Here is a 56,860-nt window from a genome sequence, read left to right on the forward strand (position 1 = left end):
GCGATGACGGCCAACGCGCTCCCGAGCGACCGCGCCGCCTGCCTTGCCGCCGGGATGAACGACTACATCACCAAACCCTTCGATCCCGCCCTCTTCCGGGCTACCGTGCTCAAGTGGGTCGGGCTTTCCGAAGGGGAGCGCAGCAGCAAGGCCTCCCGCGCGCAAGGTGCCACCCTGCTCCCCGACGCCGTCAGCGGCATCGATCTCCAACTGGGATTGAAACGCATCGGCGGCGAAGAGCGCGCGTACCTGTCGCTGCTCGAGAAGTTCCGCACGAGCCAGCGCCACACCGACCGGCAGTTGCGCGAAGCGCTGGGCAGGGGGGACCGGGAAACCGCCGCGCGGATCGTGCACACGATGAAGAGCGTGGCGGGGAACATAGGCGCCGAGGCGCTCCAGACAAGCGCGGTGGAACTGGAGCAGGCGCTGCAGACGCGCGGGATGGACCTCGAGCCGGAGCTTGGACGGTTCTCGCAGCTGCTCGCGGGCCTGCTGCACGAGTTGCGGAAAAAACTCCCCTCCACCCCGGTTCAGGACCTCCCGCCGGCGGCGCCAGGGGTCTTGGAGGAGGTCTGCCGGGAGTTCGCGAGGCTTCTCGCTGACGACGACGCCGCCGCAACGGAACACTTCACCGCGCACGCGCTGCTGTTGCGCAGTGCCTTCCCGCAGCAGTTCGCCCGCATCGAGGGGGCGATAAGGACCTACGACTTCGAGACGGCGCTTGCCGCCCTGGCCGAGGCGCAGGGCGAACAGGAGGGTGACGCATGAAAGAGGAAGCCATGGCGGAAACGACGCTCATGCGCCCGACCGTCCTCGTCGTGGACGACACCCCGGACAACATCTCTATCATGTGCGACCTTTTGAAGGGGCTCTACCACGTCAAGGTGGCGCCAAGCGGAGAGAAGGCGCTGCGCATAGCCCGTTCCGGCGCGCCGCTCGACCTGATCCTGCTAGACATCATGATGCCCGACATGGACGGCTACCAGGTCTGCCGCGAACTGAAGGCCTCCTCCGAGACCCGGGACATCCCCGTCATCTTCCTCACCGCCCGCAGGAACATCGACGACGAGCGGCGCGGCCTCGAGCTCGGCGCGGTCGACTACATCACCAAGCCGATCAGCCCCCCCACGGTCCTGGCCCGAGTGCAGACCCACCTGAACCTGAAGGCCGCCAGTGATTTTTTAAAGGACAAGAACCTCTTCCTCGAGCGGGAGGTGGAACGGCGCGCCAATGATCTGCGTGCGGTACAGGAAGTGACCATCATGGCGCTCGCCAGCCTGGCCGAAACGCGCGACAACGACACCGGAAACCACCTGCGCCGCACCCAGTGCTACGTGAAGGCACTGGCGGAGAAGTTGCGGAACCATCCGCGCTTTTCCCGTGAGCTCACCGACGCGAACATCGCGCTCCTTTTCAAGTCGGCGCCGCTGCACGACATCGGCAAGGTCGGCATCCCCGACCGGATCCTGCTCAAACCCGGCCCCCTGGAACCGGAGGAGTTCGAGGTCATGAAGAGGCACACCTTGATCGGCTGGGGGGCGCTCGAATCGGCCAAGCACTCCCTTGGGACCCAGGCGGAGTTTCTGCGCCTGGCCGAAGAGGTAACCCTCTATCACCATGAGCGGTGGGACGGTAACGGCTATCCCGGGCGTCTGGCCGGTGACACCATCCCGGTCTCGGCCCGGCTCATGGCGGTCGCCGATTTCTACGACGCCCTGATCAGTTGGCGCGTCTACCGCCCCGGCCTTCCCCACAAGAAGGTGGTCGGCATGATAAGCGAAGCAAAAGGAACCCACTTCGACCCGGACGTCGTCGACGCCTTCCTGGAACTGCAGGAGCATTTCAGGGAGATCTCACTGCGTTTCGCGGACGACGGAGAGAAGACGCCGTCATAGCCGTCAACGCACAGTCTCATAGTCTCGTCCCACTCCCCTTTTCCGCTTAACTAAATGACCGTTTCTCTGAAAGAAGCTCCTTGTTTGTATGACAAAAAGGTGTACAATTCGAACAAACGTTCGATCCACACGGACTGATGCCTCACGCCATTCCAGTTGCCAGCATCAAACGGTGAAGCACCCGCCCGCAATGTCACAGCAAACAGAAAGGAGTCAGCCATGTCCACGAGAGCAAACACAACGGTACGTATGTTCGGAGCGCTGCACACGGTGCGCAAAAACAGGGGACTGCCGTCGCAGGCGGAAGTTGCCGTCCCGGAGGGAGGGGTAAGCGCCGCGTCCATCGCGCGCGACCTCGATCTACCGATGGAGAAAGTGGAAGCGGTCTTCGTGAACCACCGTGTCCACACCCTCGACCACAAAGTCAACCCCGGTGACAGTGTGGCCTTCATCCCAACCGGCATCCCGTTCTGAGCCCCTCCCCCCTCCCTCTCCGCAGACAGGAGAGGGAGGGGGGGACGCCGCCGTCATCCCGAGCACGTCGTCCCTTCCCTCGCCTTTTCCCGTTTTTCTCTTCTCCACGAAGCACTGCACGAGCCCCAGCATTCCCCCCTTTGGGAAGGGGGGAACGTGAGGCCAACTTTACTGCTTGGAGGGAACACACACGTGGTTCTTTTCCCTTGTTCGGATCGCAAAACACCGCACCGCGCAGGATGCCCTTTCCGCGAACCCTGCTAGACTTAAGCCTCGTGTTTTCAAGGGACGAAAGGAGGAGGCGCGATGCCCTTCGCAGGCGACATAGACGCCGTGGTGGTCGGCTCCGGACCAAACGGCCTCGCGGCCGCGATAACCCTTGCCCGTGCCGGGCTGAAGGTCACCGTCGTGGAAGCCGCCGCCACCATCGGCGGAGGCACCAGGAGCGAGGCGCTCACCCTCCCGGGCTTTCTGCACGACGTCTGCTCCGCGATTCACCCGCTCGCCGCATCCTCACCCTTTTTCCGCACCCTCCCGCTCTCCGAACACGGCCTCACCTGGCTCTACCCCGAGGTGCAACTCGCCCACCCGCTAGCGCATGATGAAGCGGCCCTCCTCTGCCGCGACCTTGCCGCGACCTCCGCCCGTCTCGAAAAAGACGCCGACCGTTACCTGGCCCTCTTCTCCCCGATCGTGGCACACTGGGAGGAGCTCGCCCCCGATCTTTTGGCGCCGCTGCACTTCCCGCAGCACCCCGTTTCTTTCGCGCGCTTCGGCCTTTACGGGCTTCTTCCCGCTACGCTCCTCGGGCGCTCCGCTTTCGGGGGCGATCCCGCCCGCGCCCTCTTCGCCGGCATGGCCGCCCACTCCTTTCTCCCGCTGGAGCGCCCCCTTTCCGGGGCCTTCGGCCTCATCCTCGGAGCCCTCGCCCACGTCGCCGGCTGGCCGGTGGCGCAGGGAGGCTCCGGCTCCATCAGCGCCGCACTCGCCTCCTACCTGCGGCGGCTCGGGGGGGAGATCGTCACCGGGTGCGCCATAAATAGCCTCGCCGAGCTCCCCGCAGCGCGCATCGTGATGCTGGATCTGTCCGCACGCCAGTTGGAAAGGCTCGCGGGGGAAAAGCTCCCGGCAGGTTACCGGCGCAGGCTGGCCGGGTACCGCTACGGCCCCGGCATCTTCAAGATCGACTGGGCCCTGAATGCCCCGATCCCCTGGCGTGCCGAAGGATGCCGGCGCGCCGCCACGGTGCACGTCGGGGGGAGCGCGCCGGAGATCGCCCTCGGCGAGCGCGAGGTCTGGCGCGGCACGCACCCGGAGCGCCCCTTCGTCCTCGTCGCGCAGCCGACCGTCGTCGACCCGTCCCGCGCACCGGAGGACAAACATGTCGCGTGGGGGTACTGCCACGTCCCGAGCGGCTCCACCTTCGACATGACCGAACGGATCGAGGCGCAGATGGAGCGCTTCGCCCCCGGTTTCCGCGACCTCGTGCTCGCCCGGCACACGCGCAACTGCGTCCAGTACCAGCAGTACAACGCGAACCTCATCGGCGGTGACATAAACGGCGGCGTCCAGGACCTGCGCCAGTTCCTCTGCCGCCCCACCCTCTTCGCCCCCTACCGCACCCCGCTTCCCGGTCTCTACCTCTGTTCGTCGGGTACCCCTCCGGGGGGCGGGGTGCACGGCATGTGCGGCTACCATGCGGCGCGCCTGGCGCTTCACGACCTCGGCATCGGCCCGCAGCGGGTAACCGTTGAGGCGCCCGGATACCCGAAGCCGGAAACGGCACCCCCTGCCGGGCCGCCCTGACCCTGCCGGTGAACACCGCACCCACCCGGAGGCCAACATGAACGACGACGGCTACTGGATCATCCGGATTCTTCTGCAAAGGGGGCTTGCCCTCATCTACCTGATGGGCTTTCTCGCCGCGCTGAACCAGTTCCGCCCCCTTTGCGGCGACCACGGGCTCGAGCCGGCCCGCTACTTCATGCGGCTCGTCCCCTTCCGGGACGCCCCGAGCATCTTCCACTTCCTGCCGGGGGACCGCTCCTACCTCCTCTTTTCCATCCTCGGGATCTTCCTGTCGCTTCTGGCACTCGGCGGAATGACCGACGCCTTCGGCATCCTCCCTTCCATGCTTTCCTGGTTCCTGCTCTGGGCCATCTACCTGTCCTTCGTGAACATCGGCCAGACCTTCTACGCCTTCGGCTGGGAGTCGCTCCTTCTGGAGGCGGGCTTTCTCGCCATCTTCCTCGGCCCTTCCAATACCGAGCCGGGGTGGCAGGTGATCTGGCTCTACCGCTGGCTCGCCTTCCGCGTCATGTTCGGCGCGGGGATGATCAAGATCAGGGGGGACAACTGCTGGCGCGACCTCACCTGCCTTGACTACCACTTCGAGACGCAGCCCATGCCGAACCCGCTCAGCCGCCTCTTCCACCGCCTTCCCCCTTCGGTGCACAAGGCAGGGGTCCTCTTCAACCACCTGGCCGAACTCATCCTCCCTCCCTTTTTCTTCGCGCCCCAGCCGGTCGCCGCGGCCGCCTCGACCGGTTCGCTCCTTTTTCTCGGCTCCATCATCGTGAGCGGCAACTTCGCCTGGCTCAACTGGCTCACCGCCGTCATCTGCCTGAGCCCGCTGGACGGCACGCTCATCGCCCAGCTTTTCTCCCTGACGGCGCCCCCGATGGTTCCCCAGGCGCCGCTTTTCACCGCCCTCACCTGGGGGCTTTGCATCCTGGTGGCGCTGCGCAGCGTGGAGCCGGTAGTGAACCTCTTCTCCCGCTCGCAGATCATGAACACCTCCTTCGATCCCTTCCACCTGGTGAACACCTACGGGGCCTTCGGCAGCATCACGAAGGAGCGCTACGAGATCGTCATCGAGGGGACAGAGGAGGACGCGGCGGGGGTCGACGCGAACTGGCGCGCCTACGAGTTCAAGGGGAAACCGGGGGACCCGCGCCGCATCCCACCCGTCGTCGCGCCGTACCACATGCGCCTGGACTGGCTGATGTGGTTCGAGGCGATGCCCGGGCAGGCGGGACACTCACGCTGGTTCGTGCAGTTGGTGATCAGGCTTTTGGAGGGGGACGCCGCAACGCTTAGGCTCCTGCGGGGAAATCCCTTCCCGGAACGGCCGCCGCGCTACATCCGCGCGCTTTACTACCGTTACCGCTTCGGCAGGAAGCAATGGTGGGACCGTGAACTGGTCGGTGAATACATGGTGCCCGTTTCCCTGGAGCACCCGGTACTAAAACTGGTGCGTGAGCGCTACCGGAACGGGGATCGCTGACGACGGCAGGATGAGGACGGCAGGAAGGAAACGGAACCGGCCCCGCAAGAGGCCGGTTTTTTTATTCCTTTTCGTGACGCAATCGTAATGCTGACAGCAACCGGCTGTAACCTTCGCCTGGTACCATTCCGGCAAAAAGCTGAGGAGAAAGCGATATGTGGAGAGAAAACACGGTGGATTTAAAGCTCGCGCGTTTCTACGAGATGTCGACGCGCGTGGTGCTGACCTTTCTGATCGTCACCATCCTGCTCGCCATCCTGGCCGGTGTGGGATGCACGCTGTACGACCTGCGCCTTGTCTTCGAGGTGGAGTTTCACGCCGCCTTCAAGCAGATCATGGTGGACCTTCTGACCGTGCTCGCCGTGATCGAGGTGCTGCGTACCGCCCTCGCCTATTCCACGGAGGGGCGCGTCAAGGTCACCTACATCATCGACACGGTCATCGTCACCGTGCTGACCGAGGTGATGGCCTTCTGGTACAAGGATATCGAGTGGCAGGAGGTGGCGATGACCATCGCGCTGGTGCTTTCGCTCGCCTTCACGCGCATCGTCGCGGTACGCTTTTCCCCCGCGGCGGCGCGCAGGGAGCTGTAGGGGGAAGAGCAAGTGCCGGGAGAAGATCCCCCGGCACCCTCTGTCTCTAAACCTTGTGCAGGCTGATCCACCTGAGCGTCAGCTCGCGCAGGCGACGGCGCGCCTCTTCGTCGTAGGCCTGGGGATCGGCCCGCTCCGGCCGCCCCTGGTCGAAGTAGAGCCCGGTCATCCCCTTCACCTCTTCATCCACGGCCAGGCGCAACAGGTAGCGCGCCCCTTCGTCCACCGTGGTCCGCGCCGTCCCGAACCATTCCCGCACCATGTTGGTATCCATGAGCGAGGCCGGGTGCATGGCGTTGACCGTGACCGGACTCCCGGCAAGTTCCCGCGCCAGGTCGAAGCTGAACATGATGAGGGCGAGCTTGCTCTGGCTGTAGGCGCGCATGCCGTCGTACTCACGCTCGAGCATGACGTCCTCGAAATCGATGGCTTGCTGCGCCACCGAAGCCACGTTCACGATGCGCGCCTCCCCGGTCTCCTCCCCCCTCAGCCGCAACAGCGGCAGGAGCCGGTAACTCAGCAGCACCGGCGCCAGGTAGTTGACCGCGAAGCGGAGTTCGTAGCCGTCCGCGCTGGTCTCGCGGTGCTGCGGCTCAGGCCCGGCGCCGAGTCCAGCGTTGTTGATGAGAACATCAAGCCCGCGCCAGTCTGCCGCGACCTCCTCCGCTAAGGCCTCCACCTCGGCGAGCGAAGAGAGATCGGCGTTATAGTAGTGCAGCCGGTCGCTGCCGCTGGACGCCCCGATCTCTTCCAGAACCCGTTTCCCCTTCTCGGGGTTTCTGCCGTGCAAAAGCACGGTGGCGCCAAGTTCGGCGAGACCGGCGGCGACACGTGCGCCGAGGCCGTCGGTGGCGCCGGTAATCATTACAACCAGTCCTTCCTGTCTCTTCATGGTGAACCTCCTCGCGTCAGGCGCTCTCGCCTTAACCAAGGTCTTAATCCTGGTCCCCTTTTCCCGCCACCCAGAAGGCAAGCCACTGCTGCTGCGGCGTGAGACTGTTGCCGTACTGGACGATCACCCCGTCCTCCCGCTGGTAGCTGCAGGACCAGCCGGGCCTGTCGGCACCCGGGAAGGTGGGGTAGTCACCCGGATGCTCCATGGCGTTGTAAGGGGCGGCATAGGTCCCGTCGTCTTTCGGGGGAACGCAGCGCCCACCACCGGTGTACCAGATCTCAGAGGCTTCGACGCAGGAAGCCGTGACGATCGCTATGGCAAAAGCTGCCATGACTCTTTTTTTCATGTTGCCGATCCTCCCGTTATTGCATCAAAAGGTCAGGTTGCCTTCAGCTCTTGGATGCTTCGGCGAAGGCAGCCTCGGCCCCTGCGCGGATCTCCTCCGGGGCCAGGTCCCTGGTGTGGGTTGCCAGCATCCAGCTGTAGCCGAAGGGGTCGCGCAGGGAACCTGCCCGGTCGCCCCAGAACATCTCCTGCACCTCCATCTGCACCGTCGCCCCGGCCTCTACGGCGCGCCGAAAGGCGGCGTCGACGTTGTCAACGTAGAGGTAGAAGCTGATGGGCGAGGCGCCCATGCTTTCCGCGCTCTTGCACTGCGGCTGCTCGTCTCCCATCATGAGGATGGAATCGCCGACGAGGAGCTCGGCGTGCATGATGCCCCGGCCGTCCGGTGTCGGCATGGCGTAGCGCTCGATGGCGCCGAACGCGTTTTTGTAGAAATCTATCGCCTTGCGGCACTCCCTGAACATGAACATGGGGGTGACGCTGTGGAATCCTTCCGGTATCGGTTTCAGCATGACAAACCTCCCATCTTTCAAGCATTTGCTTCCGATCAGTTCAGCATAGGATCCCCCCGTGTCGTTGTCAACAGTACCGACACACTGCTCGTCGCACCGCTTTCGTTGCGTGTTTTCCGTGTCGCCCCCGTGACAGTCATCGAGCCGCTGCGCCGCGGGTTGAAGGCCGGGCATACGCGGCGTAAGCTTCTCAGGAAAGCTGCAGTGGTATTTTTTTCATCGGTTTTTATCAATCTGTGGTAAAGACTCATCTTGCAGCTACCGATGAGGAAACTACCAGCATCCAAACTGTCGAAGCACGCTCATGCTCTGAGGACGACAAAATGACTTGGTTGCGTCTCGTTGTGACAGTGGCATTTCTTTTTATGTCAGCATATTCGGTTCCCGATTGCGGCGCTGCACGCACCGAGAGTACCGTCGTCCTCACCCCCCAGGAACAGCAGTGGCTCAAACAGCATCCGGTCATCAAACTCGCCCCCGACCCCGATTTCAAACCGATCGAGTTCTTCGACGAAAACGGCAGGTACCAAGGGGCCTCAGCCGACATCATCCGCCTCCTCGAGAAAAAACTCGGTATCACCATCACCGTCGTGCACCTGAAGAACTGGGACGAGGTGATGGAGAAGTTCAAGACGCACGAGGTGGACCTCCTGGGCGCCATGGTGAAGACCCCGAACCGGGAGAAATTCGCCCTCTTCACCGACACGCTGGTGACCGTCCCCGGCGGGATCTTCTCCAGGGTCGGCGTGCTCCCGGGACAGACCTTGGCGGGGCTGAAGGGAAAGAGGGTCGCGGTGGTCTCGAACTACGCCGCCCACGACATCCTGAAAAGCAGGTACCCAGAGATCAGGCTTGAGGTGGTGCCGGACGTATCGACCGCCCTCGCCAAGACCTCGCTCGGCATGGTCGACTACTACGTCGAGAACATGGCCAACGCCACCTATTACGCGCAGGAAAGCGGCATCACGAACCTGCAGCTCGCCGGCAGGACCGACTTCGAGTACCGCTGGGGGATGGGGATAAGAAAGGACTGGCCCGAGCTGCAGGGGATCCTCAACAAGGGGCTGGCCGCCATAGGGCCCGAGGAGCGCAGCGAGGCCCTCAAGAAATGGCTCTTCGTCGACGACATGCACTGGCGGCCGACCAAGACCTTCGTGGCGATGGCCGTCGCGGTTCTCCTCGCCCTGCTGCTCGCAGCCGCGGCCTACGCCAACTACGCGCTCAAAAAAGTGGTGAAAAGCCGCACCGCGTCGCTGCAGGAAGAGCTCCGCGAGCGGGAGAAGGCGCAACTGGCGCTGAAGGAACTCTCCCTTCAGCTCGAGGACCGGGTGAGAGAGCGCACCGCAGAACTGGAGCGGGAGATCGCGGAGCGGAGCAAAACCGAGCAGGCGGTGGCGGCAAGCGAGCAGCGTTTCCGGGATCTCTTCCAGAACGTGGCCGACCCGGTCTACATCGCGGACGCCGACGGCCGGATCATCGCCGCCAACGACCAGGCGGTAAGCGAGGTCGGCTTTACCCGCGCGGAACTCCTCGAGCGGCGCATAGAAGACCTCGACGCGATCAACGACGCCCCGGAGAAGGTCGCCGAGCAGTTCCAAGGCTTCTCCAACGCCGCCTCGGCGACCTTTGAGACCATGCACCGCAGAAAGGACGGCTCCACCTTTCCGGTTGAGGTGAAGGTGAGGCTGATCGACTTCGACGGCCATCCCGCCGTAATCGGGGTGGCGCGGAACATCTCGGAACGCAGGAAAGCGGAAAATGAGCGCCTAAGGCTCGAACAGCAGCTCCTGCACGCGCAGAAACTGGAGAGCCTCGGCGTCCTGGCCGGCGGCATCGCGCACGACTTCAACAACATCCTCACCTCCATCATCGGAAACACGGAACTAGCCCTCCTGCGTCTTCCCGCGCAGTCCCCCGCCCTTGAGAACCTGCAGCGCGTCGAGGCCTCCGCCGTTCGCGCCGCCGACCTCGCCCGCCAGATGCTCGCCTACTCCGGCAAGGGGAAGTTCCTCATCGAATCCATCGACGTGAACCGCATGCTGCAGGAGATGGGGCACATGCTGGAGGTCGCCATCTCGAAACGCGTGGTGCTCGACTACCAGCTCGGCGAAGAGCTTCCGGCCGTGGAGGTGGACGCGACGCAGATCAGGCAGATCGTCATGAACCTCGTCATCAACGCCTCGGAGGCGATCGGCGACAGCGGCGGCACGATAACCGTCGCGACTTCCTGCGCCGACTGCAGGGAGGAGTACCTGAACGACGCATGGCTCGTGGACCCGATCCCCGCCGGATCTTACGTGGTCATCGAGGTCACCGACGACGGCTGCGGCATGGACAAGGCGACCCTTTCCCGGATCTTCGACCCCTTCTTCACCACCAAGTTCACCGGCCGCGGGCTAGGGATGGCCGCAGTCCTCGGCATCATCCGCAGTCACAAAGGGGCGATCAAGGTCTACAGCGAACCCGGCCGAGGCACCACGTTCAAGGTGCTTTTACCCGCCGCGGCGGGGTGTGCCGGGGTGAGCGCGCCCGAGGCCGAGGCGCAAAACTGGCGGGGCGAAGGGGTGGTGCTCCTCGTGGACGACGAGGAGGAGATCCGCTCCACCGCCGGGGAGCTCCTGCGCGAACTGGGGTTCGAAGTGATAACGGCACGGGACGGCTGCGAGGCGGTCGAGGCCTACCGGATGCGCGGCGACATCGCCTTCGTGCTTTTGGACCTCACCATGCCCCACATGGACGGGGAGCAATGTTTCCGCGAGCTGCGCCGGATCGATCCATCCGCCAAGGTCATCATGTCGAGCGGCTTCAGCGAGCACGAGGTGGCCAAGAAGTTCGCCGGCCAGGGATTGGCGGGGCTGATCCAGAAGCCGTACAAGCTCTCCTCCCTGCGCAGCGTCATCATGGCGAGCCGGAACGCGGCTGCCGCGTCCCCCCCTTCATGATGGTTCCGGTTTAAGTGCGCGGCCGGGCGGGATGATTGAATTCGGGAAAAACTCCTGTAAAGTAAATCATCTTCCGCACGATGCGGAACCTCCCCATCACCACGGGAAACGCGCATGCCGAACGCAAACATTTACGCACAAGAAAAATCCCCCATCGCGCCCATCACCCCCTGGGGAAGGATCATCACTTTCCTCCCCTATCTCGTCATGACCCTCTCCCTCTTGATGACCTGGTTCTTCTGGCGCCAGTACGACCACAGCCTCAACGTACGCAGCCAGACCATCTTCAGCGACCGGATCCAGGAGATCACCGAGCGCTTTTTCACCAAGCTCGTGGACGACGAGCAGATACTGCGCGGCGCGGCCGGGCTTTACAACGCAAGTGAAGACGTGACACGCGACGAGTGGCACCGCTACGCGCAGTCGCTTTCTCTCGAGAGCAACTACCCGGGGCTGCAGGGGCTCGGTTTCACCGAGGTGGTGTACCCAAACGGGAGGGAGCGCCACATCCGCCGCATACGCAAGGAAGGCTTCACCTCCTACAAGATGTGGCCCGAGGGCGAGCGCCCCTTCTACACCGCGATCATCTACCTCGAGCCCTTCGACTGGCGCAACCAGCGCGCCTTCGGCTTCGACATGTTCTCCGAGCCGGTACGGCGCGAGGCGATGGAGCAGGCCCGCGACCGCGGGGAGGCCGCAGTGACCAGTCCCGTCGTCCTGGTTCAGGAGACCGAGAAAGACACCCAGAAAGGGATCCTGATGTACATGCCGGTCTACCGTCAGGGCGCAGCAATCGCCACGGTCGCGCAGCGGCGCGAGGCCCTGAAAGGTTTCGTCTACAGCCCGATCAGGATCCTCGACTTCATGTCGGCGAACTTCCCCAAGGGGGGCAACGACATCGGCTTCCGGATCTTCACGGAAAAAAGCGAAAACCCGGGCGCGCTGCTCTTCGACAGCACCGCCGCCTGGAAAACGAAGGTGCCGCGCGATTACCGCAGCGATCTCACGGCCTCGCTCACCATGCACCGCTTCGGCCGCGACTGGCTCTTTTCCTTCCACTCCCTCCCCGCCTTCGCCCTTGAGCAAGGGAGGGGGCAGTCCCGCGGTTACCTGGCGGGAGGTTTGACGGTGAGCCTCCTTCTCACCGTGATCGCCTTCATGTTGCGCTCCGCCCATGCAAGCGCCATCGCCGCGGCGCAAGCCATCAACGAAAGCCGCGAGCGGTACCGCAAGATCTCCGAGGACAGCCCCGCCTACATAAGCACCATCCTTCCCGACGGCACCATCACCTACGCTAACCCGGCACTAGCCGCCGGCTCCGGCATGACGCAGGCGGAAATGATCGGGAAGAACTTCCTGAACTTCCTGCTGCCGGAGTCGCGCGAACAGGTGCGCCGGGCCCTGAACGCCACTTCGCCGGAAAACCCCACCTGCACCACGGAACAGGCCCTGAACGGTCCCGACGGGAGCGTCAGCTGGCACCAGTGGACCAACCGGGCCCTCTTCGACGAGCAGGGAAGGGTCACCGCGTTCCAGGCGGTGGGGCAGAACATCACCGATCGAAAGCGCGCCGAGGAGGAGCGGACGCGCCTGGAACAGCAGATGGTGCACGCACAGAAGATGGAGAGCCTCGGCGTTCTGGCAGGCGGGGTCGCCCACGACTTCAACAACATCCTCATGGCCATCATCGGCAACGTCGACCTCTCCCTCATGGCGCTTCCCGCCGACTCGCCGGTGGTCACGAACCTGAACCGGATCCAGCAGGCGGCAATGAGGGCCGCCGACCTCGCAAAACAGATGCTCGCCTACTCCGGCAAGGGGAGGTTCTTGGTCGGCCCCGTGGACCTGAACCGGGTCGTGAAGGACCTCGAGCACATCCTCGAAGGGTCGCTCTCGGACCGCACCGGCCTCGAACTGGAACTGCACATGCCGCTTCCCAACATCGAGGCGGACGTCACGCAGATCCAGCAGATCCTGATGAACCTCGTCATGAACGCCTCCGAAGCGATCGGCGACGGGCGCGGCGAAATCGGCATCACGACTGGGGTGTTGGAAATGGACCACACGAGCCTTAAGGACGTGCTGCTCGGCGAGCACATGGAAGAAGGGAGCTACGTTTTCCTGGAGGTGCGCGACAACGGCTGCGGCATGGAAAGGGAAATGGTTGCCAAGATCTTCGACCCCTTCTTCACCACGAAGTTCACCGGGCGCGGCTTAGGCCTCGCCGCGGTGCACGGCATCGTGCGCGGACACAAGGGGGGGATCAAGGTCTACAGCGAACCGGGCAGGGGGAGCGTCTTCAAGGTCCTCTTCCCGCAAGCCGACGCGACGGGCGAGGAGAAGGGCGCGCCCTCCCCCGCCGCGGACGTCTGGCAGGGGGAGGGCAAGGTGCTGCTCGTGGACGACGAGGAGGCGGTGCGCTCGATCGCCTCGGCGCTTTTGCGCGAGCTCGGCTACACGCCGCTTCTGGCCGAAAGCGGCGAGGAGGCGCTCGCCATTTACCGCGACACAGAAGGGATAAAGGCCGTCTTACTCGACCTCACCATGCCGCACATGGACGGCGAGGCATGCTTTCGCGCGCTGCGGCTCATGGACCCGGAGGTGAAGGTGATCATGTCCAGCGGCTTCAGCGAGCACGACGTGGTCGAAAAAATCAACGGCGGCCTTGCCGGTTTCATCCAGAAACCGTACACGCTCGGGACGCTCAGGGCCGTCATGAAAAAGGTGTGAATCAGGGTGTCACGGCCATCCTGGTAAAGAGGTAATCGTTCCCCGCCACCGGCGTATGACAGCCGAAGCACTCGTTCACGAACGACGCATCCTTACCGTACGGCTTCAGATCCTTGCCGACGAACCTGGCGAAGCCCCACCCTCCCGTCTCCTTGTACTTCTTCGCATCCTTCACCATGAACTCGACCTGCACGAACTCCCCGGCCTCGGTCGCCATGGGAAATGACGGGTGTTTCACCGCCTTCCAGGCCACCTTGGCGAGCACGCTGCCGTCTGGAAGAGGCTTCACCCCGGCCCGCAGTGCCGCAACGGCGGTCTCGTTTCCGGTGATGACACGGATGTGCCCCTTGTCCTCCCGATACGACGGAGCGACCACCCTCCAGGAGATGTAATCCGGGTAGAGGGAGATGCCGTTGGGAGCGACCGGGGTGGGGCCGGCAAGCACGGGGATCGCCATGGACAGCAGACTGACACAGGCAAAAATCGCTTTCCTCATAAAAAACCTCCTCCAAGACTGGTGACGGTAATTGCACAGACATTGTGGGAAGGGTTGGAAGTCGAAAATGGTAAGCGATGAAACAATAACAAAAAAATTGGGCGGGTAAAGACGCCAGTCACATATAAAAAATCAGACGAAGCACACCAAGGGACCGCATTTGACAGTCGGGGTTGCCGGGTGTATTAGGTTATGCCGAGTTTCGCAGGAAAAGGAGGATGTTTTGTCCAGAGCAATCGGCTTTTTGAGCATCGCTGCCTTTATTCTTCTGTTCTCCGCCGCGTCCCCGGCGTTTGCTTCGAAAACGCTCGTGGTCGGCATGGAACTAGCCTACCCTCCATTCGAGATGACCGACGCAAGCGGCCGCCCGGACGGGGTAAGCGTGCAGCTCGCGCGGGAACTCGGCAAGGCGCTCGGGCGCCCGGTGGAGATCAGGAACATCGCCTTCGACGGGCTGATCCCCGCGCTCAAAACTGGGAAGATCGACCTCATCATCTCCTCCATGACCGCCACCGCCGAGCGGGCGCGCTCCATCGACTTTTCCGATCCCTACTTGAGCACCGGCCTCTGCCTTCTGGTGGGGAAGGATGCACAGGTCGCCTCGATAGCCGACCTCGACCAGTCCGGGCGCACCGTCGCGGTGAAAAAGGGGACCACCGGTCACGTCTACGCCGCCGCGCACCTGAAAAAGGCGAGCCTCCTGGTCCTCGACAAGGAGGCTGCCGCGGTCCTCGAAGTCGTACAGGGGAAGGCCGACGCCTTCATCTACGACCAGATGTCCACCTTCCGCAACTACCAGAGAAACCCCGAGACGACGCGCGCGATCCTGAAGCCCTTCCAGACCGAATCGTGGGCCATAGGGATGCGCAAGGGAAACGGCGCGCTGAAAGCGCAGGTGAACCGCTTCCTCGCCGACTTCCGGCGCTCCGGCGGCTTTGAGAGGCTGGGCGATCGCTACCTGAAGGAGGAGAAGGAGAGCTTCCGCAGGATGGGCTACCCCTTCTTCTTCTGACATCCCCCAAGCGGGGCGCACTGCGCCCCCCGCCACCTGCCGAGGTGCCATGTCCCACCGCCGCTTCCAGATCCTTTTCGCGCGCAGCAAAGGTAACCACGAGGAGATTCCCCGCTTCGGCCGCGCCGTCGGGGTGATAAGCGCCCTTTTTCTGCTCGCGCTCGTCTTCAGCTTCGCCTTCTCCCGCCTCCACTACGGCTGGAATTGGGATGCCGTGTACCAATACCGGCAGAAGTTCGTCTCCGGCTGGCTCATCACCCTCGCCATCTCCGCCGCATCCCTGGCGGCGAGCCTCGTCATCGGCCTCGCCGCCGCCCTCTCGCACCGCTCCCCATTTCTGCCGCTGCGCTACCTGGGAAAAATCTACATCGAGCTCATCCGCGGCACGCCGCTTCTCGTGCAGATCCTCGTCTTTTTCTACGTGGTGGCAGACGCGTTCGGGATCGGAAACCGCTACGTTGTGGGGACGCTCACCCTCGCCTTCTTCGCCGGGGCCTACATAAGCGAGATCATTCGGGCCGGGATCGAAAGTGTCGGGGAGTCGCAGCTCGATTCCGCCCGGGCCATCGGGCTCACCCCGTACCAGACCTACCGCTACGTCGTCTTTCCCCAGGTGATGCGCAGGATCCTCCCGCCGCTTGCGGGACAGTTCGCCTCCCTGATCAAGGACTCGTCGCTTCTGTCGATCATCGCCGTCAACGAGTTCACCCTGAACGCCCAGGAGGTGAACGCCTTCACCTACTCGACCATGGAAAGCTACCTCCCCCTCGCGCTCGGCTACCTGGCCCTCACCCTTCCGATCTCCATGCTGAGCAAGTACCTGGAGAGGAGGTACCGCTATGCGTCTTAGTCTCGACGGGGTGGTGAAACGCTTCGACGGGGTGACCGCCCTGGACGGCATCTCGCTTTCGCTCTCCGGGGCGCGCTCCATCGCGCTGATCGGCCCCTCCGGCGGCGGCAAGTCCACCCTGTTGCGCGTGCTGGCGGGGCTCGAGCTTCCGGACCAGGGGGGCGTGGAGATCGACGGCGTGCCGCTTCCGACCGACGGGGAGAGCCTGATAAAGTACAGGCGCAGCATCGGCACCGTCTTCCAGTCCTACAATCTCTTCCCCCACCTGACCGCGCTCGAAAACGTCACCCTCCCCCTAGTGCAGGCGCACGGCTACGCGAAAGAGGCGGCCGACGGCTACGCCATGGAACTGTTGGACCGTTTCCAGCTTGCCTCCCACGCCGGCAAGCGCCCCTACGAGCTCTCCGGCGGACAGCAGCAGCGCGTCGCCATCGTGCGCGCCGTCGCGATCAAGCCGCGCTTTTTGCTCTTCGACGAGCCGACCTCCGCCCTCGATCCCGAGATGACCGCCGAGGTACTCGACCTGATCGCGGAACTCCGCGCACAGGGAAGGGAGCTGATTATCGTGACTCACGAAATGGGTTTCGCGAAGCGAGTCGCCGACCACGGCATCTTCCTCGGAGCAGGCAGGATCGTCGAAGAAGGCCCCGCCGCGGAACTCTTCGACACCCCCCATACCGCCGAACTCAAAGCCTTTCTCGGCAAGGTTCTCAAATATTGAGGTTCTCCAGGAAATTCCCTGGAACCAGGGGTGCAGCTATCCACGCAGTGTTGCATGCGCCCATGCGTCCCCCCCTTTGCGAAGGGGGAGCCTGTCCCCCGTAGCCTTGGCGAAGGGGGAACAGGGGGGATTTGCCTTTGTCTACAACCCTTAGCACAAACGCTTCTTTTCATCGCGGAGCCCGCGTTTGACATCCTGCCCATCCCTGTTTATATTGCGTGCGTTCCAGAAGTAAAAAGTTGGAGGAATTAAAAGCGATGGCGGCAACCGGCGAGATGCTCGACCAGCTCCTCGAGCAGGTCAAACAGCAGCAGATGTTCCTGGAGATGTTGGTGCGGTCCTGGGTCGACGACTACCGCGCGAGCGGCGGCTCGATCCACTGCGGCAAGGGATGCCGCAACTGCTGCAGCCTCGCCGTCCATACCGGCTTCGCCGAGGCGCTTGCCGTAGCGCGCCGCCTGGACGAGGCGCAGGCCGAAAAAGTAGCGAACTACGCGGTGCGGCTGCGGGATCTCGTGAAAAACGTCCGCGAACTCCCGCAGTACCTGCGCCTGCACCGTCAGATGGGATTTTGTCCCCTGCTCGATGACGAAGGAACCTGCAGCGTCTACCCGGTACGTCCCCTCACCTGCCGGGCCCTCATCTCCACGCGCGAAAGCGTCTGGTGCGGCGCCGACTTCTCAACGCTGGCGCCGGAAGAACGCGAGGCGTTCCTGGCCGGGCTGGACCGCAAGGTAGTCGCCTTTCCCAGCCACTATGTCGCGGCCCTGCAGGAAAGCGGCAAGGAATTAGAGGAAGCCGCGGCGCAGCACATGCGCCTTAACTTCGGCTTCGCCCTCTACGGCAATCTCGGCGTCCTGGTGCACCTGATCCGCAACGGCCTTGCCGAGGCCTGCCAGGAGGGGCCCGCTGCAGCCGCCCGTTTCATAGCCCAAGCGGGATTCGACAATCCGCTTCTCCTTACCGGCCTCCCCGAATAGCCGTTCCCCTACCCTGCGCAGCCCCTTGGTCCCGTTCCCGCTTGCAGAGTTCGCATCCGCCGGACTCGGAGCAGGGACGGCGCACCACGTTGTACAACACGAAAAGCACCGTCCCCATGAACACCGCGGCGATGAGGTTCATCCCCCCGAGCACGTCTTCTGCCTGCAGCTGCCACCCAGCCAGCGCCACCCCGCGCATGTCCGAAGCCGCGGCGGCAAGCTTTTGCAGCCCGAAGTACAGAAAAGCCCCGAGGGCGATCGCGGCAACCGCGTTGGTGGCCTTCGTCGCCATGTAATGGCAGGAGAACAGAACGCGGCGTTCGGCAAGGCAGATGATCACCCCGGTAACGATACTGAAGGCGATGCTGGGGAGGAGCATGTAATAGACCAGCTCGATGGTCGCCTGGTTCAGTAACGCAAGCTCGATTTTCTTGGAGGAAGTGTTGTAGATGTGCAGCAGGTACAAAAGAGAGGCGCCGCTTGCGGCAACAACTGCGGAAGAAAGCATGTGGGCCTGCTTGAGGGCCCCTTGCATCGCGTCGTACATCGGTAGAGAGCGCATCATGGCATCCTGAATGCCGTCAACCCCACTGCAGTCGGCGGCCGCTGAACCGCAGGCCCGATCGGGCCGATGAAATAACATCGCTTCCTTGCGGGCGGGAACGGCCTTCGGGCGGATCAGCAGGAGCACTTCCCTCACGCTATGCCGAAAGCGTATACACTATTTCAATTAATAAGTAAACCGCTAGATACGTTCATGCCCGTGCGGCAGCAAAAACAAAGGCCCCGGGCCGCGCTGGAAGCGGACCGGGGCCTGAGCATTTTTACGGAACGTCGCTACTTGAGCGGCAAATAGACGTCCGTCACCAGTTCGTGCGCGGCGACGTCCGGCATCAGGTTCAGATAGTGGAAGAAGAGCGGGAAATCCCTGAGCTCCTCGCCGCTTTTGGGCAGCCATTCCCGGTACAGCGGATAGACGCTGCGACCGATCTCGTCATGCGAGCCCAGGTGGCGCACCACGGCGCAGCGGCCGCCGGGGATGACCCCGTTCACCACCCCCTGCGGGTTTTCCGGCACCGTTTGCGTCACCTCGCCGCAGATGTCGAAGCGGAAGCGCTCCGGCTCGGTAACCTCCGGGTCGTCGTAAGCGACGCCGAAGGTAAGCGACTGTTTCACCGGCGACAGCCCGCTTTGCTTGCGCCACTCGATGAACCGGATCGCCGATTCGTCCAGTTTCTCCGGTGCCCCTCGGTGGGCCAGTACCGCGACACGCGTCTCTGGGAACTCCACGATTTTCACATCCATCTCATTTCTCCTTTCGCTTGGCGGCAGCCGGAAGCGCTCCTTCCAGGGCCGCCACTTGGGTGATTTTCTGAATTGAGAAGGAGACTGTCCGAACATCTGCCTGAAGGCGCGGGCAAAGGCCTCGGGGCTCTCGAAGCCGGCGTCCAGCGCGATGTCGATGACCCGCTCCTCCCGGCGGTACAAGAGCCGGTAGGAAGCGTGTTTCAACCGCAGGAGCCGGATGTAGGCGAAAACCCCGATTCCCGCGTAGAGCGAGAACTGCCTGTGGAAGTGGAATTTGGAGAAGTGCGCCACCCGGCTCAGCCTCTCCACCGTCAACGGTTCATCCAGGTGCCGCTCGATGTAGCCGAAGACCCTTTCAAATCGCTGCTCGTATGTCCGTGCCTTATCCATCCGTTCACCGTCCCGTCTCAATTCGTAAGCCATCCTATCCGGGAGCAAAAGATAAATCCTGACCGAAATTGCTCAATGTTCCTCTTGCAATCTTAGGTCGTCATCGATGATAGAGCCGATCCCCTTCCAGGAAAATTTCACGTTAGCGGTAGGAATAGGTGCAAGACCTTGGGCATATCGAAAATATACGGCTGCTTTGGGGGCGTCAACGATATTGAGCGCCCGATGATCGCCTGACAGCTGAAGCATAGTGAGCGAGAAGAAGGAAGTACGGTATACTTTGCCCTGTTTTTTCCCCCTGTCCTTTTACGGGCTAATCTGGTAGGATGATTCGCTATGGGTGAGAAGCTGATTTGCAACAACAAGAAGGCGTTCCATGATTACTTCATCGAAGAGCGTTATGAGGCCGGCATGGTGTTGCAGGGGACCGAGGTAAAGGCCCTGCGCAACGGCAAGGCCAACTTGAACGACTCCTTTGCGATGGTGAAGAACGGCGAAGCCTTCCTGCACAACTTCCACATCAACCCGTACGATTTCGGCAACCGTGAGAACCACGATCCGGACCGTATGAGGAAGCTTCTGCTGCACAAGAAAGAGATAGTGAAGCTCTTTTCCAAGATCAGGGAGCAAGGTTACACGCTGATCCCGCTCAGGGTTTATTTCAAGGAAGGCAAGGTGAAGACCGAGCTGGGTCTGGCCAAGGGTAAGAAGAACTACGACAAGCGTGAAGTCATGAAGCAAAAAGACATGCAGCGCGACGTAGTTGTGGCCATGAAAGAAAGAAACCGCGGGGCTAGGGACAGGGACTAACCGCCGTTCAACGTTCAGCGTTCGACGTTCAATCGGACTTGAACTAGATGGCAACTGAACCTGCGACTGCACGCAACAAAAGAAACGAAGTAAGAGCAGACCAAAGCCGTAGCGAGATGTATAACGCCAGGCGACAAGCAGATGAACGTTGAACGCAGAACGCTGAACGTTTTTTAGGTTTTAAGGGGGTGTAAAGGTTTCGACGGGGGTAATAAGCTAAGGTTGCATGCCGAGGTCCGGGTGGCTCGTTAAACAATCCGGGACGCATTTAAGCGCCGACAATTACGATTACGCTTTAGCAGCTTAATAACCTGCTAACGTTCTACCTACCATCTCCCATGTGGAAGGATAGAACGTCATTCAGTGGGATAGTTTCAGGGAGAGTCCGTGGCCCTGCGGCGAAATCAAGCGGAATCGCGACTCAAGAATCCCGGCCTGTGGAGACTTGAAGGGCTAAACTTAAAAACAGGTACAAGCATGTAGACGCCTTATGTGTACGATTCTCGGACGCGGGTTCGATTCCCGCCACCTCCACCAACCTCCGCCAAAGGCTCCGGTTGGCTCAACGAGCCGCCCGGAGCCTTTCGCTTTTGGCGGAGGTTGTCCCCCGTAGTTGCCGCCCCCCCTCCGTTAAACGCCTGGCAAAGCCAGGCAACTACGGGGGGCAGGCGTTTAACGAAGGGGGGCCTTTACTACTACAACCAACTCACAACCACACCCGGGCGTGCCCCTACGCCCGGCGCCTCTGTTTTTAGCAGCTACTCCTCCCTCTTGCCCCCACCAAAATTCCAAGTAAACTTCCCGGACCACCGCCGGGGAGCCCCAAATGAAATTTGTCTACCATCTCCAAAGCATCCCCCACCCCGACCAACACTACGTCGGTCTCACCAGAGACGTAGAAGCGAGGCTAGCCTCCCACAACGCAGGTCAATCCCCCCACACCTCCAAGTACCGTCCCTGGCAGATCGTCACCTACCATGCCTTTGCCGACGAAGCCAAAGCCGCCGCCTTCGAGAAGTATTTAAAATCCGGTTCCGGCCTCGCCTTCCGCCACAAGCATTTATAACCATCATGTTCCCCGCTTGCCCACCGCTTGTCCTCCGCCTGTCCTCCGAAGCAGCCTGCGTCAGCAGGCGTCATGCGAAGGGGGATCCCCCGCCTGCCCTCTGCCCCCCAAGCGTTTTCCCCTTGCTCAGAAGACATCTTTAATCTAAATTGCAAAATCATCGGGATAAAGAGGTATCAATGACCGGACTGAACGAACCCCCAGGAAGTGCTGCAAAGCCGGTAACCTCCCGCTGGCCGTCACTATTCGCGCTGGTGGCGCTTGGCGGCCTGTACGCGGCACTGCCGTCCTCCTTGCTTTTAGGCGGTCCCCGCTGGCTCCTGCTGGCCATCGTCTCCGTGCTCGCCGTGCCGCTCGTCGTCACGCATTACAAGGGAGCTCACGAAACCAACCAGGTGATCGGTTTCGTCTTGAACGGCGTGGTGACGACCACCATGATCATCTCACTTGCCCTACTGATAAGAGCCCTCCCCCTCCACCTGGAAAAACCGCGCGAACTCTTGCAGTCCGCCGCGGCGCTTTGGGTGTCCAACATCCTGGTTTTCGCCTCCTGGTACTGGAGGCTCGACGCCGGTGGCCCGCACAAGCGAGCCAGGCGCCCAGACCACTCCAAGGGGGCGTTTCTCTTTCCACAAATGACATTGCCTCCAGAGAGAAAACACGCCGCCGGGCTCAACGAGTGGGTGCCCAATTTTGTGGACTACCTCTTCCTGGCCTTTAACACCTCTACAGCCTTCTCACCGACCGATGTTCCGGTCCTGTCGCGTTGGGCAAAAGTCCTGATGATGCTGCAGTCGATTATCTCACTGCTCGTGATCGCCCTACTTGCGGCACGAGCAGTAAACATCCTCTGATCTTGGACCGATTCCTCCGGAAATTAGCGATGTGATATGCTGGACAGAAACGTGCGAACCACGTGGTGGCGCTGAAGGAGGAACACCATGAAAATCGAAACAGCTCCAGTTACCGGCAGAGAGAGTAAGGAAGAGATGTCACCGATGCTGAGGGCGCTATCCCAGTTTTACGAAGCCCTAAACAGCAGGGACATCGAACTGATGTCGGAGAATTGGACGCAAAACGACGAAGCCGCCATGGACAACCCACTTGGCGGCATCAAGCGAGGGTGGGAGGAGATCAGGACCGTCTACGAGCAGCTCTTCGGGAGCGCCTCGGAATATCACTTCGAGTTTTACGATTACACGCTCCACGCTACGGGCGAGCTCTTTTACGTAGTTGGCAGAGAGCGCGGCGAATTGAAGACCGCCGATACCATCCTCGAGATGCGGATTCGGACCAGCAGAATCTTCAAACTGATCAACGGCCAGTGGCGACAAATCCACCACCATGGCTCCATCGACGACCCCGACTTGCTTGCCCGCTATCAGCAGGCCGTGCTTGGCGGGCCGCACTGAATACAGTTGCCCCCTGGCGCGCGCGTACCTACAAGTCGCTCGCTGATCCGGGAGCGCGGAACCGCGGGTAACCATACCAGTCAAACCTTCATGAAGGCTTCGGTTGGCACCTTTATCTACCGTTAGCAGCCTGCGGCCGCAGGCGCTAAGCGTAGGTAGTAGTGCCGATCGGAGCCTTTTGCTTGTAAGGGGCGCCCAAAACCAGACGCCTCGTAGCCTCAATTGCTTAAAGTGACATGCGAAAAAGACGGAGCGCTTTTCGGCCATTGACAGCTGAGCAGCCTCTGCTATCTTAGCAATAACTAATTTTTCAGCAAGGAGGCCACCATGCCCGATCGGTACGATCTAGTGGAAACAAATTTCCGCAAGCTGAGTTACCCCGAGTACTACATGGTCGTGAACGGTTTCGCCGACGCCCTGGATGTCAGCGAGCTGTATAACCAGAACCGCCCCGAGCACATCGTTCCACCCCAACGCTACAGGGAGCACATCACGACCATGAAGCAACTGAGCGTCGGCGCCGACCGGGGCGATTCCCTCTTACAGGAGCAGCGCCAGGCGGCAAGAGACCGCACCGACCTCGACATGTACTCCTCCGTCAGCTACATGAAGACCATCGCCATCCACAAGCAGGACCCGACTATATTGCACAGCCTCAACCTGCCGCTCAAGGAATCGCACCATAAGGCTCTCCGTAAACTCACCCCCAACAAGGCAGCGGAGATCCTGGTGGAGTTGCGACACCTGAGGAACGAACCGGGGGCCATCGTCATCCTTGGAACCCACATAAGGAACGGTGGGCCTTACCTGATCAACATCTGCAAAGGAGAACCGATCTCCGAGGAGAGCTGGTACAACCCCGGCGGCCATCACAAAACCTGCACCAGGATCATTCTCAGAAATCTGGAACCGGCCAACAGGTATTACGTCCGTCTGAGGACCGACGGCCCCGAAGGTCCCGGCAAATGGTCGCAGCCAGTATCGATCATCGTCCTGTAGCCCCCTCCACTATCCCCACGCTTGGGCCTGCCGGCAAACCGGCAGGCCCAAGCTGCACCTCCCTTCTCATCTCTGCGCCAAGCCTCATCATCAATGCCAGCCCAGGCTTCAAGTCAGCGCCACGACGTCCGGATCGCAGTTCAGGCCGCCCATCGATGGATAAAGATAACCAAGACGCGTTGCAACACCCGGAAACGAAAACGAAGCCGTCCGAATACGCGACAAACTCCGGGAGAGCGTGTTCAAAATCAAAAATATTATTTCAAACGCAGGAAAGACGAGTTCAAACGACAGTAGAGGCGTTTGAATTTCAAAAACAAAAATTGAAGCGCGGAAAAATAAAAACAAACACGTCGACCGGAGTTTAAACTTCGAGAAGGCGCGTTTAAATCGCGCAAAGATAATTTCAAAACGCGGGAGCCTGGTTTGAACTTCGGGAAAAAAAGTTTTCGCGCAAAAAAATAAAAACAAACGCCGGAAGCATCGTTTGTTTTTCGAAAAGACGATTTCAAATCATGCAAAGACGATTTGAAACTCGGGAAGCGACGTTTGAAATCCAGAAAGTAAAATTGAACCGTGGAAAAATAAAAACAAACCCGTCGACTCGCGTTTCAAAAGCAAAAAAATGATTTCAACTCGCGCAACCTCGATTTGAATTCAGAAAAAACGATTTCAAACCAACCATGTCCATGATGGCGAGGCCAAGTTGGCAGTAGGAGCCGCCGCGGCACTCGCCCCTGCCCTCCCCCCTCCGCAAACGCCATCAGTGCCCCTCACGCCGGCGTTCGGCGCGCTCAAATTAACAATCATCCCATTTCTTCTTTCTAATCATTAAAGATCTATGGTATAAGTCGCACTGCGACTTCGGCATCCCCTTCTTAGCGGCAAAGTCAAACTTCATCGTCCCGAGACGCCCCCAAAATGAATCCCAAAGAGCTTGGCAAAAAATACGACAAGATCGCCCAGTGGTGGCACGATAACCATCGCGACTCTCAATACGGATTGAAACAACTTGACCTGGCTCTCAAGTTCGTATCAGGCGGCAAGTCCGCACTCGATGTCGGCTGCGGTGCAGGCGGGAGGATCATCCGTAAGCTGGAAGAGCACGGATTTGCCGTAACAGGCGTAGATGTCTCTGAAAAAATGATAGCTCTGGCGATGGAAAATCATCCAAACTGTTCCTTCCTGGTGGCGAATATTTGCACATGGGAAACCGGCAAAAAGTTCGACCTTATCATTGCCTGGGACAGCATCTTTCACCTGCCGTTACGAATGCACCGGCCGGTCATCGACAAGCTCTGTTCTCTACTCGAAAAAGGCGGCGTCCTGATATACACCTTCGGCAATGCGGCCGGCGAGCATACCGATGTGTGGCAGGAGGATGAATTCTACTACAGCTCCATTGGCATGAATGACAATCTGACCGCACTGATAGAGAACGGACTGACAGTGATGCACCTGGAGTTGGACCAGTTTCCGGAAAAGCATGTTTATGTAATTGCGACAAAGTCTTAGGCAAGGGAGCAGTCAAGTCTGCATATCATTTGAGCTGTTGGGCAAAATCTCAAGAACGTCCCCTTAGATTAGGAACTATGAGGTGCTTTATGGATGTAGGTGGCTATACAACGGGCTTGGGCGGAAAACTGTCAAATTTTACGCCACGTGTTTTTGTCTTAGATAATATTGAATGTGCATGTCTAGAGGGACCGCTTCAGGCATTTAAGTTTGAGGACCCTGAAATGCAAAAGCGGATCTGCATGATGTCAGGCCAAGAAGCCAAGGCTATTGGCCAAACAAGAAATGAAGCATGGCAAAGCAGTCAGACATTGTGGTGGCAAGGCAAGTCGTATGATCGTTTGTCGCCGGAATATCAGCAACTGCTCGATAGGTTATATGAAGCAGCCTTGTTGTCAGCTGGGTTTGCCGACGATCTTTTGGCTACCGGGGATGAAGTTCTAACTCACAGCATTGGGGTGCACGATCCCAGGAAAACAGTTTTAACCGAAGAAGAGTTTTGCAGCCGCCTCATGGCGAATCGCTCTAAGATCAGAAAAATGAGAGAGGCGTAACCCAATATTCAGTGATAACTAAGAGGAACAAGGGGACGTTGTTGGCTTTGTTGAGTTATTGCTCAAGACCGCCTCTCTGAGCAAGTCAACAAACTCAACAGCGGCCCCTTAAACCCCTCTCCCCCCCCATTTCTCCACCAAGCAAAAACTGCCTCATAGTCATAGAGCTGTCGCTACTCCCGTGAAACAACCAGACCGTATGGAACGGGGCAAATAGTACCCAATAATTAATTGCCACACAAAAATCTTTTCTTGCACCGGCAGCTGGGTTATATTGCCCTAATCGTCATAGCTGACCAGCTATGACAGTGGAACGACTCATTGAGGAGGAACAAATGGGAAAAGTGGCTCTGCTCGCCGTCACAGTTATTCTCTCCGCCGGTACCGCTTTCGCTGCGGATTTGCCTTCTGTGCTGACCGCACCCGAGAATGCCGAATCGATCTTGGCGCCTTCGCCCGCAAACTACGAGCTTTGCAAGGCCTCCACGTCCGGAAAAGACGAACTCGGTCGGCGGGGTTGCTGTTCCTGGCACGGCGGCGTCTGCGGCTGTTCCGACGGCAGGGCCGTGTGTTGCGACGGCTCCTACAGCCCCACCTGCACTTGTCACCATGATGACAAGCCCAGTCAGATTTAGCTGGATGACATAAGGGATGCCCATGATTTCAGGATGAACCATGTTTTCATGCGTTTCTTCCGTGATTATGGCAATGGGTAACGCATAATTTCATGGGCGGGCCTCTATACCCTCGAGGATCTAAGGACACGGATTTGATAGTTGAGTAGCGCGTGAGCCGGAGAAAGCTAAGTCAACAAATCAACTACATCAGCCGTCAGTGGAAGGCCCCATTAGCCGAACGAGTAGAGTATCCATTCAAGAGAGCAATATCAGTGATATAGCTTTTAAGGAGGTCGCTTATGCACTCTGACCACGAAGAATATTTTGGATTTTCACTAATTTCAAGATTGAACAAGTCCCTGGAAACCATCGTCGGGATTCTAGAAGGAATATCAATTGACTCAGTAATCAATGCGCAAGAAGTGATCTTTCTCACCGAATGGATCAGGCATTGCGATGACGTGCGACACCTGCACCCGTTCAATGAATTGATACCAGTTATAAACACTGCGTTGGCTGACGGAGTGCTAACTGAAGAAGAGAAGTTAGATGTCCTTTGGCTCTGCAATAGGCTGGACACCAAAGGGGATTATGTAAAGAGCGTACTCAACGACATGCAGCGGCTACACGGCATCCTCGGCGGTATCCTTGCGGACGGTAAAATTACGGAAGCAGAACTCACAGGACTGATGGGTTGGCTTTACGAGCATGACCACCTAAAGACATGTTGGCCTTATGACGAGGTTGAATCTTTGATCTCTGGCGTTATGCGTGATGGTGAAATCGACGACAAAGAACAACGTCTCCTACAGAGGCTGTTTTCAGAGTTTATCCAAATAGAAGACGATAAAACCATAACGAATCCTCCAGTGCTCATGGGCGGGCAGATCACAGGTCTATGCTCATTTGCCCCTGATATTAAGTTTGAGGACTCCTGGTTCTGCTTCACCGGTGCATCAACGAAATACAAGAGGCGAGAGCTGAAGGAAATAGTAGAACAGATGGGTGGCAATTTTACTGATTCCATGACCGGGAAGGTCGATTATTTGGTTGTTGGAGCCGAAGGGAATCCATGTTGGGCTTATGCCTGCTATGGCAGGAAGGTTGAAGCGGCCGTCAGCTATCGCAAGACAGGCAGAAACGTGCAACTTGTGCACGAGATCGATTTTCATGATGCTGTGGCCGACGCGTTGGGGTAACTGAGAGGGCTGGAGGATAAGGTCTTATTCTTGATTAACCATTGACGATTCATAGGAGAAAAACTGTGGGAAGCTGGGGTCAGGCTTGCAAAGTTGCAATCTCTGATGTGACCGCCGTCAACTTTGCAACATTGCAAGCCTGACCCCAGAAATCCTCGATTTTGCCCGGTCAAACTGGAAAGGGGTTTGCCATTGAGTTTCCCGCTTCTCTTGAGATCAAGACACTCTCTTACATGATCCTCTTTGAACAAGGCGAATGTACAGCGGGACAACTGCAGGTTCAATAGCATTCCTAAGGGAGGTTGTTGAAGTTTTGAGATTTGCATGCCCCAAAAAGATGCAAGTCAGCAACTTCACCTCTCACTTAAGAAGCATGAGATTCTATCTTTATTCTTGGTGAACTCGGCGATTCGCCCGAAACTCTCAGCAAACAGGAAGAAAAAGAGCAAAAATAAATACCTGCCCCTCACGCTGCGATAGCGGCAAAGATATCATATCAAGCTTATGTGCTAAAGAAGGCTCCAACGATGACAATCATTTACCGGCGGTCCGAAGATCTTCGTGCTAGGATGAATAACTTTCTCCAGAGCATTACCGGTACGAATATTTCTTATTTTGACACATTCACTCCTGATAACCTTATAAAACTGAAGACAGCTTTATCCGACATCAATAATGTAATGACCTTGAAATTGACTTTGGCGTGTGCAGATTGGGTTTGTGACTTCTTTAATCTTACCGATAACGACAGAAATGAATTAATAGAGAGAATAGAAAACACCAAGCCTAATAGTAACGGTTATGACATTGTGCTTGAGAAATGTAAAACAGTCATTGAGATCAAGTGCACTGTTCCTATCAATGGTGGACAGCAGTATGGTCCCGCACAGTGGGGTAGCATACTAAAAGATGCCGTAAAACTAGAAAAAGGGATCAGGGGGCTACCGGACACAACGTCATACTTCAAGATAATCTGTCTCCTGGATTTAGGGATAAATACAGACCAGGCAATAGATAGGCTAATCCGAGAGGTCAAGAGAAGAACAACCGAAAGCAAAGCCCGAAAAGAACTACTAGACGTAGTTGAGAGATTAAGAGTTATAACCACCGGTGATAAAAAAGAGCAACTCTCAACTCACCACGTCTACATCAGACCACTGAAACTAATATTGGATTCCGAGCTAAGGGAACGGAGTTGATCAGTTGAGTAGCGAAAGGCCGTAGAAGGTTAAGGCAACAAACGACTACGCCCCCCTGCCCCGACATTGCGATATTGAGTACAGCCCAAGGGATTGGTAGATATGAAAGAACAACCAATGGCGTTAAAGGTGTTTATCTGTCTTTTTTGCACTGTGTTCATAGCTATAGGGCTGTATACTGGAAGCAAGGTGACAATGCGTTTGGCCAGAAACATAGAACTGGTCAATTCTGGCAATAAGACACAGGGCTATATTGTTGATTACAAGCATACAAGAGGCAAGAATCCTCAGACTTGGCCAGTCGTAACTTTCATAACAACAACAGGGGAGACTGTAATTTTTGAATCACTTTACCATTCCCGCGCATGTGGTTATTCATTGGGTTCTACCGTGCCAGTGGTCTATGATGGCCAGGAACCGAAAAAAGCAGAGATAAATGAATCAGCCAGCCTCTGGAGGGGCATTACTTTCCATTATCTATTTGCCGCTGCCTTTGCAGCATTTGGTGGTGGAATTATTTTTCTTGTAGTCAAATCCAAAGGGGGCAGCCCCTGACACGAAGCATTATTGTCCTGATGCCTTAGAAGGGGAAACTGGGGCTACGCTTGCAAAGTTGCAATCTCTGGTGTCACAGACAGGCATCTTGCACTATTATAAGCCTGCCTTCAGAGCCCCACCTCTCACCTTACGCGGCTATGCCAGTTTCGCGCGAGAGATTGAAGATCTGGTTGTAAAAGAGGTGAAAGAATGATCAGGGAACACACTTGGATAATCGGCCCTCTTCTATCATTGGCAGGAGTGTATCTAGCATATAGGCGAAAAGATGTAGGGCGGTGGTTACGCGACCGCAGGATTGACAAAGTTGCAGAGAAGGACCTGGGGAGTTGTGAACTCTGTGGTCAGCCGCTGAGAAGAATTCGGACACTCTCTGGAAAACGGCAGGGACAAGAAGCTGCTGTCTGCCGTCATTATCCGGAATGCAAATTTGTGAGATGGGGAGTTTAACGGAAGATAGCATCTGGGGACGTTCCTGAGATTTGGGGGAGTTGGGATCAGACTTGCAAAGTTGCACTCTCTGATGTCGCCGATCGTCAACTTTGCAACATTGCAAGCCTGGCCCCAGAAATCTCAAAACCGGTGAAGTAGTGTCAAAAACATTATCTTGAGGAATAGATGGACAGCAAGTGTGCAGATATTATAACAGACCAGATTTTTGAGGAGCTAGAGCTCTCCCTGAGGGAGCCAAACATCTTCCGCGCATTATCAATAGAACGGAAGGAACTCAGACACTCCAACTTCATAGCTTACATCCTCGACCCACGCGAAAACCATGGGCTCAAGGACATCGTGCTACGAAAGTTGCTACGGGACGTCTTCTCCGAAAGCAAATACCCTGACCGCACCATTTTCGACGCCGATTATTTGGACCTCAACAACATAGAGATACGCAGAGAGTGGAGGAACATCGACATCCTGATCATCCTGAAGGATGACGTGATTATCGTCGAGAACAAGGTTGACACTGTTGACCACTCAAACCAGTTACGACGTTACCGAAAAATAGCTGACGAGAGCTTCGCCACGAAAAAGCGTCATTACGTTTACCTGACTCCTTTTGGTACTGATCCGCAGGACACTGAGTCGCGCTCCTACTATATTAATTACTCCTATGTGCAGATAGCAGATATTATCGGTTCAATATTGAAGCTGTACAGTAACAGCATAAGTCAGAAGATTGGCTTTTACCTTTCCGACTACCTCACCACCATAAAACGAGAGTTGCTCATGAACGACACACTGAACGAACTGGCCCTCAAGGTCTACAACGCTCATAAAGAAGCTTTCGACTTCATCTTCGAGAACCGTCCCGACCCAGCCAGCTTGTTGTATCGCTTCTTTGAAGAGGAGGTAACGGCCGCAGGGTTTGCTATCGGTTCCCGAAATAAGGGATACGTGAGGTTCACAACAAAAGAGTTGGAGGAATTGCTACCGAAAGGTGGCGAAGGGTGGCCTAACAAGGAGGTATTCCTCTTCGAGATTGAATATTATTGGACAGACAAGACAGCCGACTTCAATGCCGTGATTTCGCCGTGCGACGAGGCGATAAGGGATGCAATACACGAAGCCGCGAAAAAATCCGACTATTACAAGGCACCTGCAGGGAAGAAGTGGTTGGTGCTGCACAAGAGAAAGTATCCTTTTGTAGCATCGGAAATGATCAACGAGGATGACGATGACATAAGGAAGAAGATTCGTCACATGATTCAAGACATCAGGCCTGTCGCACTCGATATGTCACAAGTCATTTGCGAAAGGCTAAAAGAGGTGGATAACACCATCGATTATTTAGGTAGCGCAGGGGCATCAGCCTCGGCATAGACGCTGAGGGACGTAGGTAACAAATGTAGCGTATTATTATTTGGCGCATCTAAGACAGTGCCCAGATTAATAAGTTACATATGTTACCTACGTCCCCACCACTACTTTGGATGCGAAGATTCAGGCAGTCAGGAGGGAGCGCGCTGACCAACGTAAAGTGAATCGGGGGATGGTAACGAATCCCGATAGCGATGCAGGGGCAGTGGAAGTAGAACCACGAGATACCGTGCCACCGTGGGCAAAGTGATATGGACAGAATCGTGTTGGTTCGTACAGCAGAATGGGAAGGGGTAGTTCAGACGTCTGGAAGACCTTATCTTTTGGAGATGTATGATGAGTGATGCTATTGCAGGACTCGATGGTGAACGTCGCCAGGAAGTGGCCGCTAGTCTCTGGAATGCTTGGCAGGTGGACCGAAGAAGCGCAGCCGTCTTGACAGGTTTCTCTGGGCTGGGCAAGACAGACAAGGTTGTTCGCCCGCTCGTTACCCGAGCGACAGGCATGGGCATTCCTGCCATTGTGATTGACGTTCCTCTTGATCCGACAGACTTTGATCAAGAACTGTTAAGTCTGCTCATCGGTGAGCTGCAATATATCGGCAATGCCGAACTGGTGGCAGCCGTTGAAAGACAACCCAGCTTTGGTGCCGCAGTTGGGTTACTTCTTGGTAGCGGCGTCCTAATTGCCGTGGATGAATTTCAACGCCTCCTTGATCCCGTGACGGGGCGGCCAGTGGCACCCTTTGATACAAACTTTGACAGGGTTGCGAGGCGAGGTGGAGTCAGGGGATGTCTTTGGCTTATATCAAACAGGGAGCTCGATCCTGGATGGACAGAGCCGTTTCACACAGCTCATCTTGAAGCACCACAGGAATTTGAGGATCAGCAACGCATCGTTCTCCAAGCCATCGAAGCTCCTGATGCGGAAGAAAAATTTCCCGCTGAACGAAGGATAGAGGTGGTGCGCCGGCTTGGTGCAAACCCACGCGTACTCCGGTTGCTTGGGCATCTGCTCCGCCGGTTCTCTCTCGAAGAGCTCCTTGGTCCACCCAGTGATGTTCCAGAGGCTCCGATTGAGCACCATTTGCTTGATGGAATAGAGCGAAACTTGCTGGTGAAGGCGTCTGAGGGGCTTTCTAGCGATGCAGCGGAACTTCTTCAGAGCTTATCCGTGTTGCGCGAGCCCGCACAATTAGAGCTTGTGCAGGCGATAGGAGTGAACCTTGGTGATGTTCGTCGCCCTTTAGGGGAGCTTCGAGATCGCTATCTGTTGAGAGGTCACGCCAACCGTTATCAACTCCATCCAGTCATCAAGGAAGTTGAGATTCATCTGCTGCGTGGAAACGCGGAGGCCTGGCGTGGGGTACATCGGCGCGTAGGGCTATGGTACGCTCAGCCACTACGAACAGTCGACCGGACCCCCCTTGGCGATGCAGAGGTTGCCCGTCGTCTCGCCGGTGCACGCCACCACCTCGCTGCGGCAGAAGCGACGGCAGACCTTCGTGAGGTAATGCGTGGGGTGAGCGGTTACATCCAAAAAAGGTTTGGGTGGAACGCTAGGAAACCAGCAAGCGACACCGAACGTGACGCTCAGATCTCGCTCCTTGAACTTTACCTTGAGCAGCCGGGTCCAGCGGGTGTTGAATTTGCCCTTGCGAAGCTTCTAAAAGCCCGCAACGCTCCGGGTGATTACGAGAACGCACTCCCCCATGCACGATTTGCAACGGAAGGCCAGGACCACTCCCATCCATGGGTGCTGTGGGGGCAACTCGTTCGCGAAGTCGAAGGGCTGGACTGTGCTATCGCTGCCTTAAGGGAAGCCAAATTAAGGGTTCATCCTGATAAAGCCCTTTTCAGCATTTATCAGCTGCTAGGGGCATGTCTTGATCACCGTGGAGAAGTCGAAGATGCTATCGAAACTCTGTTAGAAGGGGCTGAACTCATCAAAGGTGGAAATGAAATCCGTCTCGTAGCGGAGGCACTCTCTATTGCCGCTGCCTGGCCCCGCACTGATCAGCTCCAACGTGTGCGGGATTGGGCGAGCGCAAAGAGCGGATTTGACCCTGTTGTTGCGCTTGCTGAAGTGCTGCTTCTTGAGCATCAAGGAGAGTGGTTGCTAGCCGCCGAGGAAGCTGAACGCGTGCGCTCGCGTTTCCCGAAATATCTCCACCTAGCCATACATGAAACACTAGGCTGGCTGGGGGCTGAAAAGCCGGGAAAGGCCCAGACGGTCCTGGCAAGCCTCACCGATATTCGGCAGAAAGTGCGAGCCGGGATTAATTGGCTTGTGTCGCTAGTCGCCTTGCAAAATGGCATGTTCCGAGACGCATCGACGGCCCTTTCAGTGTACCTTGGGGCAGACGCTCCAACCGTCGAAGCCGGTATCCGAGCCTCACTGTTTAGGGAATGGGATCATCGAGTTTCCACAGTTGGTGAGGCAAATCCAGCTTTGATGGCTCCGATTCTCCCTCCGGCTGTGACCGGTCTTGACGCGAACGTTTACCGACCTCAATATAGCCCACCTGTCCTTCCTCAACATCAGCGCGGAGCGAATCTGCAGCCTGCGCATCACGCCAGCCTCCGTGTACTAGCCGTCGCGACCGAATGGTCGTCTGGACACGGCGGACTGAGTACGTTCAACCGCCAGCTTTGTTGCGCTTTGGCAGATGCCGGAGCAACGGTTTTTTGCCTTGTGCTCGATATACCTTCTGGAGAAATGCAGGAAAAAAAGGGTGTTACTCTCGTTGGGGCAACCCACACGCCGGGAGGGCCGGAGCATGTAGCATTAATGCGCAAGCCTCAACTCCCTCATGATTTCGTTCCCCAAATCATCATCGGTCACGGCCGTGTAACCGGTCCGGCTGCAAAGGTCCTAGCCGACGACCACTTCCCGGCTGCAAAGCGGCTTCACTTCGTGCACATGGCCCCCGATGAGATTGAGTGGTTTAAGCTTGATCGGGGTGACGATTCTGGAGCCAGAGCCGAGGATCGCACACAGGTGGAACTCAGCTTGGGGCGCGATGCCTTTCGAGTTGTTGCTGTGGGACCCCGCCTTTTCAGCCGATATTTGCGAGATCTTTCACCGTATGAAGTTCCGGCTCCCCTTCGCCTGGACCCTGGATTCGATCTGGAGTTGCAAGAGCCCCGCACGCCGCCGCCGGGAGCGCCTTGGATGATCCTGCTGGTTGGACGCCTTGAGGACGATAACCTTAAAGGGCTAGATATTGCGGCCCGTGCCGTCGGGCTTGCGGCTGAACGTAGGGGCGCCGCGATTCCTCTTGAACTTGTTGTTCGCGGAGTTCTGCCTAATACCTCGGACGATCTACGGCGAAAACTGCAAGAATGGTCAGGGAATCCTGCTCTTCAAGTACTCGTCCGCCCCTATACTGCCGATGAAGAACTCCTTGCTGCTGATCTCCGACGCGCAAGCCTTCTTCTTATGCCGTCGCGCTCTGAAGGGTTTGGTCTCGTGGGGTTGGAGGCTATCAATGCAGGGACCCCCGCATTGGTGAGCGGCGAAAGTGGGCTCGGTGCACTACTGAACGAGGCTCTCGAACCGGAGCAATCCAGCAGATTCGTGGTACCGATGACAGGGGATGCAGTGCAGGACAGCGAGAAGTGGGGGCGCGAGATCGAGGGGATGCTGCGAGATCGCGAGTCGGCGTTTCGGCGGGCCGACGAGGTGCGCACATTGCTTGGGAGACAGAGAACTTGGACTGCCGCTGTTGCTGGTTTACTGGCAGAGATCACAGATGCGACCCAGGGTTAAGGGTGGCCAGGGATAAATAGGGTAGACCCTAACCGGGCACACAAAGTCTGCTGGAAATGTGTCCGGTTGGAGTCCGATTTTGCTTTATCGCACAGTTTCCGCTTTGGGTCTCAGACTTTATTCGTACAGGCTGCCGGAAGGTGACTGACTACCAACCGGCAGGGGCTTTCTGTCAGGGCGACAGATACTTGTAGAGCGTGGTGGACGTAAGCCTTTTAGGGAGACTTCTGTTTTTTTGCCCGATTCCCAGTGAGGAGGTTAATATGGGGGTTTTACAGTTATTTTTGATCGTTTTTGCGATTTATTTTATTGTACATGGTATTAAATGGTTGAATGAAAAAGAGTTAGTGGACAGGAGGGGACGTTCTTAAGTTCATTCAGTTACTTATGACAATTCCGGGAGGAGGCGATCGAGGAAGGAAGGTCTCCACCCCAAAGGCAAGGAGCGCCACCATGACGAGCATATATGAGATACCGGTACTGACATCTGGCGGAGAGACCAAGACTCTGGGCGAATACCGAGGTCAGGTCATGCTTATCGTCAACACGGCCAGCAAATGCGGCTTTACCCCACAGTACAAGGGGCTTGAAGCTCTGTACCGGAAATACGCCTCCCAAGGGTTCGTCGTGCTCGGTTTCCCCTGCAATCAATTTGGCGCTCAGGAGCCGGGCGATGCTGCGGAGATACAAAACTTCTGCTCCCTGACCTATGACGTTACCTTCCCCATTTTCGCCAAGATCGATGTCAACGGCCCTGATGCTGTTCCGCTGTTTCAGTACCTGAAGACGGCTGCGAAAGGGCTGCTCGGGAGCGAGGCCATAAAGTGGAACTTCACCAAGTTCCTCGTCAACAGACAAGGCAAGGTGCTGGAACGCTATGCACCGACGACTACCCCGGAAAACCTTGAAAAGGACGTTGAAGCAGCTTTGCTGCTATAGAGCGGTCCCTCGACCCAACGAGGTACCTACGAGACCAGGAGTCAGATGAGATATTTTATATTTTCAGTATGTTTTGCCGTCCTTATCTCCGGTTGCGGAGGCAATCAGGATGGCGGCACTTCAAATCCGGGGCAAGACGTTCTTGCAAAGTACGCTTTCCAGGCGGAGGGAGCTCCCGTCATCACGTCTGCGATCTTGCCCACTGATTTCACTGAGCCGAGTTGGAGTCAAAAATCCACGGTGTGCAGGGACGCAGGTTACGATCTGGCGCCCCACGCAGGCCAGAACGTCTCTCTCATCAGATACACCGTAAAGGAGAAGTACGGGTATCACGGGTTCATATATGTCTACTCGGAACAGGGATCGATGGGTCCTCAAGAAGTCACCGGTGAATTGCCCCTGTATTTGTGGGTAGTGGTAAGCGGGCAGGAGACGGTCTGTGGCTACCTTTCGGCTTCTGATCCCAACACGGAGTACCTGAGCCTGCTCCACATGGGCTTCTTCCCCTCGCAGTTCATCGCTGTAAATGACGAGCATATAATATAAGATAGTGTCAAGTATCCAAGAACTTGGGCTGGCCTTGAGACTTCGAGCGATGGGGCGGAGGTGATCTATGGGCGACGGCATGCTTCGGAAGAGTATTGGAGCTATGTTTTTAGCGATCTTCCTTCTCACCTGCACAGGTTGTTCTGCTCTGATGAAATGGGGGTACCTCGCTCCGAGTGATGGAGAGAAATGGGCAAAGAGCAACAGCAGCGCTTCCCGCAACCGCCCTCCCGCTTATACCTACAAATGCGAAGCAATAACCGTCGAAGCCTTGTCTGAAGTCATTTATGACTACACCTATTCCGTCGGTCCGCTTCTTCTGCCGATCTTCCCCGTTTTCAACGTTGGCGGCAACGATAAGGTGCATGAAGAGTTTTCCATATGGCTGTGGCTTTACCCCAAAGAAACGGCAAAAACAAAGGTCGTGAGTTCAAAGAATATAAACCTCAACATCTGGACGAATACCGACACCATCAAACCAACAGATGTGACGACGTATGAGAACTCATCCAAATATCTCTTTGTAAGAGCCAAGTTCAGGTTCGACCTGAATAACATCGACGGCTTTACCCTGAATTTCGACAACCTTTTGGACGGATGCACCATTGCGCCACTGCAATTTCAAAAGATCTTCAAGACGACCTGGGAAGCTTTCCCATGATCGAGGTGAACGGTGAACGTATGAACAACCTACCCTATCGCTATGCGCAGTTCGACATGAACCTCGCCTGGGAAATCAGGCAGGAGGCCGGTGAATCGGTCGTGGAGGGCATGGGAAAGAACGTCCGCTACGCTTTCATGGAGGGAATCGAGATCTGGATCACGGCGGTCGATGCGGCGGGCAAGGCCGGGGCCCGCAAGGCGTGCTTCGTCATCCCGCGCCAGGTCAAATTGGATGGAACCTTTCCTTTTTCGGTGAAGCTTCCCGTCCCTCTGGAACAAGGCATGCCCCTCAAGTTCACCTACAAGTACAACGGCTCCGACGGCGGCGACGGAGGGATGAACTGGATGCAGAGTTTCGAGTGGACTGTGCCTTAAAGAAAACCCGCACTATTGACTTGAGAGTGAAATGGGTATACCTCAATGACATCACAATGTGCCCGCCACCGTGAATCTCCTTAGTATCTTCATCGCGCCAAGACTGATCCCACTCTCTGACAGAAGATACGGTCCGGCCCGCCATCGTGATGTCATCTAAAAAAATCCGGAGGTATTACACATGAAGAAAGTTCTGTCCGCATTGGTTGCCGGCCTGGCTGCCATCTCCTTTGCCGCTGTTGTGTTTGCTGCTGACGCTGCCGCCCCGACTTATGTCCCTGCTGCGGTAACCACCGCCGCCGGGGATGTACAAAAAGGTGCCGATGCCGCTGCGGCAAAAGTAAACGACGCAAAAGCAGCCAAGGCGCAGGCAAAGGCCGATGCAGCTGCCAAGGCCAAGGAAACAAAAGAGGCCAAGGCAAAAGCGAAGGCTGATGCGGCTGCCAAGGCTAAGGAGGCCAAAGAGGCCAAGGCGAAAGCAAAGGCTGATGCGGCGGCAAAAGCCAAGGAAACCAAAGAAGCTAAGGCCAAGGAAGCAAAAGAGGCAAAAGCCAAAGCGAAAGCTGATGCAAAGGCCGTCAAGGAAAAGGCCAAGGCTGATGTCGATGCTATCAAATCCTCTACGGTGCCTGCTGCTAAATAACAAAAGCTGAACCGAGTGGGATCACCAAGGCTCCGGTTGGCGCGTCATGCGTCGGTCGGAGCCTTTCGCGTTTCAAGGCGACCACCTGAACCAACCTTACCCCCTGCACTCATTGAAGAACTTCCCATCCTATCTCGCCGGATTTCCCGCAAGGCATTGATCACATTTAATTATTTCCTGGCAATTTATGACAAATTAAGATATATGTATTCTGTTCTCGGGGACTGATTTCTCTCTAGTTCACACAGTGTGGAAGCTGAAAGGTACTGCCTTATGGAAACGCTGAGACTTCTGATAGCTCTGGTGCTGTTACTTGCCGTGGCGAGCCCTTCCCTTTCAGCGGAGAACTACTACTCGTGGGAAGACAAGAACGGCATACACTACACGAACGATAAAAAGGCGATCCCCAAGGGTGCAAAGCGCGTGAGGGTCGTCGAAACCAAGGATCTGACGCCTGTCCAGGACAAGGACAAACAGGATCCGGCAGACAACCCACTGAAGAACAGGTACAACGTCAACATAAAAGGGAAGGCAAGATACACCGAGCTGGACCAGTGCGTTGCGTACAAAAAAGCCGAATATCGGCTGGAAGGGTATGCGTCCAACGTCGCCTACAGGTACGCGGTGGTGGACTGCAGCGAGGAACTCGGCATCGACAGCGCTGCCGCATACGGTGAAACCTACGAAGAACTGAACAACGCTTTGAGATACCGATAAGAAGGGTGTTAAATGAAAAGACTCCTGCTACTCGTCCTGCTTTTTGTGAGCCTCTTTACCGCCGCCGACAGTTTTGCCGACTCAAAAGATGACGATCTGTTGGTCCCCACCGATGCAGCCCAGCCGATCATAATAAAGCTCGACCAGGATACCGGGGCCATCATTCACGAGAAGTTTCCGGTCGACATCTTCGACAGATTCGCCGACGACGTCCTTTTCCTGCTCCCTGCGGAAATGGTGGATGTGATCGCGCCGCGCTACGATGACTTCATCGCCAAAAGCAGGTTCGCCCTGCGCCACGACTACTGGAAACTGATGATCCAGCCTGGTTACTTCTCCGAGAAGAACATCAGCAACCGGTGCGCCAGGGCGGTGACGGCAATCAAGGCCAAGGACCACGACCGGATGGTAACCGAGCTCGCGGACATGGTGCAGAACCTCTTCGAAGCGGCCAACCTGGATCAGCGGGACAAGACCGGCAAAAACATGGAGAAGAGGCTCCAGAAATTCATAAAGCAGGAGAACAGCGAGTACGTCATCGAGTTTTCCGGCTACAAGGAGCAGAAGCGGTCGGAGATCGTGAGCCAGATCTACACGATCAACAAGTACAGCAAGGACTCGATCAGGTACAAGCAGCTGGTGACCAAGACGGCGGAGCTTTGGACTTCCGTATGGGAGGCTGCGAACGGGAACAAGAACGGCACGCCGCCCAGGCAGCAGTTCCTGGTCAAATCGCTCAGTCTTTCCATGAAGCCTACCCTGGATCTCGAGGCGAGGATAAAGGACTATGACGAGTGGCAGATCGTCATGAACAGGAATGCGTTGAGGCCGGGAGAGTGGCGTTCACAGCTGGTGGAGAAGCGGATCGATGATTACGTGAAAGAGACAGTGAACTACGAGATGGCGGAAAGGGAGTCGGCCCTTCTTAAGATGATGAAGGGATCCAGGGAACCTAAGCTGTTGTACCGCAATCCGGACCGGCCGAGGGCGGTCAGATACCAGCAGAAGTACTTCACCGCGCTGAACAAGCGCTTGTAGGAGAGAGGTCACCCATTACATCAGGCGACATGCCCGTTGAATCACCAAGGCTCCGGCCCGCGCATCATGCGTCGGTCGGAGCCTTTCACGTTTCAAGCGCGGCTGCCTGCCCCGTACGCGGCCATGAAGACTTCTATGGCGCGGGCGGTGACTGCCCTGATCTCCTCCGTGCTGATCGCTCCGGAGAGCTGAAAGAGAAAGCGGTCGATAAGTTCCGCTTCAAGCAGGCTGTGCAGATGCTTGGTCGCCACCACGGGGTCGGCCTGACGCAGCTTTCCCTGACTCATCGCCGCCCTGATGAAGTCCGCCACCACCTTCTGGCTGCGCAGCACCCCGCGCTCGTACACCAGGCGCCCCAGCTCGGTCTGGCCGGACTCCGATATCGCCAGATGCCTGCTCGCGCGGACTTCGGGTGAATAAAGGACGGTGAGCAGACGCTCTCCGAAGTTGCGCAGCGAAGCGGCGATGTTTTCCGTCGACGGGTCGATCGCGGAGTGCACCGCCTCGAATTCCGCCTCGGTGGAAAGGTTCATGATCTCGAAGAAGAGCTCCTCTTTCGAGGCGAAATAGTTGTAGAGAGTGGCTTTCGAACCGCCCACCCGGGCGCAGATCTCCGACATGGTGGTCCGGCCGAATCCCAGTTCCTGGAAAGCCTGGGCCGCCACCGTCATGATATGCTGCCTTTTCGCGTCCGTCTTCCTGGCCATGCTATCGTCGGTTCTCCTCGCGGGTTTTATTAGCATGAGCAATAGCACATTTCACGACCGGCTCCAAATGATTCATTTCCTGCGCGGCAGAAAGCAGATGAGTACCAGTACGGCCCAGGAAATGACGGTTCCCAGTATGATGATTTTCGCCAGCATGTCGCCTCAATGCCTGAAGAGCAGGTGCACGATGCTCCCGAGGAAATCCTGCCCGGACTCGGCCACGAGAATGACGTCGAAAACGGAGAGCACGACAAGGACGATCACGATGTAAAGCCACAGCCTCGATGTTTCCATGGAACTCCCCCTTACGACCCTGCCTACGGCAGTCCACCTGAACCGATGCCCCCCGTCTTTACCGCCTGCTACGCTTCGCTTCTATGCACGAGAACCGGGATGCAGGAATGGGTGAGCACCTTCTGCGTCTCGCTTCCCAGCACCAGCGCCTTGACGCCTCTTCTGCCGTGCGAAGCCATGAAGATGAGATCGCACCCGCTTCGCTTGGCCGCCTCGATGATCGCCTGATACGGCTCTTCGCTTACCAGCGTCAGTTTGTCGCAGTCGACGCCCGCTTCCCGGGCCCGCCGCACCGCGTCATGCAGGACGTCCTCGGCGGTGCATTGCATCGCTTCCCGAAAACTTGCCGGCAGATGCGGGTCGAAGATCGCCCCCTCGCCGTAGTACATCTTGGGCCACGGCTGCACGGCGCAGAAAAAGGTTATGCGTGCCCCGGCTTCACTGGCGAAGGAGACTGCACGCACGACGGCGTCGACCGATAGTGGCGAACCATCGGTTGGTACGAGGATGTGTTTGAACATGGCTTTTCCTTTCCTGTTTATAGACGACGGAACTATTTCCCGGCAGGGGCGGCGCCCCCCTACCCTAGTGCCCCCCTGCGGACGGGTCCACCACGCGGGTCGGTTTCGGGGCAAGCCAGATGACGGAGGCGGCGATGAAAAAGGCGATACCTATGGCAAGCATGAGCTGGTTCGTCGCCAGCATGACGCTTTGGCCGGTGATCATGTAGTCGATGACCTGGTTCACCGCGTCGCCGGGAGCGCCGGAGGCCTCGAGCATGCCCCTTACGCTTTGGTCGCCGTCGGCAAGCCCGACCAGTTCGGCATGGTTGCGCGTGATCTGGTTTCCCCAGGTGGTGGTGACGACCGAGGTGGCGAACGCGCCGGAAAGGGTGCGCAGGAAGTTCATAAGCCCCGCGGCGGAGTCCATCTCACGCTCTTCGACGCTCGCGAGCGCGAGTCCCGTGGTCGGGATGAAGAAAAACGGCAGCCCGAAGCCCATGAATATGAGCGGCAGGGCGACGTTCCACATGGTCATGTCGGTGTTGGCGACGGTGCGCCACATGGTATCGATACCGAGCCAGATTACGCCGCCAAAGACGAGCTTTCTCGCGTCCACCCTGGTCGAGAGCTGGGCGACCAGGGGCGCGACGAAAAATGCGGCAAGCCCGGTCCCGGCGGTTGCGATGCCCGCCTTGGTCGCCGTGTACCCCATCAGGTTTTGCAGCCAAAGCGGGGTCAACACGCTCGCGCCGAAAAAGGCGGCGAAGGCTAGGCTTATGGTGAGCACGCAGGCGGTGAAGCCGCGGTGGCGGAACACCCTCAGGTCGACGATGGGATGGTCCTCGTGGAACTCCCAGATGAGGAAGGCCGCAAAGGCGATCGCGGCGACGATGGCCAGGGTGACGATCTTCGTGGAGGCGAACCAGTCGAGATCCTTCCCTTCGTCCAGCATGAGCTGCAGGGCGGCGACCCAGATGATGAGGAGCACGAGGCCGATCCGGTCGATGGGGTTACGCTGCAACGGCTCGCGGTAGCTTTGCAAGAGCTGCCAGGCGAAAAAGCCGCCGGCGAAGGCGATGGGGAGGTTGATAAAGAAGATCCAGGACCACCTGTACTCGTCGCAGAAGTAGCCGCCGAGGATCGGGCCGAGGACCGGCGCCACAAGCGTCGTCATGGACCACAAGCCGATGGCGGCCGCGGTCTTTTCCTTCGGGAAAATCCGCATCAGCAAGGTCTGCGAGAGCGGCATGAGCGGTCCGCCGGAAAAGCCCTGGAAGATGCGGGCGACGACCAGGAGCCCCAGGGAGTTTGCGAGTCCCGAGACGGCGGAGAAAACGCCGAACATGACCATGGCCCAAACGAAGACGCGCACCGCGCCGTACCGGGCGGAGAGCCAACCGGTCAGCGGCACCGTGATCGCTTCGCCCACGGCATAGGAGGTGATGACCCAGGTCCCCTGGCTCAGGGTCGCGCCGAGGCTCCCGGCGATGTTGGGGACCGCCACGTTGGCGATGGTCATGTTGAGAACGGCGATGAAGTTGGCGGCGGCGAGGATGATCGCCGCGATCCAGAGCATCCCGCCGGAGAGCTGGGTTTCAGCGCCGGAAGGCGCGTGCGATGAAGTCTGCTCTTGCATGTTCAGGTCCTGTTCAGCGCTTGCTGCGGGTATCGATCTCGGCGGTCATGGAAAGGCCGACCTTGAGCGGGCTGATGCGCAGTTCCGCCGGGTCGAGTTTTACGCGGACCGGAAGGCGCTGCACCACCTTGATCCAGTTGCCGGTGGCGTTTTGCGCCGGAATGGCAGAGAAGGCGGATCCCGAGCCGCCGGAGAAACCTTCGACGACGCCGTGGTAGGTGACTCCCTTGCCGTAGATGTCGGCATGCAGGGTGACCGGCTGGCCGACGCGCACCTTTTTGAGTTGGACCTCCTTAAAGTTCGCGTCGACGTGCATCTCGTGCACGGGGACCACGGCAAGAAGCGGCATCCCCGCCTGGACGCGCTGCCCTACCTGGACCTGGCGTTTGGCGACGATGCCGTCCACCGGCGCCTTGATGACGGTGCGTTCGAGGTCGACGGCCGCCTGGTCGCGCCTTGCGCGGGCGAGCGCCACTTCGGGGTTACTTTCCACGGTGGTTCCAGCGATGAGGACGGCGTTGGCCTCGCGCGAACTGACCGCGGTGCTGCGGTTCGCGCGGGCCTGCGCGATGGCGGCCCGGGTCGCGTCGAGGTTCGCCTTGGCGGCGGCAAAGGCGTTCTGGGCCCGGGTCAATTCATCGCCGGAAACGGAGCCGGAGGCGGACAACGCTTCGCGCCGTTTCAGGTCGATCTGTGCCCGCTCGAAGTCCGCTTCTGCCGAGGCAAGCTGCGCCGCCGCGCGTTTCTCATCGGCATCGCGCGCCGTGATCTGGGCGTTCAGGCTGCCGTCGTTGGCCATGAAGCCCTGGACGCGCCGGACCGCCCTTCCGAGGTCGGCTTCGGCCTGGGCGAGCGCCAGCCTCGCGTCGGTAGGATCGATCTCGACCAGGACATCCCCTTTTTTCACCGCCTGGGTATCGGTCACGAGCACGCGGCTCACCGTGCCGCCGACCGACGGGGTAACCTGGGCCACCTCGACGGCGGTGTAGGCGTTGTCGGTGGAGATGAAGTTCGAGCCGTACAAAAGGGCGTAAGCCGAGGCGGTCGCGCCCGAAATGACGACGACTGCGGCAAGTGCGATGAGGAGCTTCTTGCGACGGTTTGCTTTGGTCACATCCGTGGGAGTTGCTTTCTTTGTGTCAGACATTTCGGCATCCTTCTCTTTTAGATATTTTTGTGCTGGTATCCGCCGCCGAGGGCGCGCTGCAGGGCGACGTCGAGGGTGAAGGCCCTCGACTGCAGGGCGGTGAGCACGCGCTGGTTGTTGAGCAGGAGATCTTCCGCGTAAAGGACTTCGATGAAGTTGGCAAGCCCCCCCTCGTAGCGGTTGCGGGCGACCCTGTGCGCCTCGGCCGCTTCCGCGACGGCCTCCTTCCCCTGCTCCAGCTGCGCGGCGAGCGCCTTCATGCTCAGGGCGGTGCCGGCGACGTCCTCGAGGGCGTGCGCCACCGTGGCGTCGTAGTTGGCGACCATCTCGTCGTAGGCCGCGACTTTTTCGCGCAATTCCCCCTGCAGGCGTCCCGCGGTGAAGATGGGAAGGGAAACGGCCGGGCCGATGCCGCCGATGTCGGATCCCGACTTGGTGAGCATGTTGAGGCCGAGTGATTGCACACCAATGAAGGCGGAGAGGTTGACGTTCGGGTAGAACTCCGCCTTTTTCTGGTCGATGCGGTGCGCCTGGGCCTTCGCCATCAGCCGCGCCACGATGACGTCGGGGCGGCGCCCCAAGAGGTCCACTGACAGTTGCGCGGGAAGGGAAAAGGTCCCGGCGAGGTTCACCGTCGGGCGTTTTATGGAGAGGGCGCGGTCCGGCCCGGCGCCGACCAGTGCCGCGAGGCGGTTTTTGGTGAGGCCGATCTGCTCCTCGATGGAGAGGAGCTCCCCGTTGGCCGCAGCGAGTCTTGCCCGGGCTTCGCTCACGCTCCCCTGGGTTTCCAAGCCGTTTGCGAAACGCTCGGCGAAAAGCTCGACGGTCTTTTTCCGGATCTCCACGGTGCGCGTAACGGTGTCCCGCAGCGCGTGGAGTCTTGCGAGCTCCGAGTAGTTCGTGGCGATGGCTGACGCGATGTTCAGGCGCACCAGGGCCGCCTCCGCCCGCCTTGCCTCAAGCTCTGAGGACGCGGCGGCCAATCCCGCCCGGTTCTTTCCCCAGAAATCGAGCTCCCAATTCAGGTTGATGGTGCCCTGCCCGTAGTCCTGCCAGCCGTCCGGGGTCATGTTGCGGGGGGTGAGGTAGTTGTAGCTGAGCTTTTGTTCCGCGATCGAGGCGTTGGCGCTCACCTGCGGCATCAGTGCCGACCGCGACACCTTCATGAAGGCTTCCGCGCGCCGCATGCGGGCCGCGACGGCGGCGATATCCGGCGCATCGTGCAGGGCCTCTTCGACGAGGGTGACGAGCTGCGGGTCGCCGTAGGACTGCCACCAGTTTTCGGCGGGCCAGTTGCCGGCGGGCGCAGAAAAGGAAGCGGCGCTTTCATACTGTTCCGACGTTTTCACGGATTTGAGCGGACCGGTTTCGGGAAGCATGGCGCAGCCGCCGAGGCTTATTCCCGAAAGCAAAGCGATGGCGACCGCCATCCGTTTTGTGGATGATGTGGGTTGTGGGGCATCTTCGATCATTTGTGTAGCTCTCCCATCTTTTGAAGCGTTGAGGGCGGGTTTGCAGGAGGTTTCGCCGGGGGAAAAAGGCGAAAGTCCGCGGCAAATTCGCCGCAGCTTCCTTGCATTTGTAAGAGCAAGGCAAATCCCCCCTCTCCCCCCTTCGCAAAGGGGGGAACGTTAGGGCTCATGCAGTGCGCTACGCAACATTCTGTACTGTACGGTACAGTATTATTTCTTTTGGGGGATGTCAAGAAGCAAAATTTGAAAGGGAGATGGTGCGGGAGTTTTTAAAAGCGGAGGCGGGTGGGTTAAGAGACGAGGAACTGAAGGCAGGCTCCCCCTTTTGCCAAGGCTACCGGGGGCAGGCTCCCTCCTTCGCCAAGGCTACGGGGGGCAGGTCCCTCTTCGCAAAGGGGGGAACGCCGGGGCCAGTGCAGGGCTTCGTGGATGCCATTACCAGGTTCACTGGAATTTCGGGATAAAGGATAACGTGGCGTAGGGGATCATCAAGCGGCTTGGGCGAGTGCGCGGCCACACAAGGTGCGCGTGCTTGGGGCTCGGGCGGCAGTCGCCAGGCGGGCGTAGTCATGCAGGGAAGCGCCGACTAAATCGGCCCGAACAGGAGGGCTGATCTCAGTCGCCGGTCTTGAAACTCCAAACGTAGTCAAAAGGAAGCGCGTTACCGGATTTATCCCTGATCGCGGTAGTCAGGGTCGCGGTGTAAGTGGTGTTCGCTTCCAGCAATGTCGGGTCGCTCACGCTGCCCGAGGCGCCGAACGCTGAGTAATAGTACCCCCACTTGGCGCCGGTAGGGCTGCTGACGAAAAATGACGAGCGCCCGAAAGTCGAGTAATCGATCAGTCCGGTGAAGGTGACCGAAACGCTCGAATCCCTCGGCACGCTAGTGGCTCCAGCCGCTGGACTGGTTGAGAGCACGCGGAAAACCGGCGCTGCCATCGTGGTGAAGGTCCAGGTGTATTCGGAGGTCAAAGAGGAGCCGGAAACGGCGCGCAGTGTGGTCGGGATGGTAACGGTGTAGGTGGTGTCATAGGCAAGATTGGCGGCGGGGATGAAGGTCACGGTCGAACCGCTTACGCTCTTGGTACCGGCGACCGCTCCACCGGGACCGGTGACCGCGATAAAGTAGGTCGTCGAGGGGTCGATCTCGCCGCTAAATTGCGCGGAAATGCTCGCGTTCAGCAGCACTCCGGTGGCGTCCGACGCGGGGGCAGTCGACTGCACCGTCAAGGCCTGCGGAGCTACGACCTGAACCGCGATCGTGGTCCCTTTGCCGCCGGGGTCATAGGCCGAGATCACGATATTGTTGGTTCCGGGGACTACCGGCACCCCGGCGAACCATCTGTGTGTCCAGTCGGTTCCCGGCCCGTAGTAGCTTGTCGCGGTGCCGCTGGCACCGGTGGTCTGGTTGATATAGGTGACGTCGACGCCGGGATAATCGTCGGTGCGCGTGGTGTCGGTGAGGCAGGAGAGGCCGACGCAATGGCTGGCGTAATAGGAATCGGAAATCCAGGCGGTTCCGCTGATGCTGGCAACGGTCGAGGAGCTTGATACCGAAGTTGCCTGGGCCCACTCTTCTTTGGGAGGAACATCGGACGAAGAGGAGCCACCACCGCCACAACCGGCGAGCAGGACGCTCGACAGGACCAACAATCTACTGCAGTACCGGGTTACCAAACGGTGCACGCTCAGCATCTGCCGCATGATCCCCTCCCCTCCTCTCCCCCCAAATCCGGGAAGAGAAATCAAAGCTCACCAGGTTTACTGCGAATGACGGGTTCCTGCTATATAGACCTGCTCCACTTCTGCACGGGCGAGAAGGGTGGCCTCGATTGAAGAGGCATCGCTCCCGGAACCGCAGGCGAGCACCTGGAAGTCGGCGCGCTTGCCCGGCTCCAGAGTTCCGACACGGTCTTCGATGTGCAGCGCCCTGGCGCCTCCCAAGGTCGCCATGGTTAACAGTTCCCGCGGCTCGAAAACGCCGGGGGCGGCCTGTTGCAGGTAGCGCATCTCGTCCCACATGGAAAGCGAATCGTTGCTGGCCAGGGAATCGGTGCCGAGTGCCAGGGCTACGCCGGATTGCTTCAGGAGCTTGTGCGGCGCGCAGCCGACGAAGAGCCGGTCGTTGCTGCGCGGGCAGAGCACGACGCTCACGCCGCGCTCTTTGAGAAGTGCCACGTCGTTGGGGGTTACGTGGACGGCGTGAACGGCGAGGGTCGAGGCATCGAGGACGCCGAGATCGTCCAGGTAGCGGGTCGAGGTGGTGCGCATCGGGTGCGGCAGGTACTGCTCCCAGTGCGCCATCGGGTAGAGGATATCGGCGAAGGCACCGGTGGTGTCGTGCATGAACGCCACTTCTTCGGTGGTCTCGGAGAGGTGCACCGCCTTAGGGATGCCGAGTTTTTCGGATAGGGCGTTTAGGCACGCGAAGAGATGACCGGAAACGGTGTGGGGCGTATGCGGGGATACGCCGGGGAGTAACGCTCCCTCGAGCCCCTGCAGGGCCGTTTCCAGTCCGGCGACGAGCGTGTCGCAAAGGATCGGGTCGTGCCCGATCGCCTCGAGGAAGAGCCTGCCGGTAAGCGGCGTGTCGCGGTAGAGAGGAACCAGCGAGAAATCGGACAGGATGTCTCCGACCGCGGTGGTGCCGGACTCGAGGCAAAGGCGCATCCCTTCCTTCGTGGAATGTTCGATCTCGCCCGGCTCTAAGGCGCGCTTTATTTTCACCACCTGCTGGACCCATTCGACGTAGCGTTTGGGGAGGTAGTCGAGGTCCTTGCGCACCTTCCAGGCTGGGAAGTGGGTGAGCTCGAGATGGGTGTGCGCGTTCACCAGGCCGGGCATGATCACGGAGCCCTTGAGATCGACGACCGGCGCGGAAAACTGCGCGCGCAGTTCGTTCAGGGTGCCGACCGCGACGATGCGGCCGTTTTCAACGGCGAGGGCGCCGCCTGCGATGGGCGGGGAGGAAATAGGGAGCAGGTATGCGGCGGCGTAGATTCTCATGCATCAACCTCGAAGGGTGTAGGGAAAAACAGATATTAACACAGAGAACACAGAGGTTCTCAGAGGTCACAGAGATATAACACGAGGACCTCTACGAGAACAAGTTTAGCAGGTTATTGGAATCAAAGCCAATGTGCGGTACTGGCATTGAGCGGTGGACTAAAGGCAAATCCCCCCTTCGCCAAGGCTACGGGGGGCAGGCTCCCCCTTCGCAAAGGGGGGGGACGTTGGGGCTCGGGCGGCGCTTCGTGGGATAATTCCTCCATGTGACGCGGCATATTACTACAATAAAAAACGCTGACAGAATTTCTTCTGTCAGCGTCTCGGATACTGCTGTTTGCTTTTTACCTAGTTCTTCCAGTGCACGCTTTTGAGCGTCGCCTGGCCGGCGGCTTCTTTGCGGGTCGGAAGCATCTTGTTCTTGTCGTCGACAAAAACAAGCTTCGGCTCGTGGGCAATGGCTTCGGCGTTGGGCATGTTCACGAAGCTCGCGATGATCACCAGGTCCTGCGGTGCCACGAGCCTTGCGGCTGCGCCGTTGATGCAGATGACGCCGGAACCGCGCTCGCCTTCGATGGCGTAGGTCTCAAAACGGCTGCCGTTGGTGACGTCCCAGATGCAGACGGCCTCGTACGGGATGATGTCGGCCGCTTCCATGAGGTCGAGGTCGATGGTGATGCTGCCTTCGTAGTGCAGGTCTGCACCGGTTACCGTTGCCCTGTGGATCTTGCTCTTAAGCATCTTCCTGTCCATATTTCCTATTCCTCCCCTAATACGCTGTTGTCGATCAACCGTACCGAGCCTACCCGCACGGCAAGTGCGAGCAGCGTTCTCTCATTCGCTTCGTCCTGCGGGAGCAGGCTGTCCTGATCCCTGAATTCCAGGTAATCCACTTCGGCACCCTTCTCCGCGCCGATCACGGCAAGGGCCTTTTCCTTGAGCACCGCCACGCTCCGCTCGCCTTTGCCGAAGGCGTCGCGGACCGCCGCTATGGCGCGGGAGAGGCAGAGGGCCTCCTTTCGCTGCTCGGGCGTGAGACGCGCGTTCCTGGAGCTGAGCGCCAGGCCGTCGGCTTCGCGCACGATGGGCATCCCGACGATCTCGACGTCAAAGTTGAAGTCCTTCACCATGCGCCTGATCACGGCGAGCTGCTGGAAGTCCTTCTTGCCGAAGACGGCAAGGGTCGGCATCACGATGTTGAAGAGCTTCGCGACCACGGTGGTGACGCCGCGGAAGTGGCCTGGGCGGCTCGCGCCGCACAGATGCGTGGTGAGCTCTTCGACGTTCAGGTAGCTCTGGTACCCCTCGGGGTACATGTCGGCGGCCTTCGGCGCGAAGATGACGTCGACGCCTGCCGCGGCGGCGACTTTCTTGTCGCGCTCGAGGTCGCGGGGGTAGCTGTCCAGGTCCTCGTTGACGCCGAACTGGGTCGGGTTCACGAAGATGCTGACCACGACGGTCTTGGCGCGACGGCGCGCCTCGGTCATGAGGGAGGCGTGCCCCTCGTGCAGGTAACCCATGGTGGGAACGAGGGCGATCTCGCCCCGCCTTTCGCGCGCGAACTGCTGCATCTGCGCTACAGACTCGATGACTATCATTTGAAACAGTGCCTTTCTTCCGGGAATGTGCCGCCCTTTACGTCGGCTATGTAGTTGGCGCAGGCCTCGGCTATGATGGGCGCGAGTTCCGCGTAACGTTTTACGAATTTCGGGGAGTACTTGCTGCAAAGCCCCAGGATGTCGTGGATCACCAGCACCTGGCCGTCGCAGTGCGGACCAGCCCCGATGCCGATGGTCGGGATGGTGAGTTCCTCGGTGATGCGCGCGGCGAGCCCCATCGGGATCCCTTCGAGGACTACGGCGAAGGCGCCGGCGCGCTCCACGGCGCGGGCATCCTCGAGGAGTTTCTCGGCCTGGGCGTCACCTTTGCCCTGCACCTTGTAACCGCCCATGCGATGCAGCGACTGCGGGGTGAGGCCGATGTGCCCCACGACCGGGATGTCCATCTCGGTTATGGCTGCGATGGCCGCGGCGGCGTTGACGCCACCCTCGATCTTGACCGCGGCGGCACCGCCGTCCTTGACCAGGAGTCCGGCGTTCATACGCGCGCTCGTGAGATCGGTCTGGTAGGAGAGAAAAGGCATGTCGGCGACGACGAAGGCGTTCGGACGCGCGCGCATCACGGCCTTCGTGTGGTAGATCATGTCCTCCATGGTGACGGGAAGCGTGTTGTCGTGCCCCGCAACCACGACGCCCAACGAATCGCCGACGAGGATCATGTCGATCCCGGCGCCGTCGATGAGGCCGGTCATGGGAAAGTCGTAGCTCGTCAGTACCGCTATCTTCTCCCCTTCCGCTTTCATCTTCTGAAAGTCGAGAACGGTCTTCTTTTTTTGCATCTACCCTGCTCCTGTGAGATGTGGATGAAATTTTCGTATACAGGTGAACAGAACGCGGTGCTAGATAGAACGTGTAATCTGTGGGACTTACCCGACCGCTCTCCGGGGCGTTTTCGGACAAAAAAAAACGTCTCCGGGGGGAAGACGCTGTAAAAGAGAGCTAATTAGGGCCCTATTCGGGCACAGCTCTGGCCAGCTTATCGCTTCCCGTACCGGTTCCATCTGGAATCCAGGCGGTATGTCTCTACTCTTTGGTGTCCTTTCCGGCTCCACTCAAATATAGCGGGCCAAACACCGTTACGGAAATACCACAACAGTTGCGACAAAGTCCAGCGTTTTCTTCACTACTCCGCGCTGGCCTTGATCTGCTCGAGCTCCTTGACCACCTGCCCGCTCTCCTGCTGGCGCTCTTCGATACCGTCGAAGATGGCGTCGGCCATGCGGGTGACGTAGTCGATGCTCCCCTTGATCTCGCCGGTGTCGGCGTTCTGGCGTCCCGCGGCGTTCACCATCTCGTGGCTCATGTCCTTCACGTCCTCAAGCGAACGCGCGACGCTCTTGGTCGCCACGCCCTGCTCCTTGGAAGCCTTGAAGATCTGCATGGTCATGGAGCTTACGTCCTCGATGGAGCGGGTCACCAGCTGCACGCTTGCTGCCTGCTCCTCCGTGGCGAGCTTGATCTGCTCGGTCATGTCCAGCGCCTTCTGGGAGCTGTCCAGGATGCTTGCGAGCGACACGCCGGTCTGCTGCCCAAGTTTGACCCCCTTTTTCACCAGGTCCTTGGTCGCGGTGACGTAGTCGGCGGCGTTGCGTGATTCCGACATGATCTCTTCGATGATCCCGGTGATCTCGCCGGTGGAAAGCCCGGTCTGCAGGGAGAGGTTCCTGATCTCGTCGGCGACCACGCCGAAGCTCTTGCCGTACTCGCCCGCCTGCGCCGCGATGATCGAGGCGTTCAGCGCGAGGAGGTTCGTTCGCTTGGTGATGTCGTTGATCACGCTGACAAACCCTTCGATCCTGCCGCTGTTGGCGCTCAGGCGTTTGATCCCCTCGTAGGAGAGGTCGACGGAGCGCTGGATCTCGGCGAGGGCGTCCACCGTCTCGCGCACGATGCCGGCACCCTGCTCGGCGTGCTCTTTCACGCGGCTGGAGAGGTTGTGGGAGTGGCCGGTGTTCTTTTCGACCTGGCGCAGCGTGGTGGTGATCTGTTCCATCGCCGAGACGGACTTGTAGACCGAATCGGAGAGGGAGTCCATGTTGTGGGTGATCTGGTCGGTGGCGACGGAGATCTCGGCGGCAGCGGCACTCGCGCTGTCTACCGATTCCATCACCCCGTGGGCGGCGGAATCCACCTTGATGGCGCTGCCGGTGAGCGACTCGGCGGCGCTTCTCAGGCGGTAGAGGTTTGCGGAGAAGTTCTCACGCTGGGTGGAGAGGTCGGAGAAGGTCCTGCCGAGTTCGTGGGTGAGCCGGTCGATGGACTGGAGCAGGCTGATGCGCATGAAGGCTGCGGCGGCCTGGTCGGCGAAGAGACGGATGGTGTCGACGTCGGTGTCGTTCAGGGCGCGGTGGCTCTTCTTGTTGTCGAGCCCGAAGACGCCGATGGTCTCCCCCTTCAGCACGATAGGACAGAGGATGAAGGTGGAGGAACGCAGCGGTTCGATGGCATCGAAGGGGGCCTGCAGCAGGTAGTCGGAGGGGTACTTGGAGATACCCTCTATGAAGTAGACCTGACGCTCGGCAAAGGACTTGTAGATGACGCCGGAGCGGGCGTCGAGCGGGATGGTGACCTCAGGCCCCACCTCGCTCTCGTTGCCGGCGCTCGCCGCGAAGAAGAGGTTCTTCCTACCCGCATCGACCATGAGCACGTTGACGCGCTCGTATCCCAGCACCTCGTGCAGACCTTCCACGCAAAGGGCAAGCACGTCGTCCCTGCGCACCGCCTTCTGGATGCGGGAATTGATCTTGTGGAAGTTCTTTATGTTGTTGTCGAGCACCTTGTAGCGGTTCTCGAAAAGCTTCTTCTGGCCGTCGACCTCCTGCACCAGTTGGTCGAGCCGTTCTCCGCGCTGGTGCAGCTCGTCGATGGCGCGCCCGATGAAGAAGCCAAAGATCGCCATGACCAGGGCCGTTCCCACTCCCATATAGACGTAGAGGGCCATCCCCTGGGCGCTCTGGGTCATCTCCGAGAAGAACTGCGAGGCAATGGGGAGGTTGGGGTCGGAAAAGAGCAGCAGGCGGAGGACCATCCAGCCGAGCGGGGCGGTGATCCCGAGGAAAAAGCCGGCAAGCGCGTAGAGTTGGCTCCTGCTAGCTCCGGCGATCGGGTTATTCATGTTTAAGCCACCTCGTTGCATTGGGTGTAGGCAGGTGCGGGCGGAAAAAATCACCCGCAGTCTAGTTCAGAGATTAATTAAAGTCAAGATATCCTTGCCTATCTCCCAAGCATGATGCCGAGCGCCTCGGCGTGACGCACCATCTCCCCGGAGGGATCGATGAGGTTCAGGCTCCTCACCGCGTCCTCGATGGGAACGGAGGTGATGTGGCGCCCTTTGAGGCACACCATCTGGCCGAAGGATTGCGACTCGATCAGCTCGACCGCCTTGACGCCGAACCTGCTCCCTATGCAGCGGTCGAAGGTCGAGGGTGAGCCGCCGCGCTGCAAGTGTCCGAGCACGGTGACCCTGATGTCCATCTCGAGGACGCCGCCCAGTTCGCGCGAGAGCGCTTCGCCCACGCCCCCCAGGCGTTCGACGACCGATTTCCCGCCGGCAGCCTCGAGGACCACGCGGTTTCCCCCGCTCGGGTAGGCGCCTTCCGCGACGACCACGACGCTGAAGCGTCTGCCGCGTTTGCAGCGCGCGATGATCGATTCCCGCACTTTGTCGATGTCGTAGGGGATCTCGGGGATGAGGATGACGTCGGCGCCTCCGGCGATGCCGGACTCGAGGGCGATCCACCCAGCGTAGCGCCCCATCACCTCGAGGACCATGACGCGGTGGTGGCTCTCCGCGGTGGAGTGGAGCTTGTCGAGGGCATCGGTCGCCGTTTCGAGCGCGGTGTTGTAGCCGAAGGTGACGTCGGTCTCGAGGAGGTCGTTGTCGATGGTCTTCGGGACGCCGACGATGGGAACGCCGCGGCGCATCATCTCCTGGGCGATTTTGAGGGATCCGTCACCGCCGACTACGACGAGGGCGGTGAGGCCTAATTGGTCGATGCGGGAGCGGACCTCCTCGGAGACGTCGACGAGTTCCACCTTTCCCTCGCGCATGATCGGGAAGGAGAAGGGGTTGCCGCGGTTCGAGGTGCCGAGGATGGTGCCGCCGCGCGGGAGGATGCCGCGCACTTCCTCGAGGCCGAGCGGGCGGCACTTGTGGTGGTGCAGGAAGCCGTCGAAGCCGTCCTCGATGCCGATCACTTCCCAGCCGCGTCCGATCGCCGCCTTCACCACACCGCGGATAACCGCGTTAAGTCCCGGGCAGTCGCCGCCACCGGTAAGGATTCCTATTCTCGTCGTCATGCAAAACCCTCCTAAAAAACAGCCTCACGCAGAGGCGCAAAGATAAACTGCAAACCATGTCACGCAAAGACGCAAAGTAAAACTTCAAACCGTTTAACAGGGATGAAGGGGATGAATGGGATAAAACCTTAAAAAACAAAAACGCTTCGGGTTAAACCAGAATCTTTTGTTTCTACTCTCTTTGCGTCTTTGCGTCTTTGCGTCTTTGCGTCTTTGCGTGAAAATGTTTTGTTTTGCTTTTGTTTTCAAACCATCTCACGCAAAGACGCAAAGGCGCAAAGTAAATCTTCAAACCGTTTAACAGGGATGAAGGGGATGAATGGGATAAAACCTTAAAAAACAAAAACGCTTTGGGTTAAACCAGAATCTTTTGTTTCTGCTTTCTTTGCGTCTTCGCGGCTTTGCGTGAAAATGTTTTGTTTTGCTTTTGTTTTCAAACCATCTCACGCAAAGACGCAAAGACGCAAAGTAAACCTTCAAACCGTTTAACAGGGATGAAGGGGATGGACGGGATAAAACCTTAAAAACAAAACGCTTTGGGTTAAACCAAAATCTTTTGTTTCTGCTTTCTTTGCGTCTTTGCGGCTTTGCGTGAAAAGGTTGTACGCCTTTATCCCTTTTATCCCCTTCATCCCTGTTAGCTTAAGTCTTTTGTTTGTGTCTTTGCGCCTTAGCGTGAGCCGGTTTTACCGCAGTGCATCGAGTATCGCCTGCGGCTCGAGACGGTTTCGTGGATCGCTGTCGGCGTAGCTCGCGATGATCCGGCCGTCCTCACCGATCACGAAGGTCCCGGCCATCGGGAGCTCCCACGACTCGTCGGCGTTGTACTCGGGAAGATTCACCCCCAGGGATATATACAGCTCCTGCACCCACCCCGGGAACCGGTAGACAAGCCCGTAACGCCGCGCCACCACGTTCCCGAGATCGCTCAGCACCTCGTACTGCAAAAAGTTCTTCAAAAGGGTCGCCTGAGACTTGTCCGGGCTCTGCGGCGAAATCGCCATGAGCGAGGCGCCACGCGCCAGTATCTCGGGAAGGATCTTCTGGTAGGCCCTCAACTGAAGGCTGCAGTAAGGTCACCAGATCCCCCGGTAAAAGGTGACCACGGCCGGGCCGTGCAAAAGCGCGTCGGCAAGCGCCACCGGAATCCCGACGGCGTTCGGCAGCGTGAAGTCCGGCGCCTGATCTCCCGCCTTCGGCACTCCCTCGCTGATTACCGACTGCCCGATCTCCTGGTAGGCGCGCTCGAACTGCGCCTTAAGTTCCGGGGAAGTTTTTTCCGACTGCTCCAAACGCTCGATTTGTGATCTGAGGTCCAGCTCCATGGGGCACCTCCGAGGCTCGTCCGGCCAGGCCCAATTTTAATCAGAAAGAGGAAAAGGTCAATATTTCCCTGCAATTCTGCCATTTTTCCCACAGATGCGGAGAAACACATATTTTTGACCCATGTCATAAACAAATATGCTCCGAAGCGCTATTGTCACATCATCAAGAGCGCACGAAAGGAGGAGAAAACAGATGGAATTCAAAAACGGCCTTGGAGATACGGCGATCCAGAACGTTATTGCGAACTACCCGGAGATCGGGGACATCCTGAACCGCTACGAGATCGGCTGCGTCACCTGCAAGGTCGGCATCTGCCTCCTGAAGGACGTCGTCTCCATCCACGGGCTCACACCGGAACAGGAAGCGGCGGTGGAAAAGGAAATCAACGAATACCTGGCAACGAAAGATGTCGACCTCAAGGTCGCCTGACATAACGGCACACGCCACAACCAACGAACCAACACATATAACTCAAGGAGAGAAGACAATGGCACATGCAGGATGCGGCTGCCCGGGCAGCATGGCAAGGGTTATCGAGAGGAACGAGAACGAGCAGGCAACCACCGTGAAGCAGGCGAGCGAATTGAGGCAGTGGCCGGTGCAGCTGCACCTGGTCCCCCCCACCGCCCCCTGGTTCCAGGACAGCGACATACTGATCGCCGCGGACTGCGTGGCGTTCGCCCTCGGGAGCTTCCACAGCGACCTCTTGAAGGGGAAAGCGCTCGCCATCGCCTGCCCGAAGCTTGACGACAGCACCCCGTACGTCGAGAAGCTGGCACGGATCTTCGCCGAGAACGACGTGAAAAGCATCACCGTGGCGATCATGGAAGTCCCCTGCTGCCGCGGGCTTGATATGATGGTACGTCAGGCGCTGGCGAAGTCCGGCAAGGAGATCCCGCTTGAGACCGCAGTGATCGGCATCAACGGCGAAAGGAGAAACTAGCGATGAAACAGGACATCACCCAGAGGCTTAAGGACGAGCA

General features: G+C 58.6%; 54 protein-coding genes and 1 other RNA gene (2 of these 55 running past the window's edge). 35 read left to right on the forward strand and 20 right to left on the reverse strand.

Going from position 1 to position 56,860, the window contains the following annotated elements; genetic code table 11:
• The 6 genes from E8L22_RS15390 to E8L22_RS15415 all read left to right on the forward strand — a co-directional run.
• Positions 1-768, forward strand: the final stretch of a protein-coding gene (locus tag E8L22_RS15390; protein WP_136525987.1) for a PAS domain S-box protein. Its footprint begins 4,428 nt before the window's first position; 768 of the gene's 5,196 nt are visible here — the last part of the coding sequence; the start codon falls outside the window, past its left edge; it ends in the stop codon at positions 766-768.
• Positions 765-1,895, forward strand: a complete 1,131-nt coding sequence (locus E8L22_RS15395; protein WP_246044665.1) for a response regulator — start codon at positions 765-767, stop codon at positions 1,893-1,895. Before E8L22_RS15390 ends, E8L22_RS15395 begins: the two co-directional genes overlap by 4 nt.
• Positions 1,896-2,114: 219 nt before the next feature.
• Complete coding sequence (locus E8L22_RS15400; RefSeq protein WP_136525988.1) at positions 2,115-2,369, forward strand: MoaD/ThiS family protein; 255 nt, start codon at positions 2,115-2,117, stop codon at positions 2,367-2,369.
• 306 nt (positions 2,370-2,675) lie between these two features.
• Positions 2,676-4,175 carry a phytoene desaturase family protein gene (locus E8L22_RS15405; RefSeq protein WP_136525989.1) on the forward strand — a complete coding sequence of 500 codons (1,500 nt, stop codon included), beginning with the start codon at positions 2,676-2,678 and terminating at the stop codon, positions 4,173-4,175.
• Between the two features lie 37 nt (positions 4,176-4,212).
• Entirely contained in the window at positions 4,213-5,655 is a 1,443-nt protein-coding gene (locus E8L22_RS15410) for a lipase maturation factor family protein (protein ID WP_136525990.1), read from the forward strand.
• 155 nt (positions 5,656-5,810) lie between these two features.
• A complete protein-coding gene (locus E8L22_RS15415) occupies positions 5,811-6,248 on the forward strand; it encodes a phosphate-starvation-inducible PsiE family protein (RefSeq protein WP_136525991.1) in 438 nt (145 codons plus the stop codon).
• Positions 6,249-6,294: 46 nt separating this feature from the next.
• Here E8L22_RS15415 and E8L22_RS15420 read toward each other — a convergent pair whose 3' ends face one another.
• Genes E8L22_RS15420 through E8L22_RS15430 form a run of 3 tightly spaced genes read right to left on the reverse strand, consistent with a single transcriptional unit; the run spans position 6,295 to position 8,000 of the window.
• Positions 6,295-7,140, reverse strand: a complete 846-nt coding sequence (locus E8L22_RS15420; RefSeq protein ID WP_136525992.1) for an SDR family NAD(P)-dependent oxidoreductase — start codon at positions 7,138-7,140, stop codon at positions 6,295-6,297.
• A 43-nt stretch (positions 7,141-7,183) separates the two neighbouring features.
• Complete coding sequence (locus tag E8L22_RS15425; RefSeq protein ID WP_136525993.1) at positions 7,184-7,489, reverse strand: hypothetical protein; 306 nt, start codon at positions 7,487-7,489, stop codon at positions 7,184-7,186.
• A gap of 43 nt (positions 7,490-7,532) precedes the next feature.
• The gene (locus E8L22_RS15430) at positions 7,533-8,000 is read right to left on the reverse strand and encodes a VOC family protein (protein WP_136525994.1); all 468 of its coding nucleotides are present in this window, start codon (positions 7,998-8,000) and stop codon (positions 7,533-7,535) included.
• Between the two features lie 365 nt (positions 8,001-8,365).
• Between E8L22_RS15430 and E8L22_RS21585 the strand changes: the two genes are divergently transcribed.
• Positions 8,366-10,942: an ATP-binding protein gene (locus E8L22_RS21585; RefSeq protein WP_246044666.1), complete on the forward strand. Its 2,577-nt coding sequence runs from the start codon at positions 8,366-8,368 to the stop codon at positions 10,940-10,942.
• A 114-nt stretch (positions 10,943-11,056) separates the two neighbouring features.
• Complete coding sequence (locus tag E8L22_RS15440; RefSeq protein ID WP_136525995.1) at positions 11,057-13,672, forward strand: CHASE domain-containing protein; 2,616 nt, start codon at positions 11,057-11,059, stop codon at positions 13,670-13,672.
• Position 13,673: 1 nt separating this feature from the next.
• Here the strand turns inward: E8L22_RS15440 and E8L22_RS15445 are convergent, their stop codons facing one another.
• On the reverse strand, positions 13,674-14,168 hold the full coding sequence (locus tag E8L22_RS15445; protein ID WP_136525996.1) for a cytochrome P460 family protein: 495 nt from the start codon (positions 14,166-14,168) through the stop codon (positions 13,674-13,676).
• 223 nt (positions 14,169-14,391) lie between these two features.
• Here E8L22_RS15445 and E8L22_RS15450 point away from each other — a divergent pair, with 223 nt between their 5' ends.
• From E8L22_RS15450 to E8L22_RS15465, 4 genes are all read left to right on the forward strand, one after another.
• Complete coding sequence (locus E8L22_RS15450; protein WP_198420172.1) at positions 14,392-15,180, forward strand: transporter substrate-binding domain-containing protein; 789 nt, start codon at positions 14,392-14,394, stop codon at positions 15,178-15,180.
• Between the two features lie 49 nt (positions 15,181-15,229).
• Entirely contained in the window at positions 15,230-16,030 is an 801-nt protein-coding gene (locus tag E8L22_RS15455) for an amino acid ABC transporter permease (RefSeq protein ID WP_136525997.1), read from the forward strand.
• Positions 16,020-16,751, forward strand: a complete 732-nt coding sequence (locus E8L22_RS15460; protein ID WP_136525998.1) for an amino acid ABC transporter ATP-binding protein — start codon at positions 16,020-16,022, stop codon at positions 16,749-16,751. Before E8L22_RS15455 ends, E8L22_RS15460 begins: the two co-directional genes overlap by 11 nt.
• Positions 16,752-16,990: 239 nt before the next feature.
• Complete coding sequence (locus E8L22_RS15465) at positions 16,991-17,731, forward strand: YkgJ family cysteine cluster protein (RefSeq protein WP_246044667.1); 741 nt, start codon at positions 16,991-16,993, stop codon at positions 17,729-17,731.
• On the opposite strand, the gene E8L22_RS15470 is transcribed toward E8L22_RS15465, so the two are convergent.
• Positions 17,712-18,293 carry a hypothetical protein gene (locus tag E8L22_RS15470; protein ID WP_136525999.1) on the reverse strand — a complete coding sequence of 194 codons (582 nt, stop codon included), beginning with the start codon at positions 18,291-18,293 and terminating at the stop codon, positions 17,712-17,714. The two genes, E8L22_RS15465 and E8L22_RS15470, sit on opposite strands and share 20 nt — an antisense overlap.
• Before the next feature lie 275 nt (positions 18,294-18,568).
• The gene (locus E8L22_RS15475; protein ID WP_136526000.1) at positions 18,569-19,429 is read right to left on the reverse strand and encodes an AraC family transcriptional regulator; all 861 of its coding nucleotides are present in this window, start codon (positions 19,427-19,429) and stop codon (positions 18,569-18,571) included.
• Positions 19,430-19,765: 336 nt separating this feature from the next.
• On the opposite strand from E8L22_RS15475, the gene smpB reads away from it, so the two are divergent.
• The 20 genes from smpB to E8L22_RS15580 all read left to right on the forward strand — a co-directional run bounded on the left by smpB (position 19,766) and on the right by E8L22_RS15580 (position 39,868).
• On the forward strand, positions 19,766-20,239 hold the full coding sequence (gene smpB / locus E8L22_RS15480; protein ID WP_136526001.1) for an SsrA-binding protein SmpB: 474 nt from the start codon (positions 19,766-19,768) through the stop codon (positions 20,237-20,239).
• A 184-nt stretch (positions 20,240-20,423) separates the two neighbouring features.
• Positions 20,424-20,776: a transfer-messenger RNA gene (gene ssrA, locus E8L22_RS15485) on the forward strand.
• A 289-nt stretch (positions 20,777-21,065) separates the two neighbouring features.
• Positions 21,066-21,305, forward strand: coding sequence for a GIY-YIG nuclease family protein (locus E8L22_RS15490; protein ID WP_136526002.1), 240 nt, complete (start codon positions 21,066-21,068; stop codon positions 21,303-21,305).
• Positions 21,306-21,484: 179 nt separating this feature from the next.
• Entirely contained in the window at positions 21,485-22,159 is a 675-nt protein-coding gene (locus E8L22_RS15495) for a hypothetical protein (RefSeq protein ID WP_136526003.1), read from the forward strand.
• An 87-nt stretch (positions 22,160-22,246) separates the two neighbouring features.
• Positions 22,247-22,717, forward strand: coding sequence for a YybH family protein (locus E8L22_RS15500; RefSeq protein WP_136526004.1), 471 nt, complete (start codon positions 22,247-22,249; stop codon positions 22,715-22,717).
• Between the two features lie 327 nt (positions 22,718-23,044).
• Entirely contained in the window at positions 23,045-23,716 is a 672-nt protein-coding gene (locus tag E8L22_RS15505; RefSeq protein ID WP_136526005.1) for a fibronectin type III domain-containing protein, read from the forward strand.
• 921 nt (positions 23,717-24,637) lie between these two features.
• Complete coding sequence (locus tag E8L22_RS15510) at positions 24,638-25,231, forward strand: class I SAM-dependent methyltransferase (protein ID WP_136526006.1); 594 nt, start codon at positions 24,638-24,640, stop codon at positions 25,229-25,231.
• Positions 25,232-25,320: 89 nt separating this feature from the next.
• Positions 25,321-25,785: an NADAR family protein gene (locus tag E8L22_RS15515; RefSeq protein ID WP_136526007.1), complete on the forward strand. Its 465-nt coding sequence runs from the start codon at positions 25,321-25,323 to the stop codon at positions 25,783-25,785.
• 916 nt (positions 25,786-26,701) lie between these two features.
• On the forward strand, positions 26,702-27,601 hold the full coding sequence (locus tag E8L22_RS15525) for a BRCT domain-containing protein (protein WP_136526009.1): 900 nt from the start codon (positions 26,702-26,704) through the stop codon (positions 27,599-27,601).
• 527 nt (positions 27,602-28,128) lie between these two features.
• On the forward strand, positions 28,129-28,800 hold the full coding sequence (locus tag E8L22_RS15530; RefSeq protein ID WP_136526010.1) for a hypothetical protein: 672 nt from the start codon (positions 28,129-28,131) through the stop codon (positions 28,798-28,800).
• A 102-nt stretch (positions 28,801-28,902) separates the two neighbouring features.
• A complete protein-coding gene (locus E8L22_RS15535; RefSeq protein ID WP_136526011.1) occupies positions 28,903-29,355 on the forward strand; it encodes a DUF3592 domain-containing protein in 453 nt (150 codons plus the stop codon).
• Between the two features lie 618 nt (positions 29,356-29,973).
• A complete protein-coding gene (locus tag E8L22_RS15540) occupies positions 29,974-31,179 on the forward strand; it encodes a PDDEXK-like family protein (protein ID WP_136526012.1) in 1,206 nt (401 codons plus the stop codon).
• 501 nt (positions 31,180-31,680) lie between these two features.
• Positions 31,681-34,947, forward strand: coding sequence for a glycosyltransferase family 4 protein (locus tag E8L22_RS15545; protein ID WP_198420173.1), 3,267 nt, complete (start codon positions 31,681-31,683; stop codon positions 34,945-34,947).
• A 453-nt stretch (positions 34,948-35,400) separates the two neighbouring features.
• Positions 35,401-35,886: a glutathione peroxidase gene (locus E8L22_RS15550; RefSeq protein WP_136526014.1), complete on the forward strand. Its 486-nt coding sequence runs from the start codon at positions 35,401-35,403 to the stop codon at positions 35,884-35,886.
• Positions 35,887-35,931: 45 nt separating this feature from the next.
• A complete protein-coding gene (locus tag E8L22_RS15555; RefSeq protein ID WP_136526015.1) occupies positions 35,932-36,432 on the forward strand; it encodes a DUF4830 domain-containing protein in 501 nt (166 codons plus the stop codon).
• A 67-nt stretch (positions 36,433-36,499) separates the two neighbouring features.
• Positions 36,500-37,093 carry a hypothetical protein gene (locus E8L22_RS15560; RefSeq protein ID WP_136526016.1) on the forward strand — a complete coding sequence of 198 codons (594 nt, stop codon included), beginning with the start codon at positions 36,500-36,502 and terminating at the stop codon, positions 37,091-37,093.
• Positions 37,090-37,470, forward strand: coding sequence for a hypothetical protein (locus E8L22_RS15565; protein WP_136526017.1), 381 nt, complete (start codon positions 37,090-37,092; stop codon positions 37,468-37,470). Before E8L22_RS15560 ends, E8L22_RS15565 begins: the two co-directional genes overlap by 4 nt.
• A gap of 181 nt (positions 37,471-37,651) precedes the next feature.
• Positions 37,652-38,113 (forward strand): hypothetical protein, encoded by a 462-nt coding sequence (locus E8L22_RS21590; RefSeq protein ID WP_198420174.1) that lies wholly within the window; start codon positions 37,652-37,654, stop codon positions 38,111-38,113.
• A gap of 273 nt (positions 38,114-38,386) precedes the next feature.
• Positions 38,387-38,830, forward strand: coding sequence for a DUF4124 domain-containing protein (locus E8L22_RS15575; RefSeq protein WP_136526018.1), 444 nt, complete (start codon positions 38,387-38,389; stop codon positions 38,828-38,830).
• A 12-nt stretch (positions 38,831-38,842) separates the two neighbouring features.
• Positions 38,843-39,868 carry a hypothetical protein gene (locus E8L22_RS15580; protein WP_136526019.1) on the forward strand — a complete coding sequence of 342 codons (1,026 nt, stop codon included), beginning with the start codon at positions 38,843-38,845 and terminating at the stop codon, positions 39,866-39,868.
• A gap of 92 nt (positions 39,869-39,960) precedes the next feature.
• On the opposite strand, the gene E8L22_RS15585 is transcribed toward E8L22_RS15580, so the two are convergent.
• The 14 genes from E8L22_RS15585 to E8L22_RS15645 all read right to left on the reverse strand — a co-directional run bounded on the left by E8L22_RS15585 (position 39,961) and on the right by E8L22_RS15645 (position 55,876).
• Positions 39,961-40,575, reverse strand: coding sequence for a TetR/AcrR family transcriptional regulator (locus E8L22_RS15585; RefSeq protein ID WP_136526020.1), 615 nt, complete (start codon positions 40,573-40,575; stop codon positions 39,961-39,963).
• A 162-nt stretch (positions 40,576-40,737) separates the two neighbouring features.
• Positions 40,738-40,869 carry a hypothetical protein gene (locus E8L22_RS21900; protein WP_281282981.1) on the reverse strand — a complete coding sequence of 44 codons (132 nt, stop codon included), beginning with the start codon at positions 40,867-40,869 and terminating at the stop codon, positions 40,738-40,740.
• Between the two features lie 68 nt (positions 40,870-40,937).
• Positions 40,938-41,390 carry a universal stress protein gene (locus E8L22_RS15590; RefSeq protein ID WP_136526021.1) on the reverse strand — a complete coding sequence of 151 codons (453 nt, stop codon included), beginning with the start codon at positions 41,388-41,390 and terminating at the stop codon, positions 40,938-40,940.
• Positions 41,391-41,454: 64 nt separating this feature from the next.
• A complete protein-coding gene (locus E8L22_RS15595) occupies positions 41,455-43,008 on the reverse strand; it encodes a DHA2 family efflux MFS transporter permease subunit (RefSeq protein ID WP_198420175.1) in 1,554 nt (517 codons plus the stop codon).
• A gap of 13 nt (positions 43,009-43,021) precedes the next feature.
• The gene (locus E8L22_RS15600) at positions 43,022-44,155 is read right to left on the reverse strand and encodes an HlyD family efflux transporter periplasmic adaptor subunit (protein WP_136526022.1); all 1,134 of its coding nucleotides are present in this window, start codon (positions 44,153-44,155) and stop codon (positions 43,022-43,024) included.
• A gap of 17 nt (positions 44,156-44,172) precedes the next feature.
• Complete coding sequence (locus E8L22_RS15605) at positions 44,173-45,627, reverse strand: efflux transporter outer membrane subunit (protein ID WP_136526023.1); 1,455 nt, start codon at positions 45,625-45,627, stop codon at positions 44,173-44,175.
• A 615-nt stretch (positions 45,628-46,242) separates the two neighbouring features.
• Positions 46,243-47,313 carry an Ig-like domain-containing protein gene (locus E8L22_RS15610; RefSeq protein ID WP_136526024.1) on the reverse strand — a complete coding sequence of 357 codons (1,071 nt, stop codon included), beginning with the start codon at positions 47,311-47,313 and terminating at the stop codon, positions 46,243-46,245.
• 75 nt (positions 47,314-47,388) lie between these two features.
• Positions 47,389-48,633, reverse strand: coding sequence for an amidohydrolase family protein (locus E8L22_RS15615; protein ID WP_136526025.1), 1,245 nt, complete (start codon positions 48,631-48,633; stop codon positions 47,389-47,391).
• Between the two features lie 348 nt (positions 48,634-48,981).
• Complete coding sequence (gene panD / locus E8L22_RS15620; protein ID WP_129127001.1) at positions 48,982-49,386, reverse strand: aspartate 1-decarboxylase; 405 nt, start codon at positions 49,384-49,386, stop codon at positions 48,982-48,984.
• Between the two features lie 5 nt (positions 49,387-49,391).
• Complete coding sequence (gene panC / locus E8L22_RS15625) at positions 49,392-50,231, reverse strand: pantoate--beta-alanine ligase (protein WP_136526026.1); 840 nt, start codon at positions 50,229-50,231, stop codon at positions 49,392-49,394.
• Complete coding sequence (gene panB, locus E8L22_RS15630; RefSeq protein ID WP_136526027.1) at positions 50,228-51,031, reverse strand: 3-methyl-2-oxobutanoate hydroxymethyltransferase; 804 nt, start codon at positions 51,029-51,031, stop codon at positions 50,228-50,230. The genes panC and panB overlap by 4 nt, the downstream gene beginning before the upstream one ends.
• A 344-nt stretch (positions 51,032-51,375) precedes the next feature.
• Positions 51,376-53,367 (reverse strand): methyl-accepting chemotaxis protein, encoded by a 1,992-nt coding sequence (locus E8L22_RS15635; protein ID WP_136526028.1) that lies wholly within the window; start codon positions 53,365-53,367, stop codon positions 51,376-51,378.
• Positions 53,368-53,465: 98 nt separating this feature from the next.
• Entirely contained in the window at positions 53,466-54,551 is a 1,086-nt protein-coding gene (locus E8L22_RS15640; RefSeq protein WP_136526029.1) for a 6-phosphofructokinase, read from the reverse strand.
• 686 nt (positions 54,552-55,237) lie between these two features.
• A complete protein-coding gene (locus E8L22_RS15645) occupies positions 55,238-55,876 on the reverse strand; it encodes a peroxiredoxin-like family protein (RefSeq protein ID WP_136526030.1) in 639 nt (212 codons plus the stop codon).
• A 193-nt stretch (positions 55,877-56,069) separates the two neighbouring features.
• On the opposite strand from E8L22_RS15645, the gene E8L22_RS15650 reads away from it, so the two are divergent.
• The 3 genes in view from E8L22_RS15650 to E8L22_RS15660 are tightly spaced (at most 58 nt apart) and all read left to right on the forward strand, a layout consistent with a single transcriptional unit that may run on beyond the window.
• On the forward strand, positions 56,070-56,306 hold the full coding sequence (locus E8L22_RS15650; RefSeq protein WP_136526031.1) for a hypothetical protein: 237 nt from the start codon (positions 56,070-56,072) through the stop codon (positions 56,304-56,306).
• Between the two features lie 58 nt (positions 56,307-56,364).
• On the forward strand, positions 56,365-56,820 hold the full coding sequence (locus E8L22_RS15655) for an iron-sulfur cluster-binding oxidoreductase (protein ID WP_136526032.1): 456 nt from the start codon (positions 56,365-56,367) through the stop codon (positions 56,818-56,820).
• Positions 56,821-56,822: 2 nt separating this feature from the next.
• Positions 56,823-56,860: the beginning of a hemerythrin domain-containing protein gene (locus E8L22_RS15660; RefSeq protein WP_136526033.1), read on the forward strand. The gene runs 511 nt beyond the window's last position; only the first 38 of its 549 coding nucleotides appear in the window; its start codon is at positions 56,823-56,825; its stop codon lies off the right edge, out of view.

Origin of the sequence: Geomonas ferrireducens (assembly GCF_004917065.1) — a bacterium.
Lineage (GTDB): Bacteria > Desulfobacterota > Desulfuromonadia > Geobacterales > Geobacteraceae > Geomonas > Geomonas ferrireducens.

Bases quoted from the DNA above. Each gene is read 5' to 3' on its own strand.
- E8L22_RS15650 (WP_136526031.1), top strand. From the start codon at position 56,070: ATGGAATTCAAAAACGGCCTTGGAGATACGGCGATCCAGAACGTTATT.
- E8L22_RS15410 (WP_136525990.1), top strand. From the start codon at position 4,213: ATGAACGACGACGGCTACTGGATCATCCGGATTCTTCTGCAAAGGGGG.
- E8L22_RS15420 (WP_136525992.1), bottom strand. From the start codon at position 7,140: ATGAAGAGACAGGAAGGACTGGTTGTAATGATTACCGGCGCCACCGAC.
- E8L22_RS15515 (WP_136526007.1), top strand. From the start codon at position 25,321: ATGGATGTAGGTGGCTATACAACGGGCTTGGGCGGAAAACTGTCAAAT.
- E8L22_RS15455 (WP_136525997.1), top strand. From the start codon at position 15,230: ATGTCCCACCGCCGCTTCCAGATCCTTTTCGCGCGCAGCAAAGGTAAC.
- E8L22_RS15575 (WP_136526018.1), top strand. From the start codon at position 38,387: ATGGAAACGCTGAGACTTCTGATAGCTCTGGTGCTGTTACTTGCCGTG.
- E8L22_RS15535 (WP_136526011.1), top strand. From the start codon at position 28,903: ATGAAAGAACAACCAATGGCGTTAAAGGTGTTTATCTGTCTTTTTTGC.
- E8L22_RS15640 (WP_136526029.1), bottom strand. From the start codon at position 54,551: ATGACGACGAGAATAGGAATCCTTACCGGTGGCGGCGACTGCCCGGGA.
- E8L22_RS21900 (WP_281282981.1), bottom strand. From the start codon at position 40,869: ATGGAAACATCGAGGCTGTGGCTTTACATCGTGATCGTCCTTGTCGTG.
- E8L22_RS15635 (WP_136526028.1), bottom strand. From the start codon at position 53,367: ATGAATAACCCGATCGCCGGAGCTAGCAGGAGCCAACTCTACGCGCTT.
- E8L22_RS15530 (WP_136526010.1), top strand. From the start codon at position 28,129: ATGACAATCATTTACCGGCGGTCCGAAGATCTTCGTGCTAGGATGAAT.
- E8L22_RS15400 (WP_136525988.1), top strand. From the start codon at position 2,115: ATGTCCACGAGAGCAAACACAACGGTACGTATGTTCGGAGCGCTGCAC.
- E8L22_RS15490 (WP_136526002.1), top strand. From the start codon at position 21,066: ATGAAATTTGTCTACCATCTCCAAAGCATCCCCCACCCCGACCAACAC.
- E8L22_RS15405 (WP_136525989.1), top strand. From the start codon at position 2,676: ATGCCCTTCGCAGGCGACATAGACGCCGTGGTGGTCGGCTCCGGACCA.
- E8L22_RS15425 (WP_136525993.1), bottom strand. From the start codon at position 7,489: ATGAAAAAAAGAGTCATGGCAGCTTTTGCCATAGCGATCGTCACGGCT.
- E8L22_RS15605 (WP_136526023.1), bottom strand. From the start codon at position 45,627: ATGATCGAAGATGCCCCACAACCCACATCATCCACAAAACGGATGGCG.
- E8L22_RS15580 (WP_136526019.1), top strand. From the start codon at position 38,843: ATGAAAAGACTCCTGCTACTCGTCCTGCTTTTTGTGAGCCTCTTTACC.
- E8L22_RS15440 (WP_136525995.1), top strand. From the start codon at position 11,057: ATGCCGAACGCAAACATTTACGCACAAGAAAAATCCCCCATCGCGCCC.
- panB (WP_136526027.1), bottom strand. From the start codon at position 51,031: ATGCAAAAAAAGAAGACCGTTCTCGACTTTCAGAAGATGAAAGCGGAA.
- smpB (WP_136526001.1), top strand. From the start codon at position 19,766: ATGGGTGAGAAGCTGATTTGCAACAACAAGAAGGCGTTCCATGATTAC.
- E8L22_RS15550 (WP_136526014.1), top strand. From the start codon at position 35,401: ATGACGAGCATATATGAGATACCGGTACTGACATCTGGCGGAGAGACC.
- panD (WP_129127001.1), bottom strand. From the start codon at position 49,386: ATGGACAGGAAGATGCTTAAGAGCAAGATCCACAGGGCAACGGTAACC.
- E8L22_RS15565 (WP_136526017.1), top strand. From the start codon at position 37,090: ATGATCGAGGTGAACGGTGAACGTATGAACAACCTACCCTATCGCTAT.
- E8L22_RS15600 (WP_136526022.1), bottom strand. From the start codon at position 44,155: ATGTCTGACACAAAGAAAGCAACTCCCACGGATGTGACCAAAGCAAAC.
- E8L22_RS15545 (WP_198420173.1), top strand. From the start codon at position 31,681: ATGGGCATTCCTGCCATTGTGATTGACGTTCCTCTTGATCCGACAGAC.
- E8L22_RS15615 (WP_136526025.1), bottom strand. From the start codon at position 48,633: ATGAGAATCTACGCCGCCGCATACCTGCTCCCTATTTCCTCCCCGCCC.
- E8L22_RS21590 (WP_198420174.1), top strand. From the start codon at position 37,652: ATGAAGAAAGTTCTGTCCGCATTGGTTGCCGGCCTGGCTGCCATCTCC.
- panC (WP_136526026.1), bottom strand. From the start codon at position 50,231: ATGATAGTCATCGAGTCTGTAGCGCAGATGCAGCAGTTCGCGCGCGAA.
- E8L22_RS15430 (WP_136525994.1), bottom strand. From the start codon at position 8,000: ATGCTGAAACCGATACCGGAAGGATTCCACAGCGTCACCCCCATGTTC.
- E8L22_RS15470 (WP_136525999.1), bottom strand. From the start codon at position 18,293: ATGCGCTCTCTACCGATGTACGACGCGATGCAAGGGGCCCTCAAGCAG.
- E8L22_RS21585 (WP_246044666.1), top strand. From the start codon at position 8,366: ATGTCAGCATATTCGGTTCCCGATTGCGGCGCTGCACGCACCGAGAGT.
- E8L22_RS15595 (WP_198420175.1), bottom strand. From the start codon at position 43,008: ATGCAAGAGCAGACTTCATCGCACGCGCCTTCCGGCGCTGAAACCCAG.
- E8L22_RS15655 (WP_136526032.1), top strand. From the start codon at position 56,365: ATGGCACATGCAGGATGCGGCTGCCCGGGCAGCATGGCAAGGGTTATC.
- E8L22_RS15585 (WP_136526020.1), bottom strand. From the start codon at position 40,575: ATGGCCAGGAAGACGGACGCGAAAAGGCAGCATATCATGACGGTGGCG.
- E8L22_RS15415 (WP_136525991.1), top strand. From the start codon at position 5,811: ATGTGGAGAGAAAACACGGTGGATTTAAAGCTCGCGCGTTTCTACGAG.
- E8L22_RS15445 (WP_136525996.1), bottom strand. From the start codon at position 14,168: ATGAGGAAAGCGATTTTTGCCTGTGTCAGTCTGCTGTCCATGGCGATC.
- E8L22_RS15475 (WP_136526000.1), bottom strand. From the start codon at position 19,429: ATGGATAAGGCACGGACATACGAGCAGCGATTTGAAAGGGTCTTCGGC.
- E8L22_RS15560 (WP_136526016.1), top strand. From the start codon at position 36,500: ATGGGCGACGGCATGCTTCGGAAGAGTATTGGAGCTATGTTTTTAGCG.
- E8L22_RS15540 (WP_136526012.1), top strand. From the start codon at position 29,974: ATGGACAGCAAGTGTGCAGATATTATAACAGACCAGATTTTTGAGGAG.
- E8L22_RS15505 (WP_136526005.1), top strand. From the start codon at position 23,045: ATGCCCGATCGGTACGATCTAGTGGAAACAAATTTCCGCAAGCTGAGT.
- E8L22_RS15555 (WP_136526015.1), top strand. From the start codon at position 35,932: ATGAGATATTTTATATTTTCAGTATGTTTTGCCGTCCTTATCTCCGGT.
- E8L22_RS15525 (WP_136526009.1), top strand. From the start codon at position 26,702: ATGCACTCTGACCACGAAGAATATTTTGGATTTTCACTAATTTCAAGA.
- E8L22_RS15590 (WP_136526021.1), bottom strand. From the start codon at position 41,390: ATGTTCAAACACATCCTCGTACCAACCGATGGTTCGCCACTATCGGTC.
- E8L22_RS15395 (WP_246044665.1), top strand. From the start codon at position 765: ATGAAAGAGGAAGCCATGGCGGAAACGACGCTCATGCGCCCGACCGTC.
- E8L22_RS15500 (WP_136526004.1), top strand. From the start codon at position 22,247: ATGAAAATCGAAACAGCTCCAGTTACCGGCAGAGAGAGTAAGGAAGAG.
- E8L22_RS15495 (WP_136526003.1), top strand. From the start codon at position 21,485: ATGACCGGACTGAACGAACCCCCAGGAAGTGCTGCAAAGCCGGTAACC.
- E8L22_RS15510 (WP_136526006.1), top strand. From the start codon at position 24,638: ATGAATCCCAAAGAGCTTGGCAAAAAATACGACAAGATCGCCCAGTGG.
- E8L22_RS15460 (WP_136525998.1), top strand. From the start codon at position 16,020: ATGCGTCTTAGTCTCGACGGGGTGGTGAAACGCTTCGACGGGGTGACC.